The 57,671-nt window shown below is 34.5% G+C and carries 55 protein-coding genes, 1 pseudogene, 1 riboswitch and 1 other annotated feature (1 of these 58 only partly in view); of the genes and pseudogenes, 38 read left to right on the forward strand and 18 right to left on the reverse strand.

Annotated elements, in window-relative coordinates; translation table 11 throughout:
• Positions 1-107 precede the first annotated feature (107 nt).
• Positions 108-935 carry a protein phosphatase 2C domain-containing protein gene (locus PSR14_RS09650; protein WP_002163702.1) on the forward strand — a complete coding sequence of 276 codons (828 nt, stop codon included), beginning with the start codon at positions 108-110 and terminating at the stop codon, positions 933-935.
• Between the two features lie 41 nt (positions 936-976).
• Here the strand turns inward: PSR14_RS09650 and asnB are convergent, their stop codons facing one another.
• On the reverse strand, positions 977-2,800 hold the full coding sequence (asnB, locus tag PSR14_RS09655) for an asparagine synthase (glutamine-hydrolyzing) (RefSeq protein ID WP_073541820.1): 1,824 nt from the start codon (positions 2,798-2,800) through the stop codon (positions 977-979).
• 264 nt (positions 2,801-3,064) lie between these two features.
• Here asnB and PSR14_RS09660 point away from each other — a divergent pair, with 264 nt between their 5' ends.
• The gene (locus PSR14_RS09660; protein WP_048557479.1) at positions 3,065-3,631 is read left to right on the forward strand and encodes a sigma-70 family RNA polymerase sigma factor; all 567 of its coding nucleotides are present in this window, start codon (positions 3,065-3,067) and stop codon (positions 3,629-3,631) included.
• Positions 3,628-4,728, forward strand: coding sequence for a DUF4179 domain-containing protein (locus PSR14_RS09665; RefSeq protein ID WP_086405052.1), 1,101 nt, complete (start codon positions 3,628-3,630; stop codon positions 4,726-4,728). Before PSR14_RS09660 ends, PSR14_RS09665 begins: the two co-directional genes overlap by 4 nt.
• A gap of 39 nt (positions 4,729-4,767) precedes the next feature.
• Here the strand turns inward: PSR14_RS09665 and PSR14_RS09670 are convergent, their stop codons facing one another.
• Positions 4,768-5,841, reverse strand: coding sequence for a glycosyl hydrolase (locus tag PSR14_RS09670; RefSeq protein WP_098487006.1), 1,074 nt, complete (start codon positions 5,839-5,841; stop codon positions 4,768-4,770).
• A 189-nt stretch (positions 5,842-6,030) separates the two neighbouring features.
• On the opposite strand from PSR14_RS09670, the gene PSR14_RS09675 reads away from it, so the two are divergent.
• Positions 6,031-6,930, forward strand: a complete 900-nt coding sequence (locus tag PSR14_RS09675; protein WP_048557482.1) for a cation diffusion facilitator family transporter — start codon at positions 6,031-6,033, stop codon at positions 6,928-6,930.
• 194 nt (positions 6,931-7,124) lie between these two features.
• Positions 7,125-7,295 (forward strand): Fur-regulated basic protein FbpA, encoded by a 171-nt coding sequence (gene fbpA, locus PSR14_RS09680; RefSeq protein WP_000098302.1) that lies wholly within the window; start codon positions 7,125-7,127, stop codon positions 7,293-7,295.
• 56 nt (positions 7,296-7,351) lie between these two features.
• On the opposite strand, the gene PSR14_RS09685 is transcribed toward fbpA, so the two are convergent.
• Both PSR14_RS09685 and PSR14_RS09690 read right to left on the reverse strand, forming a co-directional pair.
• Positions 7,352-8,023: a GntR family transcriptional regulator gene (locus PSR14_RS09685; RefSeq protein ID WP_002163700.1), complete on the reverse strand. Its 672-nt coding sequence runs from the start codon at positions 8,021-8,023 to the stop codon at positions 7,352-7,354.
• A gap of 16 nt (positions 8,024-8,039) precedes the next feature.
• Positions 8,040-9,005: a DMT family transporter gene (locus tag PSR14_RS09690; RefSeq protein ID WP_048557544.1), complete on the reverse strand. Its 966-nt coding sequence runs from the start codon at positions 9,003-9,005 to the stop codon at positions 8,040-8,042.
• 253 nt (positions 9,006-9,258) lie between these two features.
• On the opposite strand from PSR14_RS09690, the gene PSR14_RS09695 reads away from it, so the two are divergent.
• From PSR14_RS09695 to fumC, 3 genes are all read left to right on the forward strand, one after another.
• Positions 9,259-9,918, forward strand: coding sequence for a class I SAM-dependent methyltransferase (locus tag PSR14_RS09695; protein WP_001104680.1), 660 nt, complete (start codon positions 9,259-9,261; stop codon positions 9,916-9,918).
• 332 nt (positions 9,919-10,250) lie between these two features.
• The gene (nhaC, locus tag PSR14_RS09700) at positions 10,251-11,654 is read left to right on the forward strand and encodes a Na+/H+ antiporter NhaC (protein ID WP_000843974.1); all 1,404 of its coding nucleotides are present in this window, start codon (positions 10,251-10,253) and stop codon (positions 11,652-11,654) included.
• A 253-nt stretch (positions 11,655-11,907) separates the two neighbouring features.
• Positions 11,908-13,296 (forward strand): class II fumarate hydratase, encoded by a 1,389-nt coding sequence (gene fumC, locus PSR14_RS09705; RefSeq protein ID WP_000456628.1) that lies wholly within the window; start codon positions 11,908-11,910, stop codon positions 13,294-13,296.
• Between the two features lie 64 nt (positions 13,297-13,360).
• Here the strand turns inward: fumC and PSR14_RS09710 are convergent, their stop codons facing one another.
• Both PSR14_RS09710 and PSR14_RS09715 read right to left on the reverse strand, forming a co-directional pair.
• Positions 13,361-13,783, reverse strand: coding sequence for a PH domain-containing protein (locus tag PSR14_RS09710; RefSeq protein ID WP_000669080.1), 423 nt, complete (start codon positions 13,781-13,783; stop codon positions 13,361-13,363).
• Between the two features lie 230 nt (positions 13,784-14,013).
• Positions 14,014-14,247, reverse strand: a complete 234-nt coding sequence (locus tag PSR14_RS09715) for a hypothetical protein (protein ID WP_002193851.1) — start codon at positions 14,245-14,247, stop codon at positions 14,014-14,016.
• A 225-nt stretch (positions 14,248-14,472) separates the two neighbouring features.
• Between PSR14_RS09715 and PSR14_RS09720 the strand changes: the two genes are divergently transcribed.
• The gene (locus tag PSR14_RS09720) at positions 14,473-15,237 is read left to right on the forward strand and encodes a DUF2087 domain-containing protein (protein WP_001280289.1); all 765 of its coding nucleotides are present in this window, start codon (positions 14,473-14,475) and stop codon (positions 15,235-15,237) included.
• A gap of 98 nt (positions 15,238-15,335) precedes the next feature.
• Positions 15,336-16,745 carry an MATE family efflux transporter gene (locus PSR14_RS09725; RefSeq protein WP_000804168.1) on the forward strand — a complete coding sequence of 470 codons (1,410 nt, stop codon included), beginning with the start codon at positions 15,336-15,338 and terminating at the stop codon, positions 16,743-16,745.
• 55 nt (positions 16,746-16,800) lie between these two features.
• Here PSR14_RS09725 and PSR14_RS09730 read toward each other — a convergent pair whose 3' ends face one another.
• Complete coding sequence (locus tag PSR14_RS09730) at positions 16,801-17,499, reverse strand: peptidase E (protein ID WP_000762143.1); 699 nt, start codon at positions 17,497-17,499, stop codon at positions 16,801-16,803.
• A gap of 393 nt (positions 17,500-17,892) precedes the next feature.
• Between PSR14_RS09730 and PSR14_RS09735 the strand changes: the two genes are divergently transcribed.
• The 5 genes from PSR14_RS09735 to PSR14_RS09755 all read left to right on the forward strand — a co-directional run bounded on the left by PSR14_RS09735 (position 17,893) and on the right by PSR14_RS09755 (position 20,938).
• Positions 17,893-18,291: a DUF3942 family protein gene (locus PSR14_RS09735; RefSeq protein WP_000347533.1), complete on the forward strand. Its 399-nt coding sequence runs from the start codon at positions 17,893-17,895 to the stop codon at positions 18,289-18,291.
• A 107-nt stretch (positions 18,292-18,398) separates the two neighbouring features.
• Positions 18,399-18,812, forward strand: a complete 414-nt coding sequence (locus PSR14_RS09740) for a BlaI/MecI/CopY family transcriptional regulator (RefSeq protein ID WP_000495065.1) — start codon at positions 18,399-18,401, stop codon at positions 18,810-18,812.
• A gap of 4 nt (positions 18,813-18,816) precedes the next feature.
• A complete protein-coding gene (locus tag PSR14_RS09745) occupies positions 18,817-19,629 on the forward strand; it encodes a M56 family metallopeptidase (RefSeq protein WP_000871960.1) in 813 nt (270 codons plus the stop codon).
• 56 nt (positions 19,630-19,685) lie between these two features.
• Positions 19,686-20,240, forward strand: coding sequence for a TlpA disulfide reductase family protein (locus PSR14_RS09750; protein ID WP_098487003.1), 555 nt, complete (start codon positions 19,686-19,688; stop codon positions 20,238-20,240).
• Between the two features lie 17 nt (positions 20,241-20,257).
• A complete protein-coding gene (locus PSR14_RS09755; protein WP_000454864.1) occupies positions 20,258-20,938 on the forward strand; it encodes a prolipoprotein diacylglyceryl transferase family protein in 681 nt (226 codons plus the stop codon).
• A gap of 50 nt (positions 20,939-20,988) precedes the next feature.
• Here PSR14_RS09755 and PSR14_RS09760 read toward each other — a convergent pair whose 3' ends face one another.
• Positions 20,989-21,534, reverse strand: coding sequence for a helix-turn-helix domain-containing protein (locus tag PSR14_RS09760; protein ID WP_000427642.1), 546 nt, complete (start codon positions 21,532-21,534; stop codon positions 20,989-20,991).
• Positions 21,535-21,684: 150 nt separating this feature from the next.
• On the opposite strand from PSR14_RS09760, the gene dsdA reads away from it, so the two are divergent.
• Positions 21,685-23,019 (forward strand): D-serine ammonia-lyase, encoded by a 1,335-nt coding sequence (gene dsdA, locus PSR14_RS09765; RefSeq protein ID WP_048557483.1) that lies wholly within the window; start codon positions 21,685-21,687, stop codon positions 23,017-23,019.
• A gap of 26 nt (positions 23,020-23,045) precedes the next feature.
• Here the strand turns inward: dsdA and PSR14_RS09770 are convergent, their stop codons facing one another.
• Positions 23,046-23,744: a CPBP family intramembrane glutamic endopeptidase gene (locus PSR14_RS09770; protein WP_002193850.1), complete on the reverse strand. Its 699-nt coding sequence runs from the start codon at positions 23,742-23,744 to the stop codon at positions 23,046-23,048.
• A gap of 252 nt (positions 23,745-23,996) precedes the next feature.
• On the opposite strand from PSR14_RS09770, the gene PSR14_RS09775 reads away from it, so the two are divergent.
• Positions 23,997-25,244, forward strand: coding sequence for a DUF445 domain-containing protein (locus PSR14_RS09775; RefSeq protein ID WP_048557484.1), 1,248 nt, complete (start codon positions 23,997-23,999; stop codon positions 25,242-25,244).
• A 31-nt stretch (positions 25,245-25,275) separates the two neighbouring features.
• Here PSR14_RS09775 and exsE read toward each other — a convergent pair whose 3' ends face one another.
• The 4 genes from exsE to PSR14_RS09795 are packed head-to-tail and all read right to left on the reverse strand — an operon-like array spanning position 25,276 to position 28,214.
• The gene (exsE, locus tag PSR14_RS09780) at positions 25,276-26,232 is read right to left on the reverse strand and encodes an exosporium protein ExsE (RefSeq protein WP_048557485.1); all 957 of its coding nucleotides are present in this window, start codon (positions 26,230-26,232) and stop codon (positions 25,276-25,278) included.
• Positions 26,229-27,299 (reverse strand): hypothetical protein, encoded by a 1,071-nt coding sequence (locus PSR14_RS09785; protein WP_048557486.1) that lies wholly within the window; start codon positions 27,297-27,299, stop codon positions 26,229-26,231. Before PSR14_RS09785 ends, exsE begins: the two co-directional genes overlap by 4 nt.
• Positions 27,292-27,735: a hypothetical protein gene (locus PSR14_RS09790; RefSeq protein WP_000972367.1), complete on the reverse strand. Its 444-nt coding sequence runs from the start codon at positions 27,733-27,735 to the stop codon at positions 27,292-27,294. Before PSR14_RS09790 ends, PSR14_RS09785 begins: the two co-directional genes overlap by 8 nt.
• A complete protein-coding gene (locus PSR14_RS09795; protein WP_001195469.1) occupies positions 27,732-28,214 on the reverse strand; it encodes an RNA polymerase sigma factor in 483 nt (160 codons plus the stop codon). Before PSR14_RS09795 ends, PSR14_RS09790 begins: the two co-directional genes overlap by 4 nt.
• Before the next feature lie 283 nt (positions 28,215-28,497).
• On the opposite strand from PSR14_RS09795, the gene PSR14_RS09800 reads away from it, so the two are divergent.
• The 6 genes from PSR14_RS09800 to PSR14_RS09825 all read left to right on the forward strand — a co-directional run bounded on the left by PSR14_RS09800 (position 28,498) and on the right by PSR14_RS09825 (position 34,919).
• On the forward strand, positions 28,498-29,136 hold the full coding sequence (locus tag PSR14_RS09800; protein ID WP_000694106.1) for a response regulator transcription factor: 639 nt from the start codon (positions 28,498-28,500) through the stop codon (positions 29,134-29,136).
• 4 nt (positions 29,137-29,140) lie between these two features.
• Complete coding sequence (locus PSR14_RS09805; protein WP_048557487.1) at positions 29,141-30,241, forward strand: sensor histidine kinase; 1,101 nt, start codon at positions 29,141-29,143, stop codon at positions 30,239-30,241.
• Positions 30,242-30,364: 123 nt separating this feature from the next.
• Complete coding sequence (locus PSR14_RS09810) at positions 30,365-31,303, forward strand: ABC transporter ATP-binding protein (protein WP_001093821.1); 939 nt, start codon at positions 30,365-30,367, stop codon at positions 31,301-31,303.
• A gap of 37 nt (positions 31,304-31,340) precedes the next feature.
• A complete protein-coding gene (locus PSR14_RS09815) occupies positions 31,341-32,450 on the forward strand; it encodes an ABC transporter permease (protein ID WP_001020164.1) in 1,110 nt (369 codons plus the stop codon).
• A 1-nt stretch (position 32,451) separates the two neighbouring features.
• A complete protein-coding gene (locus PSR14_RS09820) occupies positions 32,452-33,597 on the forward strand; it encodes an ABC transporter permease (protein WP_098487002.1) in 1,146 nt (381 codons plus the stop codon).
• Between the two features lie 110 nt (positions 33,598-33,707).
• Positions 33,708-34,919 (forward strand): phosphatidylserine/phosphatidylglycerophosphate/cardiolipin synthase family protein, encoded by a 1,212-nt coding sequence (locus tag PSR14_RS09825; RefSeq protein ID WP_048557490.1) that lies wholly within the window; start codon positions 33,708-33,710, stop codon positions 34,917-34,919.
• A 54-nt stretch (positions 34,920-34,973) separates the two neighbouring features.
• Here the strand turns inward: PSR14_RS09825 and pyrH are convergent, their stop codons facing one another.
• On the reverse strand, positions 34,974-35,717 hold the full coding sequence (pyrH, locus tag PSR14_RS09830; protein WP_001248049.1) for a UMP kinase: 744 nt from the start codon (positions 35,715-35,717) through the stop codon (positions 34,974-34,976).
• 376 nt (positions 35,718-36,093) lie between these two features.
• On the opposite strand from pyrH, the gene PSR14_RS09835 reads away from it, so the two are divergent.
• The 6 genes from PSR14_RS09835 (at position 36,094) to PSR14_RS09860 (ending at position 46,227) form a co-directional block, all read left to right on the forward strand.
• Complete coding sequence (locus PSR14_RS09835; protein ID WP_000713289.1) at positions 36,094-37,365, forward strand: cation:dicarboxylate symporter family transporter; 1,272 nt, start codon at positions 36,094-36,096, stop codon at positions 37,363-37,365.
• Between the two features lie 24 nt (positions 37,366-37,389).
• Positions 37,390-38,829, forward strand: a complete 1,440-nt coding sequence (aspA, locus tag PSR14_RS09840) for an aspartate ammonia-lyase (RefSeq protein ID WP_000224208.1) — start codon at positions 37,390-37,392, stop codon at positions 38,827-38,829.
• Positions 38,830-38,904: 75 nt separating this feature from the next.
• Positions 38,905-40,617 carry an oxaloacetate-decarboxylating malate dehydrogenase gene (gene malS, locus PSR14_RS09845; protein ID WP_002170289.1) on the forward strand — a complete coding sequence of 571 codons (1,713 nt, stop codon included), beginning with the start codon at positions 38,905-38,907 and terminating at the stop codon, positions 40,615-40,617.
• Positions 40,618-40,681: 64 nt separating this feature from the next.
• Complete coding sequence (locus tag PSR14_RS09850) at positions 40,682-41,980, forward strand: sensor histidine kinase (RefSeq protein ID WP_080349442.1); 1,299 nt, start codon at positions 40,682-40,684, stop codon at positions 41,978-41,980.
• A 2-nt stretch (positions 41,981-41,982) separates the two neighbouring features.
• Positions 41,983-42,915 carry a response regulator gene (locus tag PSR14_RS09855; RefSeq protein ID WP_098487001.1) on the forward strand — a complete coding sequence of 311 codons (933 nt, stop codon included), beginning with the start codon at positions 41,983-41,985 and terminating at the stop codon, positions 42,913-42,915.
• A gap of 117 nt (positions 42,916-43,032) precedes the next feature.
• Positions 43,033-46,227 (forward strand): DEAD/DEAH box helicase, encoded by a 3,195-nt coding sequence (locus PSR14_RS09860; protein ID WP_048557492.1) that lies wholly within the window; start codon positions 43,033-43,035, stop codon positions 46,225-46,227.
• A gap of 91 nt (positions 46,228-46,318) precedes the next feature.
• On the opposite strand, the gene PSR14_RS09865 is transcribed toward PSR14_RS09860, so the two are convergent.
• Entirely contained in the window at positions 46,319-46,453 is a 135-nt protein-coding gene (locus tag PSR14_RS09865) for a DUF3934 domain-containing protein (RefSeq protein WP_000047591.1), read from the reverse strand.
• Between the two features lie 100 nt (positions 46,454-46,553).
• Here PSR14_RS09865 and PSR14_RS09870 point away from each other — a divergent pair, with 100 nt between their 5' ends.
• The 4 genes and pseudogenes from PSR14_RS09870 to PSR14_RS09885 all read left to right on the forward strand — a co-directional run.
• Entirely contained in the window at positions 46,554-46,727 is a 174-nt protein-coding gene (locus PSR14_RS09870) for a hypothetical protein (protein WP_001983127.1), read from the forward strand.
• Between the two features lie 131 nt (positions 46,728-46,858).
• Positions 46,859-47,117: a binding site (T-box leader), on the forward strand.
• A gap of 70 nt (positions 47,118-47,187) precedes the next feature.
• Positions 47,188-48,171, forward strand: coding sequence for an aspartate--ammonia ligase (asnA, locus tag PSR14_RS09875; RefSeq protein WP_000284909.1), 984 nt, complete (start codon positions 47,188-47,190; stop codon positions 48,169-48,171).
• A gap of 142 nt (positions 48,172-48,313) precedes the next feature.
• Positions 48,314-48,427: a helix-turn-helix transcriptional regulator gene (locus tag PSR14_RS09880; protein ID WP_000051967.1), complete on the forward strand. Its 114-nt coding sequence runs from the start codon at positions 48,314-48,316 to the stop codon at positions 48,425-48,427.
• 128 nt (positions 48,428-48,555) lie between these two features.
• A pseudogene (locus tag PSR14_RS09885) lies at positions 48,556-48,897 on the forward strand (helix-turn-helix domain-containing protein); the annotation flags it as partial.
• Positions 48,898-49,104: 207 nt separating this feature from the next.
• Here PSR14_RS09885 and PSR14_RS09890 read toward each other — a convergent pair.
• Together PSR14_RS09890 and PSR14_RS09895 are read right to left on the reverse strand one after the other, a co-directional pair.
• Positions 49,105-49,560, reverse strand: a complete 456-nt coding sequence (locus PSR14_RS09890) for a VOC family protein (RefSeq protein WP_000041940.1) — start codon at positions 49,558-49,560, stop codon at positions 49,105-49,107.
• Positions 49,561-49,909: 349 nt separating this feature from the next.
• The gene (locus PSR14_RS09895) at positions 49,910-51,139 is read right to left on the reverse strand and encodes an aspartate kinase (RefSeq protein ID WP_000448048.1); all 1,230 of its coding nucleotides are present in this window, start codon (positions 51,137-51,139) and stop codon (positions 49,910-49,912) included.
• 199 nt (positions 51,140-51,338) lie between these two features.
• Positions 51,339-51,525, reverse strand: a riboswitch (Lysine riboswitch).
• A 191-nt stretch (positions 51,526-51,716) separates the two neighbouring features.
• Between PSR14_RS09895 and PSR14_RS09900 the strand changes: the two genes are divergently transcribed.
• Genes PSR14_RS09900 through PSR14_RS09910 form a run of 3 tightly spaced genes read left to right on the forward strand, consistent with a single transcriptional unit; the run spans position 51,717 to position 54,865 of the window.
• The gene (locus PSR14_RS09900; protein WP_000676654.1) at positions 51,717-52,625 is read left to right on the forward strand and encodes a DoxX-like family protein; all 909 of its coding nucleotides are present in this window, start codon (positions 51,717-51,719) and stop codon (positions 52,623-52,625) included.
• 3 nt (positions 52,626-52,628) lie between these two features.
• Positions 52,629-53,234 (forward strand): DUF4166 domain-containing protein, encoded by a 606-nt coding sequence (locus tag PSR14_RS09905; RefSeq protein WP_048557494.1) that lies wholly within the window; start codon positions 52,629-52,631, stop codon positions 53,232-53,234.
• A 5-nt stretch (positions 53,235-53,239) separates the two neighbouring features.
• A complete protein-coding gene (locus PSR14_RS09910; RefSeq protein WP_098487000.1) occupies positions 53,240-54,865 on the forward strand; it encodes a YndJ family protein in 1,626 nt (541 codons plus the stop codon).
• A 29-nt stretch (positions 54,866-54,894) separates the two neighbouring features.
• Here the strand turns inward: PSR14_RS09910 and PSR14_RS09915 are convergent, their stop codons facing one another.
• Positions 54,895-55,380: an 8-oxo-dGTP diphosphatase gene (locus PSR14_RS09915; protein WP_048557495.1), complete on the reverse strand. Its 486-nt coding sequence runs from the start codon at positions 55,378-55,380 to the stop codon at positions 54,895-54,897.
• A gap of 170 nt (positions 55,381-55,550) precedes the next feature.
• On the opposite strand from PSR14_RS09915, the gene PSR14_RS09920 reads away from it, so the two are divergent.
• Positions 55,551-56,795 (forward strand): N-acetylmuramoyl-L-alanine amidase, encoded by a 1,245-nt coding sequence (locus tag PSR14_RS09920; RefSeq protein WP_000797228.1) that lies wholly within the window; start codon positions 55,551-55,553, stop codon positions 56,793-56,795.
• Between the two features lie 255 nt (positions 56,796-57,050).
• Positions 57,051-57,671, forward strand: partial view of an S-layer homology domain-containing protein gene (locus PSR14_RS09925; RefSeq protein WP_098486999.1) — the 5' portion only. It continues 792 nt past the right edge of the window; only the first 621 of its 1,413 coding nucleotides appear in the window; the start codon lies at positions 57,051-57,053; the stop codon falls past the right edge of the window.

Raw genomic sequence — 57,671 nt, forward strand, 5'->3', positions numbered from 1 at the left:
TTTTTATATCGTATATTAAGATATATTCGTTAGTGTAGAAATAAAATCCTTTTATTTGGATAAAAAATGTTGAAAAAGTTTATTTTTATTGAAATATAAGGTAATCTATGTGTAAAGGTATACATTTAGCAAGAGAGAGGATGATAGCTGTGAATACATTCAAATGGATGAGTCATGAACAGATGTATGTAGATGAAATACATGTTGAAAAATGTGGTCCTCTTTCAGTCGGCGTATATGGGGGAAATCAAGAGAGTGATGCATATGAACGAGGAGATGCGGTGCTTGCTTGGTGGGATCCTGAATTACAATTTGAATTTGTTATGATTTTTGATACACATCACAAAACAAAAAATATAGATTATATAGTAGAAGCAATTTCGGAAAGAAAAGAGAAACTAAAAGAGTTATTTTCCTACCCGATACATTTAGCTTTTCATCATACACATATGTATTTGTTAGCTTTATTTACAGATGAGCTGTTTATTGAAAAATGTGATCAAGATGATGAGGAACTCGCATGTTTAATATGTTTGCGAAAAGGCGAATTTTTATATTGGTTATCAGTTGGTAATTGTTTCGCATATTTATTCCATTCTGAGAAAACGAAGAATGGGAAAGGGCGATTAAATAAACGGAAGAATTACGAATATATCGGTAGGAAAAATATTTTTGCAGCAAATACACCTTGCTTTACGTCAGGTGTAAGAGGATTAGAAAAAGGAATGAATCACATCGTAATGGCAACGGACGGTATTTTAGAGTGTGATAAACGAAGGTTTGATGATGACCAATCTTTAATAGAAATATTACACGACGGAAGTTGCTTACAGATTGAGCCAGTATTAACAAATGTACTGCAGTGGAAAGGTAGAGATTGTGCCACAATTATTGGATGGTCCATTGACACTGAAAATAAACGATGTGCTAATTAATATAAAAGGAGTTCAAGGTTTTTATCCTTGAACTCCTTTTTTTAAGCAATATGGATGTGATACGTTTTTAACCATTCATTTACTTGTAGCATGTATTCCATAGCACTTCTTGCTTCGAAATTGTTAATTTCTTTATTACTCTGATCGGCAATAGCAAGTAATGTGGAATGATTAATAAGTGAGAAAATAGGATTGTTTTTATTACTGCACATGTCGAGTGATAAATGACGAATTTTTTGTAAATAATGTGGGTCTTGTGAAGTTGGATACGCACTTTTTCTTCTATTGCGTACATCGTCAGGTAAAACAGGTTTCAGTGCTCTACGTAAAATACCTTTTTCAATATTATCAATGCTTTTTATGTTGAAAGGAACGTTCCATAAATATTCAACTAATCGATAATCGCAAAACGGTACACGAACTTCAAATCCTACAGCCATACTCATACGGTCTTTACGGTCAAGTAAGAACGGAAGAAATCTCGTTAAAAATAAATAAAACATTTGACGTTGTTTCGCGGATTTTTTACTTTCACCTTCAAGAGTAGGTACTTCAAGTATCGCTTCTTGGAATCGTGTATCAATATAGTTTTCTAGATTACATTGGTTACTTATTTCATGTAGTAGAAGAGGAGATGTATTTTTCCAATTTGTTAGCCAAGGAAATTTATCTACATATAGTAATTCTTCTTGATGAAACCAAGGATATCCACCGAATACTTCATCAGCAGATTCTCCCGATAAAGCTACGGTCGCATCTTTTTTCATTTCGCAAAATAGTAAATATAGTGAAGTTTCCATTTCGCCAGCACTCGGTAAATCTTTTGCACGGAGGGGAACGAATAAGTGATTAGCTAATTCTTCAGCATTCACAATAATATCATGATGAGATGTCCCTACATGTTCAGAAACGCGTTTTACCCAAGGAGCGTCTAAACCAGTGCGAGCAAATGTCAGCTCGAAATCTTTTGCGCTATTTACAAAGTCAACGGAATACGTATGAAGTGTTTTATTTTCAGCAGCAAATTCTTTTCCTGCTAGTGCAGTAATACCGCTAGAATCTAATCCTCCTGATAACATGCAAACGAGAGGAACATCGGCAATTAATTGTCTTTTTACTGTATCTTGTAAAATAGATAAAATATGTGATGATGTATCTTCTATAGAATCTGTATGGACCTTACTTTCTAAATTCCAATACTTCGTAACTACTTTTTTATCACGTGTAAACGTTATAGAATGTCCAGCACGCACTTCTTGAATATGTTTAAAGACGCCACATCCTGGAGTTCGAAATAACCCTAATCCAAATATTTCATTTATGCCATCCGTATCAATTTCAGCAGGGACAGATGGATGAGCTAATAATGCTTTAATTTCAGATCCGAAAATAATACTGTCATTTCTTTCTGTATAAAAGAGTGGTTTTACGCCTAAATGATCACGTGCTAAAAACAGTTGTTGCTTCTGATCATCCCATAAGGCGAAAGCGAAAATGCCGTTTAAATGTTGTACGCAGTCTTCTTTCCATTCTAAATAAGCATGTAGTAACACTTCTGTATCTGAATGCGTTTCAAATGTATGACCACATTTCCTAAGTTGTTCTCTCAGCTCACGGAAATTATAAATTTCTCCATTATACGTAAGAGCATACGTATAATCACCAGTACGAAATGTCTTCGGTTGCGTTCCGCCTTCTGGATCAATTACGATTAACCGACGGTGTGCAAAGGCCGCACGAGGTGAAAACCAAAACCCTTCAGCATCCGGACCGCGATGCTGAATACGATTTGCCATCTTTTTTAAAATAACATGTTGATTTGAAAGGTCTTCTTTCCAATCTACCCAACCTGTAATTCCACACATACACATCTCATCTCCTAATTTTAAATAGTAGATTAACGAAATAAAATGTACACTAAGTTAAAGAATGACTATATAAATAGTGTACTACATGAATCAAATTGCAGACTTGAGAAAATTTTCTTTGAACGCATAGTTACGTGAGACAATGGCTAAGGGAAAGTATTCCATTACATATAAAAAATAATAAAAATATGAGAGAAAATATTTTTTTAGACGTTATATAGGGTGTAAAAGCTTTTACAAAAAAATAAGGGGAATTGCTACATGAAATCAAATGAGAAAAATTATATAAAAAGATTACAGCGACAAAAAGAAGATGCGCTAGAATTTGTTGTCGATACATACTTACCGCTCATAAAAGGAATAACCCACAAATTTCTTCTTCCGGTTCAAAATGATGGACTCATAGAGGAATGTGTAAACGATATATTTCTTTCCATATGGAATAACGCAAATAAATTTCATGGAGAACCAAATGATTTTAAAAAATGGATTGCGGCAATTGCGAAATTTAAGGCGATTGATTATTACCGGAAGGCAACTAAAAAAGTAGAGATTATTTCGGATGAGTTTCATATTAGTACGGAAAAGTCAGCAGAAGATGAATTAATCGTTATGGAAGATAGGGAAGAGTTATTGAAGCTTATTAATCAATTAGAACCGTTAGATCAAAAGGTGTTCATTATGAAATATCTTCTTGGTATGAAGACAGAAGAAATAGGAGACAAGTTAGGGTTAACTCGGGCAGCGATAGATAATCGTGTGTATCGTGGAAAAAAGAAACTACAACAAAATGCTACGAAAATTAGTTTTGGAGGTAGTGTCATATGAAAGACATTTATGAACTATTAAATGATATTGATATAGATGAGAAAGAACTTGAGGAAATTGAGGCTTCTGAAATTGAAAAAGAAAAAGTAAAGCGCAATGTAAAACAATCGATGCGTACGAAGAAAAAGATGAAAAGTTGGAAAAAAGGCGTTGCTGCTGCATCTATTTTAGTCGGCGTATCGGTTGCCATGCTTGGCATCGGATTTCCGACATACGCTGGAGGATTACCAATAGTAGGTGACATATTCCGATTTTTAGATAATGGTAGAACAGGGTTATATGAAAATTATAAAGAGTTTTCGACTGAATTGAATATGACGAGGGAGAGTAATGGGGTTAAGGTTACCATTAATGATGTAATTTCTGATGGCAGAACATTATCTATAACGTATTCACTGGAAAGTGAGCAAGACTTAGGAGATGATCCTATCATATTAGGCGGATTGGATATAATGGACGCTCATGGTAGTTCAGGAAGTGGAAAAATGACTAAAGTTACTGAAAAAAAGTATGTAGGTATGGTAACAACGACGCACCATGATAGTAATCAAAAGGACAAAGTAAACTTTAGATGGAATATAGAGGGAATAGAGATGCCAGATAGGAAAAAATCAATACAAGGTAATTGGAATTTCGCGTTAACTGTAAAATCAGTGAATAGTAAAGAGAGAACAATTGGTGGGAGTTCGGAAAAAGAAGGTATAAAAGCAAATATGGAAAAGGTCGCAATATCGCCAGTTTCATTTATTCTTTATTACAATCAAGAGGTTTCTAAGGGCGCGAGGAAAGAATGGGATAGTGTAGATGTTGAATTGACGGTTAAGGATGATTTAGGGAATATTTATTCGGGTGAAGGAAATGGGGGAAGTGGCAACGATCCTTACAATATCCATTGGAGTTCCACATTCCAAAAGTTAAACGAAAATGCAACAAAGCTTATCGTTACACCTCGTGTACACTTGCGAGTGCATACATCTGAAAATCATGGTGGAGTAGAGTATGTGAATGGAATCGAGAAGAAGATTGAAGTACCAAAAAAAGAAGCGAAGAGCAAAGATATTGTTCTAGATGATATCGTAATTGATTTAAAGAAATAGAAGAGAGACCGCCTAAAACATTAGGCAGTCTTTTTTTCGTTAAGGAGTAGTAACAAGTAATGCATGCGGATGCTGCGTTTTATATTCCTCTTTCCAAGGAATATTTAGTTGTTCCCACGATTCGCCGCTATCATTGGATTGAAACACGCCATTGTTATTTAAAGTGTAAAATGTATGTGGTTCGGCTTCGTTTGTCGCAAACATCGAAATGACTGTACCGATTGCAGATGGTAGTCCTTGTTGTACTTGCTGGAACGGAGTATCTTTCGTTTTACGATAAATATAAGATTCATAAGGAATACGGTGATGAGCGAGATCTGCACTCGGTGCGGCAGAAACGAGAATTGTATTACAATCAGCTGGATCGATAGCCATGCTATATAAATAATGATGTTCAAGTCCATCACTACATGAAATCCAGCTGTTTCCACTGTTATAACTTTCAAGATATGCGCGATCAGGTCCGCCCATAAATCCGTCACCACATGATGCATAAAGGCGATTTGGGGCTTCAGGGTGCATAAGTAATTGATGAGCATCGATAGGAGCACCGAATTTTTTATCAATCCATGTATGCCCTTTATCGTTACTTTGAATAACGGCACCAGCTTCGATTGAAACGTAGATTGTATTTGGATTGTTTGGATCAACCGTAATCCAACGTATGTGATGAGTAAAAGGTCTAGGAGGGAAAGCCCACGTATAAGAAGATAATAATGATTTCATATTTTTTAGTTCCGTCCACGTTTCCCCACCATTTTCTGAACGGAATAAAGCGCTCGGTTCTGTGCCGACATAAACGACGCCATATCCGTTAACTTGTTCATTCGGGCTTATCGTAATGGAAGTGATCGAAGAATGTAAAATACCATCTTCTTTTGGAAAATCAAAGTAACGATAAGAATCTCCGATTGGTCTCCATGAATCTCCGCTATCGTCACTTAACCAGAGACCTCGTCCAAAAGTGCCGCAATATACACGATTTTTTTGAAATGGATCAACAGCGATACAGGTAGGTTGCATATTTTGTAAGTGATACGCCGCTTCATAGTTACCATATCGTTCTTTCACTACAACAAGTTCACGTTCCATACAGAGAAATAAACGTTTCATTTTCGTAACCTCCTTAAAAATTCTTTCATTAGTAAACAATATGAAGCTGAAAAAGAAGTAGTCTTATTTTTTGTTGAGAAAAAGGACTTGTTTGAAATGTAGCGAAGTGTTTATACAGAGGAAGCGGGATAAAGATGGGGAGTTTGTTTCATACTAATGTACAGATATTATCCTTAAAGGAGCATTAGTATGGGGCATTCACATAATCATGGTAATTCTAATAATAAAAAAGCGTTATTACTTGCATTTTTACTAACAACAAGTTTTATGATTGCTGAAGTTATTGGGGGATTTGTAACAAATAGCTTAGCACTACTATCTGACGCGGGGCATATGCTAAGTGATGCAGTATCTTTAGCTTTAAGTTTACTTGCGTTTAAACTCGGAGAAAAAACAGCAACAACTGCGAAAACATATGGATATAAGCGAGTCGAAATGTTAGCGGCATTATGTAACGGTGTCGTCCTTATTGTCATTTCAATATACATTTTTATTGAAGCAATTCGCCGTTTTAAAGAGCCAGTTGAGATTGCTAGTAATGGAATGCTTATTATTGCTGTACTTGGTCTGCTTATTAATATTTTATCAGCTGGGATATTAATGAGAGGCGGAGATGTGAAGGGTAATTTAAATTTAAGAAGTGCTTTCTTACACGTATTAGGCGATTTATTAGGATCAGTCGGAGCGATTACTGCTGCGTTACTTATTAAATTTTTCGGATGGACTGCTGCAGATGCGATTGCTAGTATTCTTGTGTCTATTTTAGTCATTATTAGTGGATGGCGTGTAACACGTGATACGGTCCATATATTAATGGAAGGTGCACCGCAGAACATAAATGTTGAAGAGGTAAAAAGTACATTGTTAAATATTACGATTGTAAAAGAAGTTCATGATTTGCACATATGGTCTGTCACATCGGATTTTCAAGTATTAACTTGCCACTTGATTATTCAAGGAAATGAAACACAAAGTGTATTAAAAGGGGCTACGGAAGTATTAAAAGAGAAGTTTCATGTAGAACATGTCACCATTCAAGTAGAAATAGATGGTGAATTTCATCATAGTGAGACAACTTGCAAAGTATGAAAGAAAAAGGATAAGAAAAAGTGTCATAACATTTTTCGCGCAGCATACATATATATAATGTGGCCACAAATACTTTGTAAGGTAAATATTTCATGAAATTACTTTACTTATAAAGAGTCATCTTTTATAATCAAAAGTGGTAATTGATAAAGATTATCATTTTCAATAATCGTAGAAAGGAGTTTTTTTAAAAGATGAGTAGTCAACTCCGTTTTGCTGTTGAAAATCGTAAGAGGCATTTAATTGATGAGTTAATTGGAGCAGGTGTGTTTAAAATTCGCGATCGACAATTATACGAGCTGTCTTTAGAGGAATTGGAAAAAGAATACGAAGATATGGAAGATTATGCAAATATTCAGGCATAACTATATATATTAGTAAAAAAAGAGCTGGTTACGATTTTATGTAGCCAGCTCTCTTTCTATTTCGTAGAAATTATTTTTTGTATTTCTTTCATTGGACGGAGCCAGTTTTGAGTCATCATTTGTTCCATTTGTTTTTCATCCTGCTTCTGCAGTGCTTGAATGATAGCGTGATGTTCATCAATAGATTGACTTGCTGGAACAAAGTTTTGGAAAAATAAATATTCAAGGCGTAAGACGTGAAGTTGCATATTTTCTAGAAAGGGTTCAATATATTGATTTTTAGCAATAGAAGAAATTGCATTGTGAAATTGTATATCTAATTCTAAAGCTTGTTTTGCGTTTTTTTTCTCTATAGAGTACTGAAAGTCATCATTTATTTCAGAAAGTAGCTTCAGATCAGCGTCTGTAATGTTTTGAAGTGCTTGCTTACCTATAATAGAGTGAAGACCAGCCATCGTTTCATAAATAGTAGGTATGTCGTCTAACTGAATAGGAGCAATTTTTGTTTTTTGCCCAGGTACCATTTCCACTAATCCAGAAAGCTCTAATATTTGAAGTGCTTCTCTTACAGGTGTTCTACTTACTCCTAGTGCTTCAGCCAGTTCCCCATCATTAATTTTTTCATCGGGCTTCAGTACACCTTCAATAATCCAATCTTGTAGTTGATTTAAAACGAGTGATTTTGCTGAAACTCTTCCTAGTTTTTTATTATTTTGAGGGATAGGCATAGTGAATTCAATCCTTTCATTGTATATTTTCCTTTTTCTGATGAACAAGCTTTAATTCAGGTTTCCCTTCATCCGGTTTTTGGCTTAAGATAAGCACCATTACAATGACACAAAAAGCCCCTAATAACTGAAAAGATTGAAACGGTACATGTAATATAAGTACAGAAGAAATAATAGCTGCGAGTGGTTCTGTACAACCGAATAATGTCGTTTCTTTCGGGGTTAAGTATCGTATGCTGTCTAAGTATAAATAAAAGGCAATAAGTGTTCCGAAAATGATGACAAATGTGATGAGCGGTAAGGTATTTAGTTTTACATATTTCATCGTTGACAATAAAATGAATTCTTTCGTAGTAATAAAGTGTACAATCGTTACACCCATACCCCCAATAATCATGCCCCATCCAACGATAACTGAGGAAGACCATCTATCTAGTAATTCTTTTGAATATAAACTATAAAAAGCAAGAGATAATCCAGATAAAATACCCCAAACGATAGCTGGTGTAGAAACAGCTAAGTTATGAACAGACCCGTTTGTTAGTAAGAGAAAAGTGCCTACTAATGAAAGGGCAATTGAAATAAAATCAATTTTTGATGGACGAACGTTCCATTTGAAAAGTAAGTATACAGTAATAAATATAGGAGCTAAATATTGCAATAATGTTGCAACGGCAGCATTTCCTTCTTTAATAGAAGCGAAGTACGTGTATTGTACAGCAAGCATACCGAATAGGCCAAACAATATCATTTTAGTAGCATCAGATCTTTGTTTCCATATGCTGAATATTTCTTTTTTTCTCGTTCCGAATGATGAAATAATGAGTAAGATAACGCCCGATATAAGCAATCGAATTGTAACTAACCATTCAGTAGAAATATTGTCATATTGAAAAAGTTGTTGTGCAGCTGTTCCGGACAAGCCCCATAAACAAGCACCGATGACAACCATAATGATTCCTTTTAAACGATTTGGATCCATCATGTATAGAGTCCTCCTTTCAGGAAATATATTATATACAATATGCAATATATCACGAAATGAATAAAAAATAAACTGAAATTTCTGTGTTGTATGGTGGAGATTTGAATAGTTCCAGTTATATTTACGATACAAGCGAGCAGGTTAAATAAAGTGAGAGAAAATTATAAAATTAAATCATAATCAAGCGGATAAAAAAATAAAGATAAGAGTAATTTGGTTTGTTAAAAATATGTGTAGAAGGAGATACGCGATGAACTGGGTTACTCATAAACCAACATTTGAATTTGATAATTTTAGTCCATTTATTCGTGCGAATACTGCGTGGCTTGGGCATTTGGAGTTCGCATACGATTTAGTAAGATTTGAAAAACCAGAAATATTAGTTGAGCTAGGTACACATTTAGGCGCTTCTTTTTTCAGTTTTTGTCAAGGGGTAAAGGATGGGGGATTAGCTACAAAATGTTATGCTGTAGATACTTGGACAGGAGACGGGCATACAGGTCCATATGGAGAAGGTGTTTTCCAAATTGTAGATAAAGTGGTGAAAATGAGCTATCCCAATATAGGTAATTTAATTAAATCTACTTTTGATGAGGCTGTTGATCAATTTCAAGATGGAACGATAAATTTGTTGCATATTGATGGCTATCATACGTATGAAGCAGTTTCTCATGATTATAAAACATGGTTACCGAAACTTGCGAATAACGGTATTGTGTTATTTCATGATATTGAGGTAAAAGATCGAAACTTCGGCGTGTATAAGTTTTGGGATGAAGTCACAGCAAAGCACCCTCATTTTCAGTTCCAGCATTCATATGGACTCGGCGTATTATTTCCGAAAGGTTGTAGCGATAAGTTTGTGGAAATACTTCAAAATAAAGAAGAAATACAAAATATGTATAAATAAAAGTGGAGCATGCATCATTTGAATGATGCGTGCTTTTTTGTGTGGGGAATAATGATATTCCTTTAAACGGTGAGGATAATAGTAAAAAGTTTTATGTTGGCAAATATTAAAAAAGTTACTCTTTGATTGTTAAATATAAAAAATGTAACATTTTTTATATTTTCCATTGCGAAAAGTAGCATCTACTTTTACAATAGAAAAGGTGTCCAATATATTATACTGGAAAAATAAATCGAAATAATATGAAAATTTTGTTTTGTCTTCGCTAATTGTATATTACATACATGTAAGACGACACACGTCATGTTATCGACTTGTAAGGAGAGAAAAAAATGAAAAGTGTAAGATTACCATCGATGCTAGAAATCATAGTTCTTTTATTATTATTTCTTGCTGTTGTCTTTTCCTTCCAAACGATTTTTGATCTCCCAATTCAATTAGCGCTATTTATTTCATGGTTTTTAGTAATTGCGCTTGGATTAAGATTAGGATTTCGTTATCAAGAATTGCAAGATGCAATTACGAAAGGGATTTCTAACGGATTAGAAGCAATACTCATTTTAGTTGCAGTAGGTGCTTTAATTGGAACATGGATTGCTGGTGGGATAGTACCAACATTAATTTATTATGGATTAGAATTTATTCACCCTAGTATATTCCTATTAGCAACATTAATTATTTGTTCGATCACTTCTATCGCAACAGGAACATCTTGGGGAACGGTAGGAACAGCAGGTATTGCTATGATGGCGATTGGTGAAGGTCTTGGGTTACCATTACCACTTGTTGCTGGTGCAGTTCTTTCAGGTGCTTATTTCGGGGATAAATTATCGCCACTTTCTGATAGTACAGTACTTGCAGCATCTATGGCAAAAGTAGATGTTATTGCACACGTACGAGCTATGCTTGTATTAGACGTTCCAGCGTATATTATTACTAGCATTATGTTTACTGTAGCTGGTTGGATGTATGGCGGAGATAACGTAGATTTAAATCGAGTAGAATTTTTAAAGGAATCATTATTAAAACACTTTGATATTAAAATATGGATGTTAGTTCCGGCGATTATTGTCATTGTCCTATTAGCAATGAAGAAGCCTTCTATGCCTACAATTGCAATGGGAGCTTTACTTGGCGCAATTTGGGCAACTGTTTTCCAAGGAATGCACTTTGGAGACGCAATTGGAACAGCATATAACGGATTCTCAATTCAATCAGGCGTTGAGTTTGTCGATAAGTTATTAAACCGTGGCGGAATTAACGGTATGCTCGGTTCAGTAGCCGTAATTATTTTCGGTTTAGGGTTTGGTGGATTACTTGAAAAATTAGGTGTTTTAAAAGTAATCGTATCAAAATTCGAAAAGAAATTAAATTCTGCTGGTAATGTAACATTATCTACATTAATCGTTGCATTTTTAGCGAACATATTTGGATGTGCGATGTACGTATCACTTATTTTAACACCGAAAATTATGCAAGAAAGTTATGATAAACTAAAAATCGACCGCCGCGTATTAGCGCGTAACTCAGAAGTAGGTGGAACATTAACTTCAGGTATGGTTCCATGGTCGGATAACGGTATTTTTATGGCTGGTATTTTAGGTGTTGCGACGATATCATACATTCCATTTATGTGGTTAAGCTTCGTATCGTTAATTTTAGCAGTTATTTACGGATATACAGGCAAGTTCATTTGGTATGTAGATGATGCTGAAAAAGGAAAAGAAGCGTCATAATAAAAAATCACCTTCTACGTGTTGTAGAAGGTGATTTTTTATTATGAAAACATACTTTTTCATATTGAATTCCTCCAGTATTGTTATAGTAGGTTACAAAGGAAAGAATACAACCTAAACTTAAGTTTAGGTCAAGAGGAGTTTTTAAAATAAATATAAAATATCTATTTATATGAGTGAGAATTCTTATCATTTAAAGGGAAGTCTGTTATTATAAGAAATGTAGGTATTATATTTTCAAGGGGATGAAAACATGGAGTACAGAATTGAAAGAGATACATTAGGAGAAATTAAAGTTCCAGCTGATAAATTATGGGCAGCACAAACACAACGTAGTAAAGAAAACTTCCCGATTGGAACAGAGCAAATGCCGCTTGAAATTGTAAAAGCATTTGCCATTTTAAAGAAGAGTGCAGCACTTACTAATAAAAAATTAGGAAAGCTATCAGAAGAAAAAGCAGAAGCAATTGTGACAGCAGCTGACGAAGTGATAGCAGGGAAATGGAATGAACATTTTCCACTTGTCGTATGGCAAACAGGTAGTGGTACTCAGTCAAACATGAATGTGAATGAAGTAATTGCAAACCGAGGGAATCAAATTTTGAAAGAGAAAGGATTTGACGTACATATTCATCCGAATGATGATGTGAACATGTCTCAAAGTTCAAATGATACTTTCCCAACTGCGCTTCATGTAGCATGTGTACTCGCAGTAGAAAATCACGTGTTACCAGCAATTACGAAATTAAAAGAAACGTTAGCAGAAAAAGTAAAAGCATTTGAACATATTATAAAAATTGGTCGTACACATTTACAAGATGCGACACCGTTAACATTAGGACAAGAAATTAGTGGATGGCACCGTATGCTTGAAAAAACAGAGCGTATGATTGCAGAGAGCAATACATATATGAAAGAGCTTGCGATTGGTGGTACTGCAGTTGGAACAGGTATAAACGCCCATCCTAAATTTGGTGAGATGGTATCTGAGGAAATTAGCCAATTTACAGGTAAGCAATTTATTTCTGCACCAAATAAATTCCATGCATTAACGAGTCATGATGAAGTTGTATATACGCATGGGGCATTAAAAGCATTAGCAGCGGATTTAATGAAAATTGCTAACGATGTGCGCTGGCTGGCAAGTGGTCCACGTAGTGGGCTAGGAGAAATTATTATTCCAGCAAATGAGCCAGGAAGCTCTATTATGCCAGGTAAAGTAAATCCAACGCAAAGTGAAGCGTTAACGATGGTTGTAGCACAAGTGATGGGAAATGACGCAACAATCGGATTTGCAGCGAGCCAAGGCAATTTTGAGTTAAATGTATTTAAACCTGTTATTGCATATAACTTCTTACAATCTGCTCACTTATTAGCAGATGCAATTGTTTCATTTAATGATAATTGTGCAGTTGGTATTGAAGCAGATGAAGAAGTCATTAAAGAGAATGTGAATCGTTCATTAATGCTTGTTACAGCATTAAATCCGCATATCGGATATGAAAATGCAGCGAAAATTGCGAAGCATGCTCATAAACAAGGGTTAACTTTAAAAGAAGCAGCATTGCAATCTGGATTACTAACAGAAGCACAATTTGATGAAATTGTCGATCCGAAAAAAATGATTGCTCCGAAAGAGTAATAAAAACGCCAAGATTCTTTGTTTAGAATCTTGGTTTTTTTATTACTGTAAATGCCAAAATATATTATTTGTTAGCAGACATATTCAATATTTTCATATGTGGGCAGTTTTCTTTTAAAAGTGCAATGAATTTTTCTTCTTCTTGTGGTACGAAAGTTGTCACAGAGTCGAATAAATTATAATGGATTTCTAATTGCTGTCTAGTCCATTTCTTTGAATGAAGTTTTTTACCAGAGTATTTAATGTGGCGAATATCTTCAAAGGGAATTTCAGTACGTAGTATGAAACCATGTTTTACGAAAAGAGATGATTCTGTTACGTTGTAGTGAGAGAAATAGAATGAAGAAAGATTCACGATATTTAGCAGCATCATGAGGGTGAAAAAAATAGAATTTTCATTTTGGAAAAATAGTGAAATGAAAAAAATCATGATAAATAATGTAATAAAAATGACGTGAAATGGATTTTTTTTCGCTTTAAATTTCAAGTTAGTCACCTCGGTATATGTGTACTTTAACTAAATTAAATCATAACATTGTAATAAAACGTGTGAATATGCATAATTGCATATTCACACGTTTTATTATTCATGTAAAATTTCTTGATGGGATACATTCAAAAGAAGTTTTGTAATAGTGGAGTGGCATGAAGTGACTTACAAGAATAGAAAGATAGTGTTAGTCATAATTAGTTGTATGATGATTATGGGGAGTTGTGCTAATACATTTGTTGAAGATAGAAACCGAAAGCATACATTTGTACAAGCAAGTAAGGTTTTAGTTGAGACTTTAAATAGAATATATAAAAAGTAAAAGGTGTTTTCTTATACGGAAACACCTTTTTTGTAGTTAAAATTGAATGTACTTTCTCCCAATCTCCATATTCACTAATTGCATATGTATTTTGAGCAATTTGTTTAACAGTAAACCAAGGGTCGTGCAGAATAGTCATGTTTTGTTTCACATCCTATCGTAATTTATTTATTAAATACATTCGCTTTTTATTGCTTCATGTCCTTTTTAAAGAATATTTTATAGACATTTTTTATAAAGGTTTGAAAAATAGGTAAACGAAACATTGAAATGTTTATTTCGTTTATGTTAAGATGATGAAGTGGTAATAAACGTTATTGGAATTTGTTTATTTTAAAACGGACATTTTAAAGGAGTGTTTAGTATGAGCGATATTTCAGAGAAGTTTTGGGATGCGTCGGTAGAGGAATTGAAAAAAGGGTATGTGTTTGATGAGGAAACGGAAGAGTATATTTGTTTAGCTTGTGGAGAAACGTTTATTAAGGGTGTTATTTATCAAGATAATCAAGTTTTGTATGAAGCAGAGAAGTTTGTACAATTGCATGTGCAAAACGAACATACATCTATGTTTGACTATTTATTAAACCTTGATAAGAAGTATACGGGTTTAACGGATTTGCAAAAGAAGATGGTTCAGTTTTTCCATATGGGGCTGAATGATAAAGAGATTGTGAAAGAGATGGATGGCGGAAGTACTTCAACCATCCGCAATCATCGGTTTACACTTCGAGAGAAAATGAAGCAAGCGAAAGTGTTTTTAGCGTTAATGGAACTGTCAGAAGAAAAATCAAAAGTACAAACGAAATTTGTACCCATTCATAGAACAGCAACGATGGTAGATGATCGTTACAATATTACAGAAGAAGAAAATGATGAAGTGTTAAAAACACATTTTACAGAGGGATTAGATGGACCGCTTTCTAAATTTCCAAAAAAGCAAAAGCGTAAATTAATTATATTACGTCATTTAGTGACGAAGTTTGATAGTCATAAAAAGTACACTGAAAAAGAAGTAAATGCTATTATAGAAAGCGTATATCCGGATTTTGTAACTTTGAGAAGATATTTAATCGAATACGGGTTTTTAGATAGAACAGCTGATGGAAGCCAATATTGGGTGAAGTTATAATATAGGGACAAGAAAATGAATAGAAGCACATCGTTATAACAACTATACAAAGAGATAGAAGTTGAAAAACAGATTTTTAATAAAAGGAGAAATGAAATTTGAAACCACCTACAAATAACAATAAAGAAGGTGCGGAGTCACATAAGTTAGAAAGTGAGAGTAAACCGATTTGGAAATCGATGTCCATGTTTTTAGTACCGTTACTATTAAGTAATGTACTACAATCAGTTGGACAATTATTCGGTATGGTAGTAGTAGGAAGATGGCTTGGAGTGAATGATTTAGCGGCCATATCGGCATTCTTCCCATTATTTTTCTTACTTGTTTCATTCGTAATTGGTATTGGTTCAGGGAGTTCCATTTTAATTGGTCAGGCGTTTGGGGCAAAAAACGAAGATCGTTTAAAAGCGATTGTTGGTACGACGCTAACATTTACCTTTATTATTGGAGTTGTGTTAGCGATAGTAGGTAGTATTTTTGCGATGGATATTATGCGCCTTATGGGGACGCCAGAAAATATTATTGAAATAAGTGTACATTATGCACGTATTTTATTTATATCGATGCCAATCTTATTTTTATATTTCGCATACACAACGTTTATGAGAGGTACAGGAGATTCTAAAACGCCATTTTACTTTTTAATTGTAAGTACAGCGCTAAATATGATCTTATTACCAATCCTTATTTTTGGATGGTTAGGTGCTCCAAAATTAGATGTGTATGGAGCAGCCTATGCTTCTGTTATATCTACAGTTATTACGTTTATTGTCATGTTAGTGTATTTAAAGAAAAAAAATCACCCACTACAATTAGATAGTACGGTAAGGAAATATCTTCGAATGGATTGGGGGTTATTAAAGCTTTTACTACGACTTGGTATTCCAGCGAGTATTAATATGATATTAGTTTCATTATCAGAAATTGCGGTAATCGCGTTTGTAAATCGTTACGGTTCGGATGCAACAGCAGCTTATGGCGTTGTGAACCAAGTTGCAAGTTATGTGCAAATGCCAGCAGTTAGTCTTGGTATTACAGTCTCCATTTTTGCTGCCCAATCAATTGGTGCGAATCAATTTGATCGATTGCAGAAAGTTGTGAAGGCCGGAATTATTATGAACTACGTCATCGGTGGTGTGCTAATATCTCTCATTTACTTGTTCTCAAGAGACATTCTATCACTATTTTTAACGAGTCAAACTACAATTGAAATTGCTCATAGCCTAGTTATGATTACATTATGGAGTTATTTAATTTTCGGGCATGCGCAAATTATTAGTGCGACAATGCGAGCGAGTGGTACAGTATTATGGCCAACTGTTATCGGCGTCGTATCAATATGGCTTGTAGAAGTACCTGTAGCGTATTACCTTTCTTACCATACAAGTCTTGGCATAGAAGGGATATGGATTGGGTACCCAGCAGCGTTTATTGTCAGTTTAATACTACAATATGCATATTATAAGCTTTCATGGCAGAAGAAACGAATTACACGATTAGTGAGTTAAATATTGAAAATGTCCCTAAGTTATTATACTTAGGGACATTTTTTGTAAGTGTAGGTTACAAATAGCTTTTTAAAGTAATATCAAAATGTTGTCTAATGAGTTTGTTATCACTCATATAAAACTCCCACGCTTTTTCTGGTTCACCGATAATTTCAAAAGATTCTTCTGTAATATATAAGGCACAATTATCCTCTAGTGCAATGCCTTCTATATTCCCTTGATGATTTTGTAAAAAGGAATGGAAGGCGTTCATTCTATTTAATTGATTATAATGTGGACAAAACCTTTTGTTCACAATTCCCCAGCCGTTGCTCTCTATATAACCGGAACCTTCATAATCTGAGCGGATGCTAGATGTGAACCAGCACATAGCACCAGCGCTACACCCTGCAATGAGCGTTCCTTGCTGCAGAGCCGATAGTAATTTTTCATCGAGCTTATGTTCTTTCCATTCTGAAATCATTTGAATATAGTTTCCGCCACTGAGATAAATTAAATCAGCAGACTGAATCATTTCGTCTATTTCATATTTAGAAGGTGTATCGGCTATAATACGTAAAATTTGTACGTCACAGTGTAATTGTTTTTCGAATGTGTCTAAAAATAATTTTATATAGCTTTCATCATCATGACTAGCTGTAGGAATGAATAATACTTTCGGATACTGTTTATTTGTTAATTCTATAAGTCGCTCATTAATAGGCGAGTGATTTGAATCTTGTAAATCACCGCCACCAATGACAGCTAATTTCATAGTAAAGCACCACCTAATCATTTTCGTTATATAAAAATTCGATAGAAGAGAGTTACATTCCTTCTGCGATGTAATGATTAAGTAGAAAATATAGTTTGAATATATCGGAATAGTAAAGCAAAGGCTGGTTATATTGAGAAATGAATTAGAAACAATTTATTAATATATAATACTTCATACTATTGTTTCAAAATATGGAAACAATATGTTTAAATGGATATAAAGAAGCATGTATTCATATTGAATGAGTACTTATCCTTTAAAAAGGAATCGGCAATAATAGAGATTTTACAAATGAGTTTTTACTTTTAATAGGAACTTGTATTACAATATGGTAAAATTATTTCAATATATTTATTTAATATAAAAATACAAAGAGGGAGCGTGAGAAAAGTGGATTTTCGATTCGAATTTACAACGAAGGTGAAGGAATACTTGGATGATGAGAAGGATGAAAAAATAATAAAAGATGGACATAGAGATATCATTTTTCAGTATTTATATCCGCTAGAGAGTGAAATTGGTATTTATAAAAATCCTAACTTTACTTTTTTTGCATCAGGAAGACGCTCGCATATCGTATTAGAAAACATTGAATTTAAAACAGAGGTAAATGTAAAAAGTAACATCATTGAAATTACAAAAATAGTAGATAATGTCGTTATCCCGTTAGATACGATCGTAGCGAAAAATCGGGAATTGTTTGCACTTGGGCGTAATGAGAAATTTAGTGTACAAATATTAGAGCAGTATCTCTTTGATACATTTGGAGAAAAATTAGGTTTAAAATGAATGGAATTGCCTATGTATTTATAGGTAGTTCATTTTCGTATATATCATCTACGTTTGACCTTTCAATTAATTTATACTACAATTCGTAGTGTGAAAGGAGACGCATGATGTTTACTCAAAACTATAAGCTAAATGAGCAAGGGTTAAATCATTTCTTTGGACCGCTTGAAGCAAAAATTATGGAGATTGTTTGGTCTAGCGAGGGTATTACGATTAAAGAAGTACAGCAGAAATTAAGCGAAGAATCACCTGTGAATTTTAATACTGTGATGACAGTTATGAACAGGTTAGTAGAGAAATTACATTTAGAAAAACAGACTGTGAAAAGAAGTGGCATATATCGTGCTGTACAAACAAAAGAAGAATTCTTATCCAATCAAACGAAGAAAATGACACAGGAATTGATGGGGGAATTTGGAGATTTGGTTGTAAATCATATGCTAGATGAGTTAGAGCAAGTTGATCCGACTTTAATAAAAAAGTTAGAAGATAAATTGAGTCAGTTAAAAAAAGAGGATTAATGAAATGAAATGGCAAATGCGTAAAATCGTATTGTTAGCAGTAATTGTTAGTACCGTCTTTTTCAGTATGTTAGTGTATTACGTTACATATCCATTTCTTTTTCAAAATAAGGCGTTCTTTCTTTCAAATTTTTGCTTGTTTCAGTTAGAAAAACATATGAAAGAATTATCGCTCATTCGTATTATAATCGCTGGATTTCTACTACTTACAGTGTTTATCGTGTGCAAAAGAATGTGGCGACAATTTTTCGATACTAAAAGATTACAAAAAGTACTTATTCCTTTCGTTCGAAAAGGAAAACAAATATATATATTGCCGACTGCGGAAGTTGCGGCATTTACAATTGGGTTATTTCGTCCGAAAATTGTCATGTCAGAAGGGATGCTTCAAACATTTTCAGATGAAGAAATGGATGCGATTATTTTTCATGAAGAATATCATCAAAACAATCGAGATCCGCTAAAATTATTTTGTTTTACGTTATTAGCAGAAGGAATGATGTACATACCGATATTAAAAGGGTTGTTACAGCGGTATCACACGTATCAGGAGCTAGCTGCTGATAAATATGCGATGCAAAAAATGGAGTCTTCGTTTGAGTTAGGTAGCGCGTTATTAAAATTAATTAAAATAAAGACAATGGAAAATCGATGTGTTACAGCTTCATTTGCAAAAACAGCAATAAATTTACGAATCGAGCAAGTGTTACATGAAAAAGTTGTTAAGCTTACTATTCCGTTACATACGAATTCGGTATATGTAACATTAGGTTTATTCTGTATGTCGGTTGTACTGATTGTCGGAGAGTGCATATAGCCTCTTTTTTTTTAAGAATTAACACTACTTTATGTAGTGTTTTGGGAGGAAGAAAAGTGAAGAAACTAATTGCTATTATACTAGCCGGAGCACTAATTTGGGCCGGAGTTAATTTTTATAATGCAAAGAAAGAAGAAACAGAAAGAAAAGCGAAACAAGCGGAATTACAGAAAACAGAAGTATTACCACAAGTAGGATTTAAAGCACCAGACATAACATTAAAAGGATTAGACGGGAAGCTGTATTCGTTAAATGATGCAAAAGGTAAACCATATCTTATTAATTTTTGGGCATCATGGTGTGGTCCATGTGAAATGGAGGCACCTGACTTAGTTCGTATGTATGATAAATATAAAAAGGATGTTGAAATCTTTGCGGTAAATGCAACAATAGGAGATCCAGTGCAAGAAGCGAGCGCTTTTGCGGATCGTCACGGATTTAAGTTTCCTGTTTTACTAGATATGGACGGAGTAGCCGGATTAGATTATAAAGTGTTTTCTTTACCAACGACATTTTTTGTTAATAAAGATGGAATTATCGTAGAGCAAGTACGAGGCGTACTACCTCCAGATCAATTAGAAGAGAAATTCAAGAAATTAATTGAGAGTTAAGAGGGGATTTCATAGTGATGGAGTGGATCGTGAGGTTACAACCCGTATCTCTTATAATTGGAAGTCTATTTGGATTTATGTTGATGAAACGAAAGATGAAGAACGAAAGTGTACCATATGAAAAAATGATGGATGCAGTAACAAATGCTTTTCTTATCATCGTATTTGTATGGAAATTTGCACCGGCAATTTTAAATCCAGTATGGGCTATTAGGTCGCCACTGCAAGCATTATTAGCTATAGGAAGTACGAAACATATTGTAGTAGGATGCATAATTGCAAGTGTATACATTGTTTCGAAAAGTAAAAAGGGGCAATTTTCGCTTCGTACTTTACTTGATGCATTACCTATTGCGCTATGTATGAGTATTATTTTTTATTTTCTATTCCACCAAAAAGTAGGAGTACAAACGACATTGCCTTGGGGTGTGAAAGTATATGAATCTAATTTTTTATATCATCCTATATTCGTATACGAGATCATTCTGGCTCTTTGTATAGTGGGCTTGTTATGGATGAAAAATGAAAGGCTTGGAAATGGAAAGAATATAAGTGTTTTTCTAATTATTGAGGGGTTTGCTCATATTATTATTTCGCTTGTTAGTGAACAGAATTCGGTTCTATTTGGTTTATCGATGCAGCAAATACTAAGTTTTTGTGTTATGAGTTTAGGGATTTTGTTCGTGCCGAAAAGATAAAAATAGCCATGTACGGAGGAATCCGCACGTGGCTATTTTTATTACATCTATTAAAAAATCGGCGGAGTAACAGAAAATAAAACAATGGCATTTTTCTCGAATTGATTTACCCATTTATGTTTTAAATAAGCGGGTATTTTTACGCTATCACCCGTTTCTAATATGTACTCTTCTTCATTTAAATGTAATGTGATTTTCCCTTCTAATACATATGCTAATTCTTCACCTTTATGTTCTAGCACATTTTCTGACGAAGCTGTATTCGGCGGGACGGTCATAATTGCTGTTGCTAAATTTCCTGTGAAATCAGGTGATAGCATTTCATATGATAAATTATCGATAATCATTTTTTTTCGTTTATGAGAACGTACAATTAAATCGTCTGTATTTGTATCTTCAAGTAAAAAGCTAAATGTTGGAACATCAAGAGCTTTAGCGAGTACTTTTAATGTTTGGATAGAAGGGTTAGCAGATCCACGCTCAATTTGACTTAACATAGATGGTGTAATATCAGCCATCTTTGCAAGTTCTTTACTCGTTAAACCTTTTTCTTTTCTTTGTTTTTCAATTTTTTTACCAATATCTATATTTTCCATAATGAAAATCTCCTTACTAATTATTAAATTATATTTAAATAAATTAAATTAAAATTAACTAAAGTGAAAAAATTTATGTTAAACTATATTAAAATTAATTTAATTATAATTTATTAAATCGTAAGCTACAAGGTGATGAGGAGGAAGAGAATGAAGGGAATAGAGAAATTAAAAGAGGGATATCCACTCTTAAATAAATTAATCGCAACAGAAGAAGTGTTTTGGGTGAATCCGAACATGGAAAAGTATGAAACGGCAATAAAAGATTCGCCACTCAGTGAAGAGAATGTAAAAGATGCGGAGGAGAGGTTAAAGCGTTTTGCATCATACATTGCGAAAGTTTTTCCTGAAACGAAAGAGACGAAAGGCATCATTGAATCACCTTTATTGAAAATCCCTTCTATGAAACAAGCTTTAGAGAAAAATTACGAGCAACCTATTTTAGGAGAATTATTATTAAAATGTGATAGCCATCTCCCAATATCAGGATCAATTAAAGCTAGAGGCGGCATTTATGAAGTGTTGAAACATGCTGAACAATTAGCTTTGCAGCATGGTATGTTAACAGAAGAAGATGATTATTCCATTTTAGATAGTGATACATGTAGAGAGTTTTTTGCAAAATACTCAATTGCTGTAGGTTCTACAGGTAATTTAGGGCTAAGCATTGGGATTATGAGTGCGAAACTAGGTTTTAACGTAACGGTTCATATGTCAGCAGACGCGAAACAATGGAAAAAAGATTTATTAAGAAGTAAAGGTGTAAATGTTATTGAATATGAAGCTGATTATAGTAAAGCTGTAGAAGAAGGAAGAAGGCAAGCAGATGCTGATCCTAGCTGTTATTTTGTAGATGATGAAAACTCGCATGATTTATTTTTAGGATACGCAGTCGCAGCCTCGCGTTTACAAAAACAATTAGACGAGTTAGAGATTGTAGTAGACGAAGAACATCCCTTATTCGTTTATCTACCATGCGGAGTAGGGGGCGGGCCTGGCGGAGTCGCATTTGGTTTAAAGTTATTGTATAAAGACAACGTACACTGTTTCTTTGCCGAGCCTACGCATTCTCCATGCATGTTACTCGGTTTAATGACAGGACTTCATGATAAAATTGCCGTTCAAGATATCGGGATTGATAATGTAACAGACGCGGACGGACTAGCGGTAGGAAGACCGTCTGGATTTGTCGGTAAAACGATAGAACCATTTTTGAGTGGGAATTACACAGTAAGCGATGAAGAGTTATATAGATTGTTAAAAGAACTAGCTGATACAGAGAATATTTATTTAGAGCCTTCTGCATTAGCTGGTATGATAGGACCAGTAAAAGTATGTAAAGAAGATGCGTATTTACAAGAGCAACAGTTAATGAAGGAGATGAAAAAAGGTACTCATATTGTATGGGGAACGGGCGGTAGTATGGTGCCAGAAGATGTGATGGATGGGTATTATAAAACAGGTGAGGCATTAATGTATAAATAAAAATGAGGCTGTAAATAGCCTCATTTTTATTTATAGGGCATATCTAAAAAAGCATGAATGAATATGGGGAGGAGTAGATTATTATTACGAGTGTAAATAAAGGCATAAAGCAAATGTCCGGCCAGACCAGCTCCTACCCAATCCCCAATTCCTTGAGAGGTGTCACCTAAAATAATCGGCATAAATGAATGGGCAATCCCGAAGCATGCACAAGTAAGAAATGTACCCCAAAACTTACCTAGTAATACAACTAATCTTGGCCAAAGGTATCCTCTAAATATAATTTCCTCTTCAAAACCGATATTAATTAAATAGTAATAAAGGAAATAAAACATTTCTAATTGAAATCCATTTATTTTTTCATATTTATATACGTATATAAACAAAAGAAATGCTCCGAGTAAGAGAGAGGATTTCAATCCTTTTTTTCTAAAACCAATACTTGATAACGTTTGTTTCGATCTTTTAAGAATAATAAATAATAGAATTACGATAGGTATTTGGTGCAAAGTAATTCCTAAAACAGCATAAAGGCGCGGATGTGAGATTGGAAAGTATGAATTTTTCATTAATGGAGAATACCAAAAGTTCATTAGAAAATAAAAGTATGCTAAATAAATAGCGATAAAGAAAATGGCGATTAGGCCATCTTTTTTGTTTAAAAACTGAAATATTTCACCTTGGAATATACTTCTTTTTAAAGTAGATAATTTGCTAGAGAACATTTTTAATCGTTCCAATCCATTATAAAGTTATATAGATAGTTTAACATATACAACTTTACAGATGGTGGTATTATTTTGAAAAAATGTAAAAATTTAATCCAGTTGATTGTAAAGTGTGTGAAAGGAAGACTTGTATTATTATAAATTCTTTGTTATTTTCGCATTAGTTCATTATAGTATAGATATAAAGAACTAATATCAAATAAATACAACAAAAAGCTTTATTTTACATAATAAGAGGATGTGTATACGATGTCATTACAGACTAAATATATAGCGGGTATTTCGCTTGGGGTTATGGGAGTAGGTTTTGCGGCTTCTATTCCATTTCAAGGAACGGTAGCAGGTGAGATTATACAAGGGGGATTTGAAGCTGGGTTAGTCGGCGGGCTCGCAGATTGGTTCGCAGTTACAGCATTATTCCGTCACCCGATGGGAATTCCAATTCCGCATACAGCTTTGTTACCGAAAAACCGTAAACGAGTAACGAAAGGGCTCATCAATACGTTAGAAAATGAGTGGCTAACGAAAGAAAGTATTACGAATAAAGTAAAAGAAATGCAATTAGCACAAATGGTGCTGCAAATTGCAGAGAGAGAAATGCAGTCTGATGCTGTGAAAAAAGGGATTGTAACGATTGCGGAGAAAGCGATTGTTTCAATAGATACGGAAAAATTAGCGGTTATTATTGAAAAAGAATTAAAAACATATTTGCACACAATGAATACAAGTAAAATTTTACAAGTGCTTGTTGATCAATTAGTTGTGCAAGAATATGATGAAAAGACACTTGATTACATATTAGTAAAAGTGAAAGACTGGACAGCGCAAGATGAAGCGCGTTACCAACTCGGAAGCTTAGGTATGAAGGCGATGGAAAATATAAAAGTAGATGGATTCTTGCAGTTTACTTTGAAATCATTTATGAATATTGTAGATGAAGATAAAATTGGCGGTATTTTGCAGAAGTTTATTATTAGTAATATTAGCAGCTTACAAGATGCTGATAATAGCACGAGACAACTTATATTAGCGAAAATTCGTCAAGAAATTATAAATGTAAAAGAAAATGAAGCGTTGCTACAGGAATTAGAAAAATGGAAAGAAAAGTGGATTGCCAATTGGAACGCTACTGACAAAATTAAAGAGATGCTGGAACAAGTGCAGCAAAAAGCAGTTGTCTTTGTAAACAATGAAGAATTTGCGGATAAGTATGTTATTCCATTTTTACAAAAACAAATGAATAAAATAAAAGATGACGAAGTGAATGTTCAAAAAATAGAAGATTGGTTACAAAAACAAGTTGTGAAGCTTGTTGAGAATAACCATTCGAAAATCGGAAAGCTTGTGCAAGAAAATCTTGATAAGTTAGATGATAAAACGTTAATTGAAATGATTGAAAATAACGTCGGTAAAGATTTGCAATGGATCCGAGTAAACGGAGCTGTTTGCGGATTTATGATTGGCTTAGTGTTAGAGGGAATTAAAGCGATTATATGAGAAAAACCTTCCGCAATTGCGGAAGGTTTTTTTATTTTTCAATAACGCTCATATTTAAATTGTAAGCTTTCTCAATATTTAACTTGTACGTTCCATTCCCGGTTTTAATCGAATTTTTATACCAATGTTCTTGCCCGTTTAATTCTGGATTTTCTTCTGAAGTAGTATCTTCTTTTTTCGTTACATCTTCAACTTGTTCCCAAGGTGTGTTTCCGTGGGATTCTTTTTTGTTTGTTATGGCGATTAAAGATACATCGCTTTCTTTCGTTAAATGAACAGATACATTTGAACTTTCCTGTACAAACCAATTATTTTGTAATTGACCTGGATAAAGGGATAGTTCGTTATTTGAAGCACGAACTTCGACATTTTTATTTTGTGGAAGAACGAGTGTCGGTTTGACCTGTGGTGCGGAATTCCATAACGTATGTTGAACTGGTAATGATTTTAAAGTGATATACATCGTTTCCCCGGCTGTTTCAACGGAAAGAAAATCTTCTTGTTTTAAATTCAGTTTTTCATTAGCTTTCGTCGTCATTTCGTATGTTCCAAGAAGGTGAATTTGATTTGTATCATTTCCCTCTATTGTTAGAGGATGATGCCCTGCATCCACTACAATTTTCTTTATAGATTCAGGTATATTAAGTTGTCCATTTGGAATATTACTCGTTTGGCGAGTGGTATGAATAGAATGACGAACCTCATCTAGTAATCCAGTTGATAATAAACAGTAAAAAGCAATGCCAACACTTCCTAAAACACCGATAAAGAAAATACTAAAAATATCATATTTAATAAATGATTGTTCCTTCTTAGAAAATAGTAGGTAAAGTAAAATTTCCACGCCAAGTATAATAAGTAAAACAGGCCACCATGCTGTTAAGGAATTTAATACCTCAGTACCTTTTATAACTGAAAATAGTAAGAAGCAACCTAATGCAATAATAGAAAGCCCCATTGAAAATGTTCCAACGCGCCATGTTCTCATTCTTTCGTACCACCTTTATTTTCTTTATTTCCAAGTAACAATTTAAAGCCGCCACCAATTAAGAGGAGTGCAACGATAGATGTTTGGAAATAGCGATAATACAGCTCGCTAAGATGAATGTTAAATATAGTTGCGAAGTAATCATTCAAAATAGGAAGGACTGTTTGATCTAATAAATAATAACCACCGAGTGTAATTAATCCAATACCGATCCACCTTTGATGATTGATAAAATAATCAATGATAGGTTCATCATTTACACGTTCTTTTCCATATTTTGCAGTTTGTTGTAAAGCGTCAAAAAAGCTATAGAACCAAATGATGGGTACTAAAAATAAAAACGCTGAAAGTCTTAATAAATCGAGCAAATATATTGAAAGTAAAAAGGCTGCCATAAGCTGAAGACCACGGCGCTGTAAGCCTAAATACATATGTCCTGCTCCAGGAAACATCGCTAAAATAGAAGCGAAAGTTTTACTTTTTTTTCCTTGTTCACGGTGCTCTTCAAAATCTTCGAAAATGGTACGATCAATTAATTGCTCACCACGTTCTTTTTTCTGGAGTTGCTGAACAACATCGAAGAAATTATAAATCCATAAAACAGGTAACGTCACGAGAAAGATAAGAAAACTTTCTTGAGATGTTAAAAGAGCAACGAAAATGATCATACTTCCGATTCCTGTACAAGCTACTAAAAATGTAAGGCCACGTTGCATAAGTCCTAATTGAAAATGACCAAGTCCAGGGATGATGGAAAGAAGAATGATATAAAATCGTTCGCTCTCTTTAGAGGACTCTGTCAATTCTCCGGTTGCTTGTTTTTTCGATTGGTTAATAATTGTGATAACTAAATCTAGTAAGTTGACCACCCATAACACGGCTAGTAAAAATAGAGAAAGAAAAGCAAGTTCGCGCGCTATTAATTCTACTACGCAAAAAACTGCAATGGAAAATAGTAATAAAGCTCCTCCACCATATAAAATAAACCGTCCAAACTTCTTTAAATATAAATGTCCAAGCCCAGGAATTAGCCCTAATACAAGTGCTAAAAAGGGATTTTTATTCATGCTTTGAACCTCCGTCCTTTTTTGATGTGTCTACCGATTTGTTTACAATTTGTTGTGAGATAGAAGACTCGTTATGTTTTGAAGATTTCTCGAAATTTGATGTCGCTGTGAAAATATATTGGAATAAACCACTTACCATAAAAATAATTGTAGCCGCAGTCGCAATTATGTAGTGAACGATGGTGCGCTTTAGTGAGTTTGTTTTTATATTTTCATTAGGTTGTAGCGTTTCAAAATTAATTTGCGTCATAACTTCGTTCGTAAATGAATCATCATTTATCATTGGAAGGTTTTCCTGTTGTTCATCAATACTTTCCATATAAAGTGCTAAACAATGATCACATTCATAAAGATGTTCTTCCATAGATTCACGTTCATTGCTTTCTATAACATTTAATGTATAATTGCGCCAATCTTCTTTTGAATAATGCATCATAGAAACTCTTCCTCCTTCCAATGTTTTTTAATCCACTTTCTTGCCCGATACAGTTTCATTTCGACTGTTTTCACTTCGATGTTTTCCTGTAAAGCAATTTCTTGATAGCTTTTTTCTTCTAAGTAATGTGCGAGAACGACGTCACGGTAATTATCGGGAAGTTCTCTCAGTTTTTGAGCAATGAGTAATTTTTGCTCTTTCGTCAATAATAAAGCCTCAATATTATGAGAGGATTTTATATTTTCCTCAGTTTCTTTACATAAAGAGAGCTCTTCGTTTTCTCTAGCTTTCTTTCTCTTATAATCAATAGCGTGATTGGTGGCAATACGCGCCATCCACGTTTTTAATCCGCGAAATTGATAATTTGGGAGAGAGGCGTGAATTTTTACGAATACTTCTTGTGTAACATCTTTCGCATCTTCTTCATGTCTTAAAATAGAAAAGATAACTTGAAAAATATAATGACGATATGTTTGCACAAGGATACGAAAAGCATGTTCGCTTCCTTGCTGTGCTTTTTCAATTAATTGTTTTTCCTCAATGGGTCTCTCCCTCCTTTTTGACGCATTCTATTATATAGACGTAAAGAATGATAAGTCACCCTACACATGTTGTAAAAAAAGAATAATATATTTTTAGGAAGGGGGCTAGATGAAAAAAGGTGTGAAAAAATGGTAAAGAGAAGTATATAATGAGCAAGTAAGAAATGTTACGGGAAGAAAGGATGTGAATGTTAGTAGGGGAAGGTCCATACTAACAAACATGAAAATTAAAATATTAATAGCAGATGATAACTCTTTTATAAGAGAAGGTATGAAAATTATTTTAAATACATATGAAGAGTTCGAAGTAGTAGATACAGTAAATGATGGGAAAGAAGCAGTGGAATATTGCAAAAAGAACGACGTTGATATCGCTCTATTAGATGTTCGCATGCCAAATATGAACGGGGTAGAGGCGACGAAATTCATTTGTGAAGAGACGAAAACGAAGCCGCTTATTTTAACGACGTTTGATGACGATGAATATATTTTGGATGCAGTAAAAAACGGAGCGAAAGGTTATTTATTAAAAAATAATGATCCAGAGCGTATTCGAGATGCGATTAAAGGAGTATATAACGGTCAAACCGTTATGCAAGATGTAGTTCTCGATAAAATTAAGTCTAATTTAATGGAAAGTAAAGAGGAAGAATGTAAAATAGATAAAAGTCTTTTTACTGAAAGAGAGCTGAGTATTATCGCATTAATTGCAAAAGGCTTTTCGAATAAAGAAATCTCGAAGCAACTTTTCATATCAGAAGGAACAATTGCAAATTATATTACGTCAGTTTTAGGGAAAACTGGACTGGAACATCGTACACAAATCGCGATTTATTATTTAACAGGGAAAGTAGATTAATGTTATGGAATTTTGGTTAATTGTAAGTAAATTAATTGTCTTTATATATATTGTGTTTAGTTACATGTATTTAAATGTTGCGAACTTACCATGGATTATACTTACTTTGCTTTTATATCTTTCTGTAAACGTGCTGATTTCTATATGTAAAAAAGATACGTACAAAAACATATTAACTTCTGTATCGATTGGCTTAGTTATGTTATTTACATGGAAGATTCATTCGTTCTTTATATTGTTTTTACCATTGAACTTATATGAAATTATATTCCGTTATATAGAGAAGAGATGGCAACTCTTTATCATTATGATGATTCCTATTATCTTTACAAATGAAAGTATTAGAATGACATATGGATTAATTGTTACATTTTCCTTTCTCGTATTAACTATGGCAGAACGGTATATATCGCGCGTATTAAAGCTTGAATTACAAAATGATCAGATGCGAAAAGATATGCAGCGGCTGACGAAAAGCTTAAATGAAAATAAAGAGTATATAAGACAATCAGAGTACACATTTAAGTTAGAAGAGAGAAACCGGTTATCACAGGAAATTCATGATAAAATTGGCCACTCGATGACAGGGGCACTCATTCAAATGGAAGCAGCAAAGAGGTTAATGGAGATAGATAAAGAAAAATCAGCTGAGTTATTACAAAATGCAATACATATTTCAAAAGATGGTATTGAAAGCATTCGGATTACATTAAAAAATATGAAGCCACCAACTGAGCAAATTGGCATTCATCGTATGAAATTATTCATAGAGGAATTTGCCGGTAAGCATGATATAAATATTCCTTTCGTATATAAAGGGAATTTAGATATGATTTCACCGATTCAGTGGAAGATTATCGGTGAAAATGTTACGGAGGCATTAACAAATGCGATGAAATATGCTGATGCGACAGTCATTTCAATCGATATTCATGTACTTAACAAGATGGTGAAAGTGCAAGTGAAGGATAATGGAAAAGGTGCAGTACTTGTTAAAAAAGGTCTCGGGATTATGGGGATGGAGGAACGAACGGCGTCTGTAAATGGTAAAATTATTGTAGATGGAACAAGTGGTTTTTCAGTAACAATGTTGCTACCGATATGAGGATGAATCATCTCATATGAAAAAAGTGAATAATCTCATGTGAAAAGAATGAACTTCTGCACTGAGCAGGTTCATTCTTTTTGTTTATACTAAAAGCAGAGAAACCGAAATAGGGGTGAAACGATGAATACTTTAGAAATTAAAAATTTAACGAAAAAATTTGGTGATTTCATCGCAGTTGATAATATGTCTTTATCTATTAAAGAAGGAGAAATATTTGGCTTTTTAGGATCGAATGGTGCTGGTAAGAGTACGACAATCAACATGATTGCTGGTTTGTTAAGAAGTAATGAAGGTGAAATTAGCATACTAGGAAAAAATATAAAGAAACATAATCGATTTGCGAAGATGAATATCGGTATCGTTCCGCAAGATATTGCAATTTATGAAGAGTTAACAGCCTATGAAAATGTGAAATTCTTTGCTGGATTGTACGGATTACGAGGAGCTGAATTAAAAGCTAGGGTCGAGGAAGCTCTTCAATTTGTAGGACTTAGCGATAAACAGAAAAGCTATCCAAAGAACTTTTCAGGCGGGATGAAGCGAAGACTGAATATCGCTTGTGCAATTGCTCATAGACCGAAGTTAATTATTATGGATGAGCCGACAGTTGGAATTGATCCACAGTCAAGAAATTATATCCTGCAGTCTGTTCGGAAATTAAACGAAATGGGAAGTACGATTATTTATACGAGTCACTATATGGAAGAGGTAGAAGAGATTTGTACGAAAATAGCGATAGTAGATCACGGTAAAGTGATTGCAGAAGGAACGAAAGAGCAGTTAAAAGCGATTATTACTGATACGAAAGATATTTGGATTGAAGTGAAATCGGTAGAGAATTTAGATGTAGAAAAATTAAAAGTGATAAACGGTGTGAAAGCTGTTCAAATTGAAGAGAACGTAATTAAAGTAAATTCTGATGCAGGATTAAATAATTTAAATAAAATTGTTCAGCACTTCATCAATCATGACATTGAAATCCGTTCGTTAGAGGAGCAGGCTCCTAACTTAGAAACGGTATTCCTTACGTTAACTGGAAGAAACTTACGAGATAAATAAAGAGTAAATGAAGAAAAGGTAAAGGGAGGTTCATCAATTGAACATCTTCAATATTGCAATTATGCATATGAAAAGGGATTTCAGAGACGTAAGAACTTTAGTTTTTATGTTAGCTTTTCCGATTGTGCTTATGCTTGTGTTAGGTACAGCATTAAGTAATGCGTTTAATAGTGATAGTCATTCAATTAAAGATATACAGGTGCTATATAAAGATGAAGCGAGTAGCACGTTTTCTCAAGCATTTGAAGCATTTGCGAAAGAAGTTGATAAATCGGGGATTCATTTTAAAAAAGCTTCTGAAGGTATAGATGGGAAGGAAGCAGTGAAGCAAAATAAATATGCTGCTTATGTAGAATTAAATAAAGATGGTGCAAAAACTTACGGAAGTGACAAAAGTAGTATTGAGGGAAGTATTGTGGAAGGTATGCTTATAACATTTGTTGATAAGTACAATGTAGCAGCCGAAGTTGCAAAAGTTGATCCTAGTAAGGTGAGCGCAGTTATTTCAAATGGAAATCATAATGATTATATAAAAGAAACATCTTTACAAGCTGCGAATAAACCGGGTTCTATGGATTACTATGCGGTTGTAATGACGACGATGATTGCGCTGTATGCTGCGATGGGAGCAAGTTTTCTAATTCGAGGCGAACGAATACGTAAAACAGGAGATCGCCTTATTGCTGCACCTATAAGTAAGGCTGAAATTTTCATTGGGAAAGTGCTTGGTAGTCTAGTAGCAAATGCCCTGTGCATATTACTCGTTATGTTATTTAGTAAATTTGTCTTTCAAGCGAATTGGGGAGATCACCTTGGAATCATATTTCTTATTTTATTAACAGAAGTCTTTCTAGCAATTAGCTTCGGTTTAGGGATTGGATATATTACAAAAACACCTGAATCGTCTAGAGCAATTATTATGGTGGTAGTGCAACTAGCTTCTATTTTTGGCGGTGCATATTTCGTAATAGAAGAAAATTTCGTTACGAATTTATCACCATTAACGTGGGCAAATACAGCTGTTATGAAAATTATTTATGCGAATGATGTAGGGGCAGCACTACCAGTCATTTCTTTAAATATTGGAATATCAGCACTCTTTTTATTAATTGCAATTATTGCATTACGTAGACGGGAGGGGCTATAGTATGAAAGATATTTTATGGCTCATACAAAAAACGTTATCTGTACTTTTGAAAAATAAAAAAGGGTTATTGATTATTATTAGTTTGCCAATAATCGGGACGCTCATCTCTTTTTCGATATACGGAAATGCAGGGCAAGGAACGTTAAATATCGGGATTGTAAATAAAGAAAATGAGCCGATAGCAAACGATACGATAAAGTTTTTAGAAGGATTAAATCATGTGAATGTGAGTAAGGTTAAGGAGTCTGAAATAGAAGATAAACTCACTTCTAAAAAACTTGATGGAGTTATTACATTAGCTTCTGGTTTTTCAAAAAGCGTTCCAGAAGGGAAACCAGCTCATATTGAAATTGCATCGATTAAAGGTGATCAAGTAACAGGATTTATAAAATCATATTTATACAATTATATTGATAATGTAGCAGCTATTAGTAAAGTAGCAGGAACAGATCAAAGTGCATTTGATAAGATGTACGCAGGATATCAAAAAAGTTCATTTAAAATGAAAACGGAGACGCTAGAAGATACTTCGAAAAATAAAGATATGACAAATCAAACGATGGGTTATCTTATTATGTTTATGCTGTTTTCAGCAGTGAACTTATCAGGATTTATTTTAAAAGAAAAAGAGAATAGAACGTATTTTAGATTATTATCAACACCAATTGACGGAAAGAAATTTATATTGTCCAATGTGGCAGTAAATATGATGATATTAACATTGCAAATTGTCATTGCAGTACTATTTCTGACGAATGTTTTTCATACAAATATTAATATGCCTTTCATAGTAATGATTGGTGTGCTTATGATATTCGCTTTAATTGCAATTGGTTTATCATTAGTCATTGTGTCTTTTTCAAAAAGTTCAGCTGCTTCAAATGCAATGCAAAATTTAGTGATAGTACCAACATGTTTGCTTGCTGGATGTTATTTCCCGTACGACATTATGCCAAATGCAGTACAAAAAGTAGCTAATTTTCTTCCGCAGCGTTGGTTATTAGATACGATAGCAAAATTACAACAAGGAATTCCATTCTCTGAGTTGTATTTAAACATATTAATTTTATTCGCTTTTGCGATTGCGTTCTTCTTAATTGCCATTTATAAATTTGGAAGAAATAATGATGCGAGAAACTTTGTTTAATACAAAAAGGGTGTGACGTAAAGTCACATCCTTTTTTGTATAAAGCATGAAATCTAAATTTGAATGACAAAATAGAAAGGAGGAAAGAAAACGAGCGGAAGGAAATTAAAATGATTAAAAAAATATTGCGAGTTACTTCTATTATTATTGCTATTTTCGTTTTTATTTTAATTTGGATGCATATTGACGTTACCTTAGGAAGGAAAATGGAAGCTGGCAAAAATATGCCGACAGAGTATGCCCCTCACTATAGTGATTTTCAATTATATGTAGAAGGGAAGTCGTTTTATAAACAGTTATTTGCTGATATAAGAGAAGCGAAGCAATCTATTTATACATATTTTTTTATTTTGTCGGATGATAAAAGTAGCCATACTTTTTTAAATTTATTAAAAGAGAAGGCACAAGAAGGAGTAAACGTCTATTTATCAGTTGATCGCATTAATGATTTATCATTTGAAAGAAAGATGATAAATGAATTGCGGGAAAGTGGTGTGCATTTTACGTATAGTAGAAAACCTGAATTGCCATTCGGGTTTTATTCACTTCACCATCGTAATCATCGCCGTATTACGACAATTGATGGGGAGATTGGTTATACAGGTGGTTTTAATATAGGAGATGAGTATTTAGGTAAAGATAAGCATTTTGGATATTGGCGTGACTATCATGTGCGGCTTAAAGGAGAAGGAGCAAAAGATTTAGAGGAACAATTTGCTTTAGATTGGAAACGAGATACGAAAGAGGATATAAAGAGGAGCACAAATAAGGCTAGCAAAGGGAATACATTGCATACTATGGTCAGTTACAATGGGCATTACGTTGCTGAAAAATATATAGAGCTAATAAAACAAGCTCAGCACTCAATTGTAATTGCAACGCCGTATTTTATAGCGAAAAATAAAGAATCAATGAATGCTTTAATTGCAGCACAAAAGCGTGGTGTTACAGTGAAAATACTTTGGTCATATAAACCAGATTTACCTCTTATAAAAGAAGCGGCGTATCCATACATACGTCAAGCTATTAATAATGGGATTACTGTATATGGGTATAAAAAAGGAATGTTCCATGGAAAATTAATGCTTATTGATAATGAATTAACCGTTATTGGCACAACAAACTTTACTTCGCGTAGCTTCAATATAAATGATGAAATGAACTTGTATATTCATGGTGGTTCAATTGTAGGACAAGTTAATGATGCGTTAACGGAGGATTTTCATGATTCAAAAGAAATGACGAAAGAATTTTTTGAGAAGTTATCATTTTGGGAGCGTTGTAAGGAGAAATTTGCGGGATGGATTGATTTTTATTTGTGATGATAAAGGAAGAAAGGGTGTCTAGAAAAGACGCCCTTTTTTGATGGGAAATAATTATTTTTCATGCACAAGCAATGAAGCATCATCATTAATCAACGTCCCCACATGTTCACCTAAGCAAATTCTTTTCATTACTCCAGGCTCATCAAAGTTAAAGACGTGTGCTGGTAAATTATAATCACGGGCAAGTAGTAAAGCGGCTTGATCCATTACTTGTATGTTTTGCCTAACTATATCGTTATAGTTTAGTTTTTTGTACATTTTTGCTGCTTTATTATGTTTTGGATCACTAGTAAAGACGCCATCTACTCCTTGTTTTGCGACTAATATTGCGTCGCTATTCATTTCAATAGCTCTTTGTACGCTTGGATAATCTGTCGTCACGAACGGTTGCCCGTTTCCGCCTCCAAAGATAACGATATACCCGTTATCTAAATGGTGGACTGCACGTAGGCGAATGTATGGTTCAGCTACAGCATTAAACGGGATGGAAGTCATAACGCGCACTTCTTTATTTGTTTTACTTGTTAAAACGCCGCGTAGCATTAAGCTGTTAATGATTGTACCTAACGTCCCGATATTGTCAGCTTCTACACGATCGATTCCCCATTCTTCAGCTAGATGACCTCTAAAAATGTTACCGCCACCGATGACGATGGATACTTCGATACCTAAATCAACAATGGATAAAATTTCGTTTGCGATATGTTCTAATCGTTTGGAGTTAAAGCTATTTCCAGTTTGATCGGCAAGTGCACCGCCGCTTAATTTAATTAAGACACGTTTATATGGTCTCATAACAATTCCCCCTATATAGATTGAAATAAAAAAGGAACAAAGGCGAATGCCTTTGTTCCTTTTTAAGAAAATGAAAAAGAAAAGAAGAAGATAGAACGAATTTTTGCACAGAATTTTTCATATCATCCACTCCTTTTCATTTTGAGTTGTTTTAAGTATATATCTTTTTGATTATACGAAATAATCTGATTACTTATCAAGTTTATTTTATCGTTTTTTAACAAAATGGTGTCAATGAAAAAAAGAAGAAAAATATTTGAATTTTTTGTGACGAACTTGTAGGTTTTTGTATGATTTTGTAGGTTCGCTTATAAGATGTGTGAGTAGCTTTTATAAATTCAAATTGAAAGCGTTCGCATGAAGGGGATGAACATAAATGAAAAAATTCGGATTGGCAACACAAATTTTTGTCGCGCTTGTTTTAGGGATTGTAGTAGGGGCAGTCTTTTATGGCAATAAAACGGCGATTTCTTATATTACACCAATTGGGGATATATTTATTCACTTAATTAAAATGATTGTAGTACCGATTGTTATTTCAGCATTAATTGTTGCGGTAGCTGGTGTAGGCGATATGAAGAAGCTTGGGAAACTGGGCGGGAAGACCATTCTTTATTTCGAAATTATTACGACGATTGCTATTTTAATGGGATTACTTGCGGCAAATATATTCCAGCCGGGTACTGGCGTTGATATGAATAACTTACAGCAAAGTGATATTTCTTCTTATAAACAAACAGCAGATGCTACAGAGAAGCAAGGATTCGCTGAGACGATTGTTCATATCGTACCGAAAAACGTATTTGAATCGATTGCACAAGGTGACTTATTACCGATTATTTTCTTCTCAGTATTATTCGGTTTAGGAGTCGCAGCAATTGGGGAAAAAGGAAAGCCTGTTTTTAACTTCTTTGAAGGTGTACTCGAAGCGATGTTTTGGGTTACAAATCAAGTTATGAAATTTGCACCATTTGGTGTATTCGCATTAATTGCGGTTACGGTTGCAAAATTTGGTGTAGCAACACTACTTCCTTTAGGAAAACTAGTGCTAGCTGTATACGTAACTGTTATACTATTCGTTGTGATTGTATTAGGTATTAATGCAAGAATGGTTGGCGTAAACATTTTTACATTAATGAAAATTTTAAAAGAAGAACTTATTCTTTCATTTACGACAGCAAGTTCAGAAGCTGTTTTACCTAATATAATGAGAAAGATGGAAGAGTTCGGTTGTCCAAAGGCAGTTGCCTCTTTCGTAATTCCGACAGGTTATACATTTAACTTGACTGGATCGGCTATTTATCAAGCGTTAGCGGCATTATTTGTTGCACAAATGTACGGTGTGCACATGTCACTGACAGAGCAAATAACGTTATTATTCGTTCTCATGTTAACATCCAAAGGTATGGCGGGAGTTCCAGGTGCATCGTTCGTTGTTGTATTAGCAACGTTAGGTTCAATGGGGTTACCACTAGAAGGTATCGCGTTAATTGCGGGAATTGACCGCATTTTAGATATGATTCGCTCATCTGTCAATGTATTAGGAAATGCATTAGCGGCCATTGTTATGTCGAAGTGGGAAGGCGAATTCGATAATGAGAAAGCAAAACAATATGTAGAAACAGTCAAAGAAACAAAAGCAGCATAAGAAATCGTTAAGGAGTGAATAATCATGGCAACATTAACTGAAGTTAAAAATGGTGTTCGAATTGAAAAAGACTTTTTAGGTGAAAAAGAAGTACCAAACTATGCATACTACGGCGTACAAACAATGCGTGCAGTTGAAAACTTCCCAATTACAGGATACAAAATCCATGAAGGTTTAATTAGAGCGTTCGCAGTTGTAAAAAAAGCTGCAGCGCTTGCCAATACAGATGTAGGAAGATTGGAATTGAACAAGGGCGGCGCGATCGCAGAAGCTGCTCAAGAAATTCTCGATGGAAAATGGCATGATCATTTTATCGTAGATCCAATCCAAGGCGGAGCAGGTACTTCAATGAACATGAATGCAAATGAAGTCATTGCCAATCGTGCTCTTGAATTATTAGGAATGGAAAAGGGAGACTATCATTATATTAGTCCAAATAGTCATGTAAACATGGCGCAATCAACAAACGATGCATTCCCAACGGCGATTCATATCGCAACATTAAACGCATTAGAAGGTTTATTACAAACGATGGGTTATATGCACGATGTATTTGAATTAAAAGCAGAACAGTTCGATCATGTTATTAAAATGGGTCGTACGCATTTGCAAGACGCTGTTCCAATTCGTCTTGGACAAGAATTTAAAGCGTACTCTCGCGTACTTGAACGTGATATGAAACGAATTCAGCAGTCACGTCAACACTTATATGAAGTGAATATGGGAGCAACTGCAGTTGGTACAGGCTTAAATGCAGATCCAGAATATATTCAAGCTGTTGTAAAACATTTAGCTGCAATTAGTGAACTACCACTAGTTGGTGCAGAAGATTTAGTAGATGCAACGCAAAATACGGATGCATACACAGAAGTATCAGCAGCACTGAAAGTATGTATGATGAATATGTCTAAAATTGCGAATGACCTTCGCTTAATGGCATCAGGTCCACGTGTTGGTTTAGCAGAAATTATGTTACCTGCTCGTCAACCAGGTTCATCTATTATGCCAGGGAAAGTAAACCCTGTTATGCCAGAGGTAATTAATCAAATTGCGTTCCAAGTAATTGGTAATGACCATACAATATGTCTTGCTTCAGAAGCAGGTCAATTAGAATTAAACGTGATGGAACCAGTACTTGTTTTCAACTTACTACAATCAATTAGCATTATGAATAACGGTTTCCGTGCCTTTACAGATAATTGCTTAAAAGGAATTGAAGCGAATGAAGATCGCTTAAAAGAGTATGTTGAGAAGAGTGTAGGAATTATTACAGCCGTGAACCCTCATATCGGTTATGAAGCAGCAGCTCGCGTTGCGAAAGAAGCAATCGCGACAGGGCAATCCGTTCGAGAACTTTGTGTGAAAAATGGTGTACTGTCACAAGAAGACTTAGAGTTAATTCTAGATCCATTCGAAATGACGCACCCAGGGATTGCAGGAGCAACTCTTTTAAAGAAAAACTAAAAGAAGAGGGGGGACAAGCCCCTCTTTTTTGTTTACAATATAGAAATGCTATATATGAATAGAGGTAGGGATGTTATGAGTAAGTTTACAGTAGCTTCTAATGGTTCATTAGAAACAACATTAAGAGGAGTAGAAGTATTATCAACACCACTTTTAAATAAAGGGGTTGCTTTCACGCAAGAAGAAAGAGAAGAATTAGGTTTAAAAGGGTTATTACCGCCAGCAGTTTTAACGTTAGAAGAACAAGCGCGCCGAGCATACGAACAATTTTGTTCTCAGCCGGATGATTTATTAAAGAATGTATACTTAACAGCGTTACATGATCGAAATGAAGTATTATTTTATCGTATTTTAACAGATCATTTACGCGAAATGTTACCAATCGTATATACACCAACTGTCGGTGTAGCGATTCAAAGATATAGTCATGAATATCGTAAACCACGTGGTGTGTATTTATCAATTAACGATCCGTCAGGTATTGAAGAAGCATTCGCCAATATCGGTGCAACAGCAGAAAATATTGATTTAGTCGTTGTTACAGATGGAGAAGGCATACTTGGAATTGGTGACTGGGGCGTTGGTGGTATTAACATCGCAATCGGAAAATTAGCTGTTTATACAGCGGCAGTTGGAATCGATCCTAGCCGCGTATTACCGGTAATTTTAGACGTAGGTACAAATCGTGAAGAATTATTAGACAATCCATTTTATATTGGAAATCGTCACCCTCGTATAACAGGTGAAGCTTACGATGAATTTATTGATACATTTGTACAAGCGGTAAATAAGCAATTCCCGAAAGCACTTTTACATTGGGAAGACTTTAGTTCTCGAAATGCACGAAAAATTTTAGATAAATATCGTCATGATATTTGTACGTTTAATGATGATATTCAAGGAACAGGTGCAGTTTCACTTGCTGCTGTATTATCTGCAGTGAAAGCTTCTGGTGTACCGCTAAGTGAACACCGCGTTGTTGTGTTTGGTGCTGGTACGGCTGGAATCGGTATCGCAGATCAAGTTAGAGATGCGATGGTCCGCGCCGGCTTATCAGAAGAAGAATCATATAAGCGTTTCTGGTGTATAGATCGTAACGGATTAGTTACAGATAATATGGAAGATCTTCTTGATTTCCAAATTCCGTATGCAAGAAAAGAAGCGGAAGTAAGTGAGTGGAAACAAAATGGTGTGATTGGACTTGCTGAAGTTGTGAAACATGTGAAACCGACAATTTTAATTGGTACATCAACTGTTGCAGGCGCATTTAAAGAAGAAATTATTAAAGAAATGGCTTCTCACGTAGAAAGACCAATCATTTTACCGATGTCGAATCCGACGCCACTTGCTGAAGCAAAACCAGCCGATTTAATCGAGTGGACAGAAGGGAGAGCATTAGTTGCAACAGGAAGTCCATTTGAACCAGTTACATATAACGGTGTAACGTATGTGATTGGACAATCAAATAATGCACTTATTTTCCCAGGACTTGGTCTTGGTACAATTGTCGTACGTGCAAGCGTTATGACGGACGGAATGTTCGCAGCAGCAGCTGAAGCAGTTGCAAGTATGGTTGATACAAGTCAGCCAGGAGCACCTATTTTGCCAGAAGTTGAAGAGCTACGTAATATCTCGGAAATGGTAGCAATTGAAGTAGCGAAAGTTGCCGTTGCGGAAGGTGTTGCGAGAGAGAACTTAAGTGATAACGATATCAAGATTGCAGTGAAAGAAGCAATCTGGGAGCCTGAGTATCGCCAAATAAAAGCGGTAGAAAAGGTTAGAATATAGAAATAAAGCCCGTTTATAATATAAGCGGGCTTTCACTTTTATTACTGAAAAAAGAGTATAGGAAGTGGCACCTTTGAATTGGAATCAATTATGGAAGAAAGATATATCTCTTTTAATTATATTAATGGTTGTTGTTCCGATTGCTGGAGAGCTTAATTTTCATCCTTTTAATGATACGTTTCGTGTTAGCTTTGGGACACCGTTATTCTTCTTTTTATTACTATTTTTAAGAAGAATACCAGCAGCTGCTGCGGGTATTCTTGTCGGTATATGTGTAGTCTTATTCCGCGTATGCCTTGACTGGGTCATGCAAGGCTCATTTCATATGACAGAATCATTTTATTTGCGTTATCCTGTGTTCTTTTATTATTTTATTTATGGAAGTCTTTTTTCACTTTGTAGGGTGAATAAGTTTCATCAGAAGCCAATTGTTATTGGGTGCCTTGGAATTTCAATTGAAATTGTTGCAAGTATGTCGGAACTTGCGTTTTATCACATGTTAGTATTAGGTACAACAATAACAATTTCTGAAGTAAATAAACTCATCATTATTGCTATTTTCCGTAGCTTCTTTGCACTTGGCTTTTTAAATATGATGAATTTATATGAAACGAAATTAAAAGAATCACAAGTTCGAAAAGAAAATGAAAAAATGTTCATGCACCTTTCAAATTTATATGTAGAATCTGTTCATTTGAAAAAAACGTTACAAAATGCAGAATTAATTACACAAGAAGCGTATCAATTATATCGGAATTTACAAGTGAATGATGATTCCAGCAGTAAAACAGCATTGAAAATAGCAGGAGAAGTGCACGAAATAAAAAAGGATAATCAAAGGATTTTTGCAGGATTATCTAAACTGTTATTAGATAAAAATGTGGCTGAGTATGTAGAAGGTCATGAGCTTACAGAAATGATTGTAAGAATAAATGAAAAGTATGCTGAAATGTTAGAGAAAGATATACGTTTTTCTAAACATATAGAAGGTGAACACGCTGCATATCACGTGTATACAGTGCTATCAATTTTTAATAACTTAGTTGCGAATGCAGTTGAAGCAATTGAAGATAGAGGTCTCATTCGTATTAAGTTATATAAACGAGAAAAAAATGTAATCTTTGAAGTGATTGACGATGGCCCAGGTATCGCACAAAAGTATAAGAAATTAGTATTTAAGCCCGGGTTTACTTCAAAGTATGATCAAACAGGAACACCGTCCACAGGTATTGGACTTTCTTACATAGATGAAATGGTAACAGAGCTCGGCGGAGAAGTAAGGTTAGAAGACAATGAAAATGGGAACGGGTGTAAGTTTATCGTTTGTTTACCGGAGTGCAGTTTAAAGCGGGAAGGGGAATAGGTTTGTTTTATTATATTGTAGATGATGATGAAGTTTTCCGTTCGATGCTTTCGCAAATTATTGAGGATGGCGATCTTGGGGAAGTAATTGGAGAATCGGAAGATGGAGCGTTTATTGAAGCAGAACAGTTAAATTATAAAAAAGTGGACATTTTATTTATTGATTTACTAATGCCGATGAGAGACGGCATTGAAACAGTTCGTCATATAGCATCTTCATTTACTGGGAAAATTATTATGATTTCCCAAGTTGAATCGAAACAGCTCATTGGTGAGGCATATACACTTGGTGTGGAATATTATATTACAAAACCACTAAACAAAATAGAAGTAGTATCTGTTGTACGAAAAGTGATAGAACGTATTCGTTTGGAACGTTCTATATATGACATTCAAAAATCATTGAATAATGTGTTTCAGTGGGAAAAGCCGCAAATGCGTAGTGAAACAGTGCAAGAAGGGAAAAAGATATCAGATTCAGGACGCTTCTTACTATCAGAACTCGGTATTGCGGGAGAGAATGGAAGTAAAGATTTGCTTAGTATGCTGGAATATTTATATGGACAAGAAAAGGCGCAAACATTTGAGTTTGGATTTCCTGCTTTAAAAGATATCTTTCACAAAATAACAGTAAAAAAATTAGGGGAACTAGCTTCAGAAGCAGATATAGAGAAGGAGAAAAAAGCATCTGAACAACGTGTGAGAAGAGCAATTTATCAATCATTAAACCATTTAGCTTCTCTTGGACTAACAGACTTTTCAAATCCGAAATTTGAAAGTTATGCTCCGAAGTTTTTTGATTTCACTGTGGTTAGAAAACGGATGACAGAAATGACAAAGGATGGGGTAGCGACTTCTGGCCATATACGAATTAATACGAAAAAATTTATTCAAGTGTTGTATTTTGAGGCGAAACGACTGATGGAGATAGAGTGAAAAGGTGCTTATAAATAAGCATCTTTTTTTGTTAAATCAACATTTTATATTTTCTCGTGAAGCATGTAAAATGTTAAGTAAGAGAAAATGGTTTTACATTAAGGAAGTGTCAAAACAATGAGTTTTACATTAAATAAATCGATTATTAAAGAAGTATGTGGAGAAACCTCATATAAAAGAGGCGAAGCTTATTATAAATCAAATAAAGTAATCGTGAATTACTATGATGAAACGAAAGAAATTTGTGAGGCGACGGTAAAAGGGAACGAGGATTTTCATGTTACGGTAGAAAAAGCTAAGAAAGGTGATGTTGTTGCGAGATGTAGTTGTCCTTCGTTAGCGTCTTTCCAAACGTACTGTCAACATGTAGCAGCTGTATTGATACAAATAAATTATAACCAGCAAACGGGTGGAATGGGCTCTATTAGTAGCAGAAATGATCAATTAACAAACGGGATGTTTCAGTTGTTTGCAGATAAACCACTGAGGCCAAAAAGTAAACAACATCGGTTTGATACACGTGAAATATTAGATGTTGCGTTTATATGTTCACCGGTAGCGACGAAAAGCGGTGGGGCTCTTCTTGGAATTCAGTTAAAACTTGCCAAAACATATTTTATAAATCATATTAGAGAATTTCTTTCTAAAGTGGAGAAGAGAGAGACTTTTCATTGTTCCAATGAATTTACATATACGCCAGATGTACACAGTTTTAAACAAGAAACAGACGCGATTATACAACAACTTATTAAAATATATCATAACGAAAAAATGTATGAAGATGCACTAGAAGTACATGCGAAACAAGATGAAAGCATGATATTTATACCGCCAGCTTCGTGGAATGATATGCTCTCTGCACTTTCTAGAGCCGAGTATGTACAGCTGAAACAAAATGAGCAACTGTTTCAGGGATTACACATTTCAAAAGGGTTATTGCCATTACATTTTGAGTTTACGAAAGGGAATAATGGCGGGTTTACCCTTCATATAGACGGTCTAAATCGTGTTCGAGTTATGGAGATGTATAACAACGCTCTTTACGATGGGAAATTATATCATTTACCCATGGAAGATTGTATGCGACTTATTGAATTGCAAAAGATGATGAGTCGCTCAAATAGCAATCAATTTTATATTCCTGAAAATAAGATGGAACATTTCGTAGCGAAAGTTGTGCCTGGATTAATGAAACTTGGAACAGTGCGCATTGATGAAGTCATATCCGATCGTGTTGAAACGCCATCGTTAAAAGCAAAGCTATATTTAGATCGTGTGAAAAATCGTTTGCTAGCAGGTCTTGAATTTCATTATGGAAACATCGTGATTAATCCGCTAGAAGAAGACGGGCAACCTTCTGTTTTTAATCGTGATGAGAAAAAGGAAAAAGAAATTTTAGACATTATGAGTGAAAGTGCCTTTGCGAAAACAGAAGGCGGTTACTTTATGCATAATGAAGAAGCTGAGTATAACTTTTTATATCACATCGTTCCAACGTTAAAAGGTTTAGTTGATATTTACGCGACAACAGCAATCAAATTACGAATTCATAAAGGGGATACAGCGCCACTTATTAGAGTGAGAAGGAAAGAAAGAATTGATTGGTTGTCATTTCGTTTTGATATAAAAGGAATACCGGAAGCTGAAATTAAAGGTGTATTAGCGGCTCTTGAGGAGAAACGTAAATATTACCGATTAGCGAATGGTTCTCTATTATCACTAGAGAGCAAAGAGTTTAATGAAATTAATCAGTTTGTAAAAGAATCAGGTATTCGAAAAGAATTTTTACATGGGGAAGAAGTGAATGTTCCGCTTATTCGGAGTGTAAAATGGATGAACGGACTTCATGAAGGTAATGTTTTAAGTTTAGATGAGTCTGTTCAAGATTTAGTTGAAAGCATTCAAAACCCGAAAAAATTAAAATTTACAGTGCCACAAACTTTACATGCTGTAATGAGAGAGTATCAAGTATATGGATTTGAGTGGATGAAGACACTTGCCTATTACCGTTTTGGCGGTATTTTAGCAGACGATATGGGACTTGGAAAAACGCTGCAAAGTATTGCTTATATAGATTCTGTTTTGCCTGAAATTCGAGAGAAGAAGCTGCCTATATTAGTCGTTTCACCGTCCTCGCTTATTTATAATTGGTTTAGTGAATTGAAAAAATTCGCTCCACATATTAGAGCAGTTATTGCAGATGGAAATCAGACAGAACGGCGAAAAATTTTAAAAGATGTAGCAGAATTTGATGTCGTAATTACGTCATATCCATTACTAAGAAGAGATATAAGGTCGTATGCGAGGCCGTTTCATACGCTATTTCTTGATGAAGCACAGGCGTTTAAAAATCCGACAACGCAAACTGCAAGAGCAGTGAAAACAATTCAAGCTGAATATCGTTTCGGACTAACAGGAACGCCTGTAGAAAATTCATTAGAAGAGCTATGGTCTATTTTCCACGTTGTATTTCCAGAATTATTACCAGGAAGAAAAGAGTTCGGTGATTTAAGGCGTGAAGATATAGCGAAGCGCGTAAAACCTTTCGTATTAAGACGATTAAAAGAAGATGTATTACAGGAGCTGCCAGATAAAATAGAGCACTTACAGTCATCGGAGTTATTACCAGACCAAAAGAGACTATATGCTGCTTATTTAGCGAAATTAAGAGAAGAAACGTTAAAACATTTAGACAAAGACACGTTACGTAAAAATAAAATTAGAATTTTAGCTGGCTTAACGAGATTGAGACAAATTTGCTGTCATCCCGCTTTATTCGTTGATGATTATAAAGGGAGTTCAGCTAAATTTGAGCAACTGTTAGACATACTAGAGGAATGTAGAAGTACTGGTAAGAGAATTTTAATCTTTTCTCAATTTACAAAGATGCTGTCCATTATTGGTCGTGAATTAAATCGTCAAGCGATTCCATACTTTTATTTAGACGGAAATACACCTTCGCAAGAACGTGTAGAGCTATGTAATCGATTTAACGAAGGGGAAGGGGACCTATTTCTCATTTCTTTAAAAGCTGGTGGTACGGGGCTTAACTTAACGGGTGCCGATACGGTTATATTATACGATTTATGGTGGAATCCAGCTGTTGAACAACAAGCAGCAGATCGGGCATATCGGATGGGACAGAAAAATACGGTACAAGTTATTAAGTTAGTGGCTCACGGAACAATCGAGGAAAAAATGCATGAACTGCAAGAGAGTAAGAAAAATTTAATTGCTGAAGTGATTGAGCCGGGAGAAGAGAAATTATCATCCATCACGGAAGAAGAAATTCGAGATATTTTAATGATCTAATAAAGAAAGCTATGCCTTCAAATATATGAGGGCATAGCTTTTTCGTTGTAATAATTATATTTTGTTTTGTACAAAGTAAAGAAACTAAATGTTATTTCTTTGTACCTTTACTTTTGTATGGCTTTGCAGCTTTCTTCTTTTTTGCACTTGATTGCCAACGGTTCCACCCTTTACTTCCTGTACCTTGTCCTACACCTTTTTTCGGTTTTGCTTTCGTTTTACTCATATAATCACTCCGTTATATAAAAATCTAATTTGATAATAGTCAATGATTTAGAAAATACTCTTTATAAATGACTATGTTTGCTTTAAGGAAAACAAACTGCTTGAATGCTATAGTATATCATGAATTTGCAAGTAAACTGAAAGGAATTACAAAGAAAATGAAAATAATACGAAATACTGCGGATTCTATATTTCGAACGATTACATTAATCGTTGTATATACGTTAGTTTCAGTTAGTGAGACGTTTTTTAGAATACCTAGGCAAAAGAAGTAAAGAAGGTATATTGGAAACAATCAATAAAGCCGTAAAATAAAGAATTGAAAAATATTTTAAAACTTTTTGTTGACTTTCTTTATTTTTTGTATAGAATAATCATTAATAAAATGTTTCAGAGATGTGACAACAAAACGACTATGAAAGGACGAGTAGTAGTAGGACGTAGTCTAAGCGAGTCAGGGATGGTGTGAGCCTGATACGAAGCCTATTATGAAGAACCTCCTGGAGTTGCTAACCGAAATCCTTGATAGGAAAGTAGACTTAGCCGGGAACTTCGCCGTTACAAGAAGAACAGTATCGAGATATTTCATCTCCGTATTGTATAAGTGAGCAACCTCTGTTGCTAATTTGGGTGGTACCGCGGAACCAAAGCCTTTCGTCCCAGTTTTTTGGGAAAGAAGGGCTTTTTTTGTTGGCTTCTTTTCACAACATCCAAACATTTTAGGAGGAAACCACCATGTATCAATCATTAATGACAGTAAGAGAGACTCAAATCGCAATTAAGGAAGTTAAAACATTTTTCGAGGATCAATTAGCAAAACGACTTGAATTATTCCGTGTATCTGCACCATTATTCGTAACGAAAAAATCAGGATTAAACGATCACCTAAACGGTGTAGAACGTCCAATTGAATTTGATATGTTACACTCAGGAGAAGAATTAGAAATTGTGCACTCACTAGCGAAGTGGAAACGATTTGCACTCCATGAATATGGATATGAAGCTGGTGAAGGTTTATATACAAACATGAACGCGATCCGTCGTGATGAAGAACTTGATGCAACACATTCTATTTACGTTGACCAATGGGATTGGGAAAAAATCGTTCAAAAAGAATGGCGTACTGTAGATTATTTACAAAAAACAGTACTAACAATTTATGGAATATTCAAAGATTTAGAAGACCACTTATTTGAAAAGTATCCGTTCCTTGGGAAGTATTTACCAGAAGAAATTGTATTCGTTACTTCTCAAGAACTAGAAGATAAATATCCAGAATTAACACCGAAAGATCGTGAACATGCAATTGCAAAAGAACACGGTGCAGTCTTCATTATCGGAATTGGTGATGCACTTCGTTCAGGTGAAAAGCATGATGGACGCGCAGCTGATTATGATGATTGGAAATTAAACGGTGATATTTTATTCTGGCACCCAGTACTACAATCTTCATTTGAATTATCATCAATGGGAATTCGTGTTGATAGTAAATCACTTGATGAGCAGTTAACGAAAACAGGTGAAGACTATAAACGTGAGTATGATTTCCATAAAGGTATTTTAGAAGACATACTACCATTAACAATTGGCGGTGGTATCGGACAATCGAGAATGTGCATGTACTTCTTACGTAAAGCACATATTGGTGAAGTTCAATCTTCTGTATGGCCTGACGATTTACGTGAAGCTTGCAAGAAAGAAAACATTCATCTATTTTAATAGAAGAGAGAGAATAGCTTAAATATAGGGCTATTCTCTCTTTTTTTACTTTGTAAACGAATGGTTTACAGTGAATTTTACTAATGGTTTCTTTCTTTTATATCTCTTTTTATGTAATAATTTGTTAAAGGAGGGGGATGTTATGAGCTTAGGAGAGCAGTTAAAAAAATTACGAGAGTCAAAGGGGTTTTCACAAGAGGATGTTGCTAAAAAGATTGGTGTAACGAGGCAAGCGGTATATAAAGTGAAACTTTAATCAGTGGGCGATTTATCCTACTGATTATTAGTTGAACCAATCGGGCTTTTATAGGCGGTTAATCGCATCTGGCTGCCTTGATTATGCTTAAAAGCTTTGATGAGATTTACTGCCTGTTAAAGCGGGGTAAATGGGAAAATGATAAAAGTTGTCCTGATATTGATAATTTAATTTTACTAAGCGAAATGTACAATGTTACGCTCGATGAGTTAATAAAAGGGAATCAAAACATTAAAGAAAAAATACATATTGATGAAGAAGATGAGGATTTTGAGAAAGAGAACGAGTTTGGTTTTTATATTGGATTTGGTTTACTAATTATGAGTGCGTTCATTGATTATGAAAAAATACAGGTGGTTGTATTAGTAATTGCACTATTCATGATGGTTTTTTATTCGGATGTGAAGAAAGTTATTTTGAATGAGTTCAGATCGTTTTTTAAAAGAAAAGATATATATGAGAAGAAGTGAGAAGAGTAAGTTATATTTCCTAGGAAAGAGTATAACAAGAAAATAAATTGTTTTATAATAATTTTAGGATGTTAATAGTATGTTAAAAAGCTCAAACAAGTATAACCCCGCTCTAAAGCTAGGACGGGGTTCAAAATCTAAGTTTTATTAAGTGTAAAGTTCTTTCAAATATTTTTACTTCAGTAAAGGCTTCTAATAAAACATTAATTATTTATTACCGAGTTCTTCCGCTAAACCGATTAAAATGCCTTCAGTTCCACGAATGTAGCAAAGACGGTAAGAGTTCTCGTATTGAACTACTTCGCCAACGAGCTGAGCACCATGTTTAGTAGTAAGCCTAGATACCATTTCGTCAATGTCTTCAACGGTGAACATGACGCGCAAATAACCGAGGGCGTTGACAGGAGCTGTCCGGTGATCTGCTATAGCGGGCGGGGTAAGAAATCGCGAAAGTTCAATTCGGCTATGGCCATCTGGAGTTACCATCATAGCAATCTCTACGCACTGCGAACCGAGTCCAGTTACGCGACCAGCCCATTCACCCTCTACAGTGGCACGCCCTTCGAGTTTTAACCCAATCTCCTCGAAGAAAGAGATTGCATGATCAAGGGATTCTACAACGATGCTAACATTGTCCATTCTGAGTAATTTATTTTTTGACATTGTCTTTATCTCCTTATATGTAAAAGTGTATTATCTAATCATCTTCTTAATTATACTATTAAAAAGTTACAAATTCCTTTCAAACAAAAAACAGCTTGTCACAGTATAGGAAAATGTGACAAGCTGTTTTTAAGTATGTCATATAGTATCTTGTTAACAAACAATACCGCGATTTCCCCGAAAAATGTTTCTACGCTGTATGCTCTTAAAGGGCCCGATCGTTGTATAGAATGAAGTGTATTATTTAAATGATAAATACATTTCTTATTACTCTATATGCAAATAGCTTTCTGTTTATATAGGAAGGAAGTAGATTCATATAATTTGTTTTAAGTTTTACTAGTAGAAATTAGCTCATCTGCACTAAAGGCTCAATTTTCGCCATAAATGATTGATGCAGCGCCTCGACACCTGTTACTAAATGAAGGCGGTCAATAACGACAGACACTTTAATTTCTGATGTACTTACCATTTTAATATGAATATCTTCTTCTTTTAAAGTAGTGAACATATTCGCAGCAACACCTGGATTAGAGACCATACCAGATCCTACAATTGATACTTTTGCTAAATGATTTTCATATTCTACTGATTCATAGTGAAGTGCCTCTTGATTTTGTTCCAATACCCCTAATGTTTCTTTTAAATCATTAGAATGGATGGAGAAGGAGAGATGAACAGTTCCTTCATTTGTAATACTTTGAATGATGATATCTACATTAATATGTGCCGCTGCTAATGTAGAGAAAACTGTTGAAAGCGAGCCTTGTTCCAATCCTTTCACTGTGATGCGTGTAATATTATCTTCAAATGCAATACCTTTAACGATTGATTGTTGTTCCATGTTACATTCTCCTTTTACAATTGTTCCATTTTCTTGTTCCATACTTGAGCGAACTTCTAAAATGACATTATGATTTTTAGCAAACTCAACAGCACGCGGGTGTAATACACCAGCACCGAGGTTTGCAAGTTCTAACATTTCGTCATAAGAAATTTCATCTAATTTATAAGCATCTTTTACAACTCGTGGATCCGTCGTATATACGCCTGTCACATCTGTGTAAATATCACATTTTTTAGCTTTCAGTGCAGCAGCTAATGCAACCGCAGTTGTATCAGAACCACCTCGTCCAAGCGTTGTAATTTCAAGATCTTCACTGACTCCTTGGAAACCAGCTACAATAACAATGGTACCTTTAGTAAGATAAGACTGAATTCGATCCGTATGAATGTCAGTAATCCGTGCACTACTATGTACAGATTCTGTCGTAATACCAGCTTGCCATCCTGTTAATGAAATTGCGTTATAACCTTTTGCTTGTAATGCCATCGTTAATAATGAAATAGTCACTTGCTCTCCTGTTGATAGAAGCATATCCATTTCACGTTTACTCGGATTTTCTGTAATCGCGTTAGCGAGTGCTACAAGTTCGTCTGTACTTTTCCCCATTGCTGAAACGACAGAGACGATACTATGTCCTCTTTCATATTCTTCAATAATTAAATTTGCTACATGTTGAATGCGCTCAACGCTTCCGACAGAAGTGCCACCAAATTTTTGTACAATCGTTTCCATTACGAATTCCTTCTTTCATCCATTTTTAAGAATAGATTAGGACATATATAAATCCCAATATTCCTGTAGTTACCAGAGAAAAACAAAAAACACCATCTCAAATAAGTGAGGATGGTGCTGTTACAGGAAAAGGGAAACAGAAAACGGAGCTAATAAAAAAACCGCCAAAAAAGGAATACCATAAAAATGATATCTCTTTTTTGTAGATAGCTCTTCATACGTACACGTCTGTACATATGACAGTTCTGTTTCTATTCGAAAACAGCCCCAATCGATACATACAGAGAAATATATCGATTTCGGCAATACTTCCTTTCATCTAATTTCATAGACATCTCTGTGTCTCCATTAGAATACTCATAAGTATCGCAACCTCTATCTCACGTTTTAGGCGAGAGTGTTTGATTTATGAAGTTGTTGGTAACATTTGTTTTATAATAATTTAAATTTTTCGAGGAATCAAGTGTTTTATATATATTTTAAAAATTCTATCTTTTTACGAGGGAGTTTGTGAAAAATGTAGCAAAATAAATTTATTACATGTACATTAAAATTATAGTTCATTGGAGGTGGAAGAATGAAAGGGAAAAAGCCTATTTATGTTTCAGCAGAAATGAACACAACAATGGAAAAATTATGGGAATACACGCAAGAACCACATATACATACAGAATGGGATGCCCGCTTTACTGAAATTTCGTATGTAGAGAAAAAAGAAGGAGAACCACAGAAATTTTTATATAAAACAAAAATCGGATTTGGACTTGAAATAGCTGGAGAAGGTGAATCGATAGGTGAGATAAGAAAAGAAACGGGAGAACGTATTTCTTCTTTAAAATTTTGGACAGAAAATCAATTATCACTTATTCAAATAGGGCGTGGTTATTGGAAGTATACACCCCGTAAAGAACACATTCATTTTGAGACGCAATATGATTATGATACGAGGTTTGGTCGTATAGGGAATGTAATAGATTTCTATATGTTTCGGCCGTTATTAGGCTGGGCGACTGCTTGGAGTTTTGATGCTTTAAAATTATGGTTAGAAAAGGGGCTTCATCCTAGGTTGCTAATTAGAAGAACAATGACATATTGGCTCGTATGTTTTTTATTTGCATTTGTATGGATGTATCAAGGGATCTTCCCAAAAATAATTTTCAGTCATCCAGAAGAGATGAAGATGCTTTCTGCGATTATTGATTCAACTGGAAATAGTATTGCAATTCTTAAAGTAATAGGGATGTTAGAAATTATTTTTGGTATCATATGGCTATTTCCAGTTCCAAAACAAAAATTATTTATACTACATATTTTTATGTTAATAGCTTTAACGATAGTGGCAGGATTTACGAATATCGTAAGCTTTACAGAGCCGTTTAATCCAATCACATTAAACGTTTTACTAATGGGGGTATCGATTGTCGGTTATATAAATAGTTTTGATTTACCAAGTGCAAAAAATTGTAAGAGGAAGAGAAAGGGATAATGTATGGCTAATATGTATGAAAGACTATTAGGGGATGCTTATAAAAAACTTCATCCAAAATTACAGAAACGCTATGAGATTACAGAAGAAAATAGCTTTACTGGAGAAGGAAAGATGGATGAAATTTACGGAGGTTCTTTTTTCGTAAAATTGATATTAAAAATTGCATCGAAGTTTCGAATGTTTTTCCCTGAGCGTGGGAAGAAAGTGCCATTTACAATACATAATACCGCTGAGCGAGATGAACATGGACATGAACTTGTGCGGTGGAATCGTACTTTTTACTTTCGTAATAAGAAAAGATATTTTAATGCGGTAATGAAATTCGATGAAAATGAAATTGTAGATTATTTTGGTGAACCACACATACTTGTTTCTACACTGAATTTTCATATTGATGAGATGGGGGCGATGCATATTTCTTCAAAGAAACAATGGTTTTACATGTTTAGAAGAAAAATCCCGTTACCTAGATTCTTATACGGAGAGGCCAACATTGTAGAAAGTTATGATGAAACAAAACAGTGCTTTCGAATTCATGTACAAGTATGCAATCCGTTAATTGGTTCATTATTTTCATATAGGGGAACATTTGTGGAGAGGAAATAAATGATATGAAAAATATAATAGTTGGGCTTGCTTGTTATATTATTTTTCTAATATGTGAGTGGTCAAATGTAAACCCAGTTGAAGCAATTATTTTATTATCTATTTTGTTATGTATACCGATGTCTTTTTGTATTATTGATAAAAGAGCACGAAATGGATTGTATGTATTATTTTATAAATCCGTATCGTTTTTATATCCGATAGCAGCGATTTGTGCAATGTTAGCTTTCGTAACAAATCAATATATCTTTGCGATAATTTGGTTTGTATATACGGGGATCGTTGCGTTATTTGGTATAAATAGATTACTAGAAAGAGGATGGACACCGTTAGAAGAGACAGCTATCGATAGTGCGTTTATTTATTTGTTTTTAGGTGGTTTTTGGTTTTTTGCTTCTGTAGCAAAGATTTCGATTATGCAGTTTACTTCTGACATTGTTTTACTCACAGCTGCACACTTTCATTATTCGGCGTTTCTATTGCCATTATCAGCTGGTTTAATAGGGCGGAAGAGAGAAAAGAGCAGTAAAGTATATGATGCAATTATGTTTATTATAGTCATTTCACCGATGACAGTTGCGATTGGAATTACGTACTCAAGGGTATTTGAATTTTTTGCAGTGTTCCTATATTTATGTGCGATTTATGGGTATGGAATTTATGTTTGGCGGGCGAAATTTAATGCTATCAGCGCAAAAATCCTCTTAATCATATCGTCTAGTACGCTCATGGTAACAATTATGTTTTCACTTATATATTCGTATGGGAATTTGAAACATGTAATGACGATTACAATTGCTCAAATGGTTTGGATTCACGGTGTTGTTAATGGAATTGGAGTAGCGTTGCCGGCATTTGTCGGCTGGATGATTGAAAAGAGTGTTCCGAACTATAAATATTACGGGAAACCAATGAGCAGATTAAGAGGAGAGGCGACAGTTGGTGAAGCATTTTTACATAACAGAAATGTAATAGATAGCAAGGAATACAAAGGTTTAGTTGATAAAATGAATGATTTCCATAGTGGGATATTTGATAGGGCCAAGATTCCTGTAAGTATTATTCGTTTTTATGAAAATACAACAGAGTATGAATTACAATCGCATATTAAATGGACTCGCTGGTTCCGCCCGTTTGCATTTTGCTATGAGAAAATGAGTAAGCGTGTAGGACAAATACATTTAGGAATGGACGGCAAGTGGGAAACGATGCACGGCTCTATCATAGGGATAATGGATGAGAAGGATGGAAGGGAGAATGTAAGAGCTTGGTTAAGGAAAAATGAAGCAGGAGCATCTATTTTTGTAGCTCTTTACTCAAAACATACGTATAAGAATGAGACATATATGAATATCGCATTGCCTCTACCATATTCGAATATGACGGGGGTTTTAAAATTACGTAATGATAATAATAATTTAATTATTACTAGTAAGCTGAGAAGAAATGGTAAGGGAGATGAGGGGATCTATATACATACTCGTTTCTTTACAATCCGTTTACCGTTAGCTGAGACGTTTATTATTAAAGAGGGCACCAATCAAATGTTAGAAGCTAACCATAAAATGTGGATATTTGGAGTTAAGTTTTTAGAAATTGATTATGAGATTAAGAAAATAGAGGAGAAGTAAAAAAAGCTTGGAGAGATTCCAAGCTTTTTTTACGTATGGGTAATTGTCATAGCGACTTGTTTATCTAAGTCTTTGTCCCAAACACGTTGAATTTCAAACGTACCTTTTTCAAAAAATAATGGAAATCTTTCTTTAAACCAATCTTGCATAGGAAGATTTAGTGCTGTAGCGATTGGTACCCATAATAATTTACCTTCAGGAGGATTCGAAAGGAGTTCACCTTCAAATGAATCTGTCCAATAGTTAAATACCATATATCGAACATTTTCTTTCGGATTTACGTATTCATCTAATCCCTTAAAGGTTAAAGTTGAAACAAGTAATCCAGTTTCTTCTTTTACTTCCCGTTTAGTAGCTTGAACGATACTTTCTGGAAAATCTACTTTTCCGCCGGGAGCGATGTAACCAGGGAAGCCAAGGTGATTGGGGCGCTGTATTAACAATACTTTGTTATTCCGCTGAATCATACACATTGTATACATACGGTGCTCTATATCTTTCCAATTGTTGCTCATATGAATCTCTCCTCTTAATAAAATCTTATAGTTTTTAACTATAGTTATGTATGACAAAAAATACAATAATAATACAAAATTATACAATTTTCAATTGACTATTACTAATTTTCAGAACTATAATTAGTCTGTTACATAAATACATCGTACTTGAGAGGGGAATATATTCTATGAAAAATAGAATAATCGCAGCAGGAGTAATTGCAGCTAGTATATTATCTTATTCATCTAGTAGTTTCGCGCAAACGAAAAAATTTCCAGATGTCCCAGCTAAACATTGGGCAGAAGACTCTATTTATTATTTAGTAGAGAAAGGTGCAGTTACAGGTAACGAAAAAGGAATGTTTGAGCCAGGAAAAGAAATCACTCGTGCAGAAGCAGCTACAATGATGGCTCAAATCTTAAACTTACCAATCGATAAAAATGCTAAACCATCTTTCGGTGATTCTCAAAACCAATGGTATACCCCATTCATCGCAGCTGTAGAAAAAGCTGGCGTTGTAAAAGGGAAAGGAGCGGGCGTATTCGATCCAACTGGGAAAATTGACCGAGTTTCAATGGCCTCTCTTATTGTAGAAGCTTACAAATTAGATTCTAAAGTAAATGGTACTCCAGCAACTAAATTTAGTGATCTAGAAAAAAGTTGGGGTAAAGCAAAAGCTAACATTCTAGTTGAATTAGGGATTTCTATTGGAACTGGTGACAAATGGGAGCCCGAAAAAATTCTAACTAAAGCAGAGGCAGCTCAATTTATAAAAAAGGCAGATTCTCTTAAAATAGGTAACCCTTTAGTAGAAAAGGTAGTTATTATTGATCCTGGTCATGGAGGATTTGATCCAGGGAATCCAGGGCAAGGTGTAGAGGAAAGTAAAATCGTATTTGATACATCTTTAAGATTACAGAAGTTGTTAGAAAAAAATACACCTTTAAAAGCTTTATTAACACGTGAAGAGAACGGAAATCCAGGAAGTAACAAAAATGAATCTCTTGCGAATCGAGTGAAATTTGGTCAAGAGAACAATGCAGATATATTTGTAAGCATTCATGCAAATTCTTCTGAAAATCATGATGGTCATGGAACGGAAACGTATTATTATAAAAAATCCAAGCGTGGAGAAGAGACACAGATTGAAAAGGATAGTGAAGTGTTAGCAAAGAAAATTCAAAATAGAGTAGTAGAAGCACTACATACAAGAGATAGAAATATAAAAGACAATCACTCACTTTATGTAGTAAATAATAATACAGTACCAGCAGTTTTAACAGAGCTTGCCTTTATTGATAATGATATAGATAATGGTAAATTAGCTACTGAATCAGGAAGACAAATTGCTGCTGAGGCAGTTTATGCTGGGATTTTAGATTATTATGAGTGGAAAGGTTTCGATGTTGAAAAATATCGTTTAGCTAAATAACAATATTGATTGCTAAGTCCATCGTCTACATAGAGATGGGCTTTTTATGTGATTTTATGTAATTTTGTATCGAAATAAAAAGATATATCGTATTATGTTGATTATAAATAAAATAATGGTAGATTAGTTGATTTTTATCACGTATACTTTTACTGTTGACTATTTAAGAGTTTGTTAGTTTAATAGGGAAAATTATACGATAAAGGGAGGCAAGTTAACACGGGACAAGCATATAAAAAACGTGTTAAAAAATTTATGAAAAAAGTTATTTCTAATGTGTTAGCAGTGACAGTCGCGCTTCAAGTAGTGATGGCTCCAGCAACTTCGTTTGCATCTACAAAAGAATTTCCAGATGTTCCAAAAAATCATTGGGCACTTGAAGCAATTAATGATTTAACGTCAAAAGGGATTATTGCAGGTTACGATAATGGTAAATTCGGCTTCGGAGATGTTGTAACTCGTGAGCAAGTAGCAGCATTAATGTATCGCGCATTAAAACCAGAAGCAAAAAGTGATTATAAAAATCCATACTCTGATATTAGTGCAGGAACGACAATGTTCCCAAAGGAAATTTTAGCATTAACAGATATGGGGATTTTCGTAGGTGATGATAAAGGAACGTTTAGACCGAAAGAATCATTAACACGTGCGGAGATGTCTGTTATTTTGCAAAAAGCATTTAAATTAGAAGTAAAAGCACCACATACATTTGATGATATAGATGCAACATATTGGTGGGCAAAGGAAGCAATTAGTGCATTGCAATCTAATGGTGTAGCGGCAGGGAATGGAATTGGAGGATTTGATCCATCAGGTGTATTAACGCGTGAAGGCTATGCACAACTTTTATATAAAGCGATGCAAATAAAAAAGGAT

It is taken from the genome of Bacillus sp. A01H (assembly GCF_045277205.1).
In the GTDB taxonomy this organism is placed as follows: domain Bacteria; phylum Bacillota; class Bacilli; order Bacillales; family Bacillaceae_G; genus Bacillus_A; species Bacillus_A paranthracis.

Excerpts from the sequence above, each read along its gene's own strand:
- pyrH (WP_001248049.1), bottom strand. The coding sequence starts at position 35,717 with ATGAGACCATATAAACGTGTCTTAATTAAATTAAGCGGCGGTGCACTT.
- PSR14_RS09695 (WP_001104680.1), top strand. The coding sequence starts at position 9,259 with ATGAACTGGGTTACTCATAAACCAACATTTGAATTTGATAATTTTAGT.
- PSR14_RS09920 (WP_000797228.1), top strand. The coding sequence starts at position 55,551 with ATGAAAAATAGAATAATCGCAGCAGGAGTAATTGCAGCTAGTATATTA.
- PSR14_RS09825 (WP_048557490.1), top strand. The coding sequence starts at position 33,708 with ATGATTAAAAAAATATTGCGAGTTACTTCTATTATTATTGCTATTTTC.
- PSR14_RS09675 (WP_048557482.1), top strand. The coding sequence starts at position 6,031 with ATGGGGCATTCACATAATCATGGTAATTCTAATAATAAAAAAGCGTTA.
- PSR14_RS09865 (WP_000047591.1), bottom strand. The coding sequence starts at position 46,453 with ATGAGTAAAACGAAAGCAAAACCGAAAAAAGGTGTAGGACAAGGTACA.
- PSR14_RS09740 (WP_000495065.1), top strand. The coding sequence starts at position 18,399 with ATGTTTACTCAAAACTATAAGCTAAATGAGCAAGGGTTAAATCATTTC.
- PSR14_RS09670 (WP_098487006.1), bottom strand. The coding sequence starts at position 5,841 with ATGAAACGTTTATTTCTCTGTATGGAACGTGAACTTGTTGTAGTGAAA.
- PSR14_RS09775 (WP_048557484.1), top strand. The coding sequence starts at position 23,997 with ATGTCATTACAGACTAAATATATAGCGGGTATTTCGCTTGGGGTTATG.
- PSR14_RS09810 (WP_001093821.1), top strand. The coding sequence starts at position 30,365 with ATGAATACTTTAGAAATTAAAAATTTAACGAAAAAATTTGGTGATTTC.
- asnA (WP_000284909.1), top strand. The coding sequence starts at position 47,188 with ATGTATCAATCATTAATGACAGTAAGAGAGACTCAAATCGCAATTAAG.
- PSR14_RS09685 (WP_002163700.1), bottom strand. The coding sequence starts at position 8,023 with ATGCCTATCCCTCAAAATAATAAAAAACTAGGAAGAGTTTCAGCAAAA.
- malS (WP_002170289.1), top strand. The coding sequence starts at position 38,905 with ATGAGTAAGTTTACAGTAGCTTCTAATGGTTCATTAGAAACAACATTA.
- PSR14_RS09860 (WP_048557492.1), top strand. The coding sequence starts at position 43,033 with ATGAGTTTTACATTAAATAAATCGATTATTAAAGAAGTATGTGGAGAA.
- PSR14_RS09790 (WP_000972367.1), bottom strand. The coding sequence starts at position 27,735 with ATGATGCATTATTCAAAAGAAGATTGGCGCAATTATACATTAAATGTT.
- PSR14_RS09770 (WP_002193850.1), bottom strand. The coding sequence starts at position 23,744 with ATGTTCTCTAGCAAATTATCTACTTTAAAAAGAAGTATATTCCAAGGT.
- PSR14_RS09800 (WP_000694106.1), top strand. The coding sequence starts at position 28,498 with ATGAAAATTAAAATATTAATAGCAGATGATAACTCTTTTATAAGAGAA.
- PSR14_RS09745 (WP_000871960.1), top strand. The coding sequence starts at position 18,817 with ATGAAATGGCAAATGCGTAAAATCGTATTGTTAGCAGTAATTGTTAGT.
- PSR14_RS09910 (WP_098487000.1), top strand. The coding sequence starts at position 53,240 with ATGAAAAATATAATAGTTGGGCTTGCTTGTTATATTATTTTTCTAATA.
- PSR14_RS09690 (WP_048557544.1), bottom strand. The coding sequence starts at position 9,005 with ATGGATCCAAATCGTTTAAAAGGAATCATTATGGTTGTCATCGGTGCT.
- PSR14_RS09820 (WP_098487002.1), top strand. The coding sequence starts at position 32,452 with ATGAAAGATATTTTATGGCTCATACAAAAAACGTTATCTGTACTTTTG.
- PSR14_RS09715 (WP_002193851.1), bottom strand. The coding sequence starts at position 14,247 with ATGACTATTCTGCACGACCCTTGGTTTACTGTTAAACAAATTGCTCAA.
- fumC (WP_000456628.1), top strand. The coding sequence starts at position 11,908 with ATGGAGTACAGAATTGAAAGAGATACATTAGGAGAAATTAAAGTTCCA.
- PSR14_RS09900 (WP_000676654.1), top strand. The coding sequence starts at position 51,717 with ATGAAAGGGAAAAAGCCTATTTATGTTTCAGCAGAAATGAACACAACA.
- fbpA (WP_000098302.1), top strand. The coding sequence starts at position 7,125 with ATGAGTAGTCAACTCCGTTTTGCTGTTGAAAATCGTAAGAGGCATTTA.
- PSR14_RS09895 (WP_000448048.1), bottom strand. The coding sequence starts at position 51,139 with ATGGAAACGATTGTACAAAAATTTGGTGGCACTTCTGTCGGAAGCGTT.
- PSR14_RS09880 (WP_000051967.1), top strand. The coding sequence starts at position 48,314 with ATGAGCTTAGGAGAGCAGTTAAAAAAATTACGAGAGTCAAAGGGGTTT.
- PSR14_RS09915 (WP_048557495.1), bottom strand. The coding sequence starts at position 55,380 with ATGAGCAACAATTGGAAAGATATAGAGCACCGTATGTATACAATGTGT.
- dsdA (WP_048557483.1), top strand. The coding sequence starts at position 21,685 with ATGAAGGGAATAGAGAAATTAAAAGAGGGATATCCACTCTTAAATAAA.
- PSR14_RS09730 (WP_000762143.1), bottom strand. The coding sequence starts at position 17,499 with ATGAAATTAGCTGTCATTGGTGGCGGTGATTTACAAGATTCAAATCAC.
- PSR14_RS09660 (WP_048557479.1), top strand. The coding sequence starts at position 3,065 with ATGAAATCAAATGAGAAAAATTATATAAAAAGATTACAGCGACAAAAA.
- PSR14_RS09650 (WP_002163702.1), top strand. The coding sequence starts at position 108 with ATGTGTAAAGGTATACATTTAGCAAGAGAGAGGATGATAGCTGTGAAT.
- PSR14_RS09755 (WP_000454864.1), top strand. The coding sequence starts at position 20,258 with ATGGAGTGGATCGTGAGGTTACAACCCGTATCTCTTATAATTGGAAGT.
- asnB (WP_073541820.1), bottom strand. The coding sequence starts at position 2,800 with ATGTGTGGAATTACAGGTTGGGTAGATTGGAAAGAAGACCTTTCAAAT.
- nhaC (WP_000843974.1), top strand. The coding sequence starts at position 10,251 with ATGAAAAGTGTAAGATTACCATCGATGCTAGAAATCATAGTTCTTTTA.
- aspA (WP_000224208.1), top strand. The coding sequence starts at position 37,390 with ATGGCAACATTAACTGAAGTTAAAAATGGTGTTCGAATTGAAAAAGAC.
- PSR14_RS09665 (WP_086405052.1), top strand. The coding sequence starts at position 3,628 with ATGAAAGACATTTATGAACTATTAAATGATATTGATATAGATGAGAAA.
- PSR14_RS09805 (WP_048557487.1), top strand. The coding sequence starts at position 29,141 with ATGGAATTTTGGTTAATTGTAAGTAAATTAATTGTCTTTATATATATT.
- PSR14_RS09785 (WP_048557486.1), bottom strand. The coding sequence starts at position 27,299 with ATGAATAAAAATCCCTTTTTAGCACTTGTATTAGGGCTAATTCCTGGG.
- PSR14_RS09890 (WP_000041940.1), bottom strand. The coding sequence starts at position 49,560 with ATGTCAAAAAATAAATTACTCAGAATGGACAATGTTAGCATCGTTGTA.
- PSR14_RS09905 (WP_048557494.1), top strand. The coding sequence starts at position 52,629 with ATGGCTAATATGTATGAAAGACTATTAGGGGATGCTTATAAAAAACTT.
- exsE (WP_048557485.1), bottom strand. The coding sequence starts at position 26,232 with ATGAGAACATGGCGCGTTGGAACATTTTCAATGGGGCTTTCTATTATT.
- PSR14_RS09760 (WP_000427642.1), bottom strand. The coding sequence starts at position 21,534 with ATGGAAAATATAGATATTGGTAAAAAAATTGAAAAACAAAGAAAAGAA.
- PSR14_RS09835 (WP_000713289.1), top strand. The coding sequence starts at position 36,094 with ATGAAAAAATTCGGATTGGCAACACAAATTTTTGTCGCGCTTGTTTTA.
- PSR14_RS09720 (WP_001280289.1), top strand. The coding sequence starts at position 14,473 with ATGAGCGATATTTCAGAGAAGTTTTGGGATGCGTCGGTAGAGGAATTG.